Below are 46498 nucleotides of genomic sequence, written 5' to 3'. Positions count from 1 at the left end.
GGGCCGGCGCCGACCAGACGGCGCCCGTCGTGGTCGTCGTGACCTCGCAACACAGCGCGGCGCGCGCCCAAGCCGCCGCCCTGCAAGCCTCGGGCGCAGACACCTGGACACCGTCGCTGGCCCAACTGGCCGACGACGCGGCATGGCAGGCCTGGAGTCTGCCGCTGCTGCAACACCATGCACAGGCGCCGGCCGACGCCGGCACCGTGCTGCTGCTGGCGCCCGAAGGACAACTTGACGGCCTGGATTCCGAGAAGGTCGCCGAGCGGCTGGGCAGCCTGGCGGCACAGTTGATCACCACCTCGCGCGCGGCAGGCGTTGTCGCCACCGGCGGCGACGGCGCGCGCAGCGTGCTGGTGGCGCTTGCCGCCCGCGGCATCGCGCTGGTGGACGAAGTAATGGGCGGCGTGCCTCTGGGCACGCTGACCGGGGGCATGGCCGCAGGCCTGCCCGTGGTGACCAAGGCCGGCGGCTTTGGCACCGAAGACGTATTGGTTCGCGCAGTGCGCGCGATCCGCGACAGGAGATTCAAGCGATGACACAACCCCAACCCAACACGCTGCCGCTGCTGGCCGTCACCCTGGGCGACGTGGCGGGCATCGGGCCGGAGATCACGGCCAAGATGCTGATGGGCCACGACGAACTGCGCCAGAAAGCCCGCCTGCTGGTGGTCGGCGACGTCGACGTCATGGCCAACGCCGTGCGCAGCCTGGGCGGCGACCCCGCCATCGTGCGCAAGCTGGACCGCGCGGCCGACTGCACCAACACCCCCGGCACGATCGAGGTGCTACAAGCCGGCCCGTCGCTGGCGCACGTCAAGCTGGGTGAAATCAGCGCCGACGCCGGCGACGGATCGGTGCGTTTCGTCACCACGGCCTGCGCCCTGGCGCGCGCCGGCGAAGTCGACGGCATCGTCACCGCGCCCTTGAACAAGGCCGCCATGCACGCCGCCGGCCACAAGTGGCCCGGCCACACCGAACTGCTGGCCCACGAGTTCGGCGTCAAGACGTTCTCGCTGGTGCTGTCGGCCGGCGACCTCTACATCTTCCACGCCACCACCCACGTGTCGCTGCGCCAGGCTATCGACGACCTGACCCCGACCCGCATGCGCGCCGTCTTGCGCCTGGCCGGATCGTTCGCCAAGGCACTGGGCCGTGGCGACCAGCCGGTGGCCGTGTCGGGCCTGAACCCGCACGCCGGTGAAAACGGCATCTTCGGCACCGAAGACGCCGACATCCTGGCACCCGCCGTGGCCGAAGCCAACGCGGCCGGCATCCTGGCCGCTGGTCCGATCCCGGCCGACGCCCTGTTCCCGCAAGCGGTGCGCGGCAAGTGGCAGTTCGTGATCGCCTGTTACCACGACCAGGGCCACGCGCCGTTCAAGGCGGTCTATGGCGACGACGGTGTGAATATCACCGTAGGCCTGCCCGTCGTGCGCGTGTCCGTCGACCACGGCACCGCGTTCGACATCGCCGGCAAGGGCATCGCCCGCGAAGACAGCTTGATCCTGGCCGCCGAGCGTGCCGCGCATCTGGCCCCGGGCTGGACGCATGTATGGGAAACTGCGCGGGCACAAACCGGAGGTTGATTCCCATGGCGCCCGCCACGCACGACGCATTGCCCATCCTTGACCGCTCCGGCGATATCCCGCTGCACGCCCAGGTGGCGACCCTGCTGCGGGGTTATATCCGGACGAACAAGCTGGCGGCCGGCGCCGTGCTGCCCAGCGAAGCCGCGCTGTGCGACCGCTTCGGCGTGGCGCGCAGCGTGGTGCGCCAGGCCTTGGCCGCGTTGGCCACCGAAGGCCTCATCCAACGCGAAACCGGACGCCCGGCGACCGTCGCGGCGCCGCAGGAACACCGCCGTCTGGTGCAGCGCTCCACGGGCCTGTACGAACAGTTCGCGCAATCGGGCGTGGCCTTGCAGACCCGCGTGCTGGCTTTCGCCCGGGCAGAACCGCCCGAAGACGTGGCCGCCTTCTTCGGCACGACGCAATTGCTGATGCTGGAGCGGCTGCGCCACGTGGCCGATGCGCCGCTGGCCTATGTGCGCACCTGGCTGCCCGCGGACGCCGTGCCCGGCCTGCGCGCCGAAGACCTTGCCGACGCATCCCTGCATGGCGTGCTGACCCGCCGCTTCGGCCTGCGTCCCGGCGCGGGACGCAACCAGATCCGCGCTGTCGCCGCCGACGCCGCGCTGGCCACGTTGCTGGACACGCGGGCCGGCATCCCCTTGCTGATGCTGCAAGGCCAAGGCATGGACCAGCACGGCCGGCCGTTGGAATGGTTCACGACGTGGCATCGCGCCGAACAACTGGTCTTTGACGTGGACGTCAGCGTGGGCCACGAAAGCGTGCACCCCCGGTTGCAGGACGCGCCGGCGCAGGCCGCCGCCGAACCCTTCGCGCCCGCTGCCGCGCAAGGGCAGGACCCGCTGGCGCGCGCCCAGGCGCTGGTGGTCGAGCTGTCGGCCGAATTGGCCCGGCTGCGCGGCCAGTCCTGACCGTCAGGCGCAGGCGTTCTGGCCCGCGGCTGCCGCCGCCTGCCTCGCCAAGGCCTTGCGGTCCACTTTGCCGACGGCGTTCTCCGGCAAGCGCTCGATCCAGCGCACGTCCCGAGGCACGTAGATGCGTCCCAACCGCGCCAACACCTCGGCCTGAATGCCCGCCGCGTCGAGGGCAGCGCCATCGCCCTGCACGAAGATCACCGGCACTTCACCCAGGTCCTCGTCCGGCGCCCCCACGACGCAGCACGCGGCCACGCCCGGCAAGCCCGTGACCACACCCTCGATCAACGCGGGCGAAATGTTCTCGCCACCGCGGATGATCACGTCCTTGATACGGCCGGTGATGCTCAAGTACCCCTGCCCGTCGAAACGTCCCAGGTCGCCTGTCCGCAACAGTGCGGGCGCCGTGCCGTCCGCGTTGCCCACGCCCAGATATCCCAGCATCAGGCTGTCGCCTTCGATGCAGATTTCGCCCTCGCCTCCCGGCGCCGCCTCGGCGCCGTCCGGCAGCCGCAACGTCACCCGCTGGCCGGCCAGCACCGTGCCCACCGATCCCACGCGGCGCGCCTGCGGCGGATTCATCGTGGACGTGCAGGTCGCTTCCGACAAGCCATAGGACACTACCAGTGGGCAGCCCAGGAAAGCCTCGATGCGCCGATGCAGCGCTTCGGTGATCGGCGCCGATCCGCAACGCGCGAAGCGCAGGTGCGCCAGGCTTTGCGGATCGAACGCCAATTCCAGCATGCGGGCGTACATGGTGGGCACCCCCGTGATGATCGTCGGTTGGAACGCGCGCAACAGACCCGGCATGTCGTCCGCCCGGAAGCGGCCCGCCAACGCCACGCTGGCGCCCGCCAGCAGCGGCGTGAAGATCTGGTTATTCAGCGCGTTGGTGTGATGCAGCGGCATCACATGCAGCAGGCGGTCGTCCGGCGTCAAGCCGGTGTGCGCCAGCACGCCGCGCGCATTGTTCGCCAAGCCCCGGTGGCTGAGCAGCACGCCCTTGGGATTACCCGTGCTGCCGGAGGTGAACAGCAACAGGCCGGGATCGGCCCCGGACACATCGCAGCCTGTCCAGTCTTCCGGCCCCTGCGCGACGCGGGCGGCCGCCAGCAAGCGTGCCCCAGGCAGGCCGCAGGCCCCGGCCGTGGCGGCATTGGCCTCGTCGTACAGCATCCAGGCCAGCCCCACCGCCGACACGCGGCGCGCGGTTTCTTCGGCCGACAGGCGCGGCTCCAGCGGGCAGGGGCAGGCCCCTGCCGCCATGACGCCCAGGATGGCCAGCACCTGGTCCAACGAACGCTCCATCGCCACGGCCACGAAGCCGCCACGCGGGACGCCAGCCGCGTGCAGCCCGCCCGCCACCTGCCCGACCCGCCGTCGCAATGCCGCATAGCTCAGTGTTTCATCGGCCGTCACGATGGCGGGACGCGCCGCCCATCCGGGCTGGCGCCACGCGCGTTCCCACGCCGCCACCAGCGTGGCCTCGGCAATCGTCATGGCGGTCTCCTAGCGCAGCGCGACGGCGGCGTCGCGTTCGAATTGACCGTCCGCGTCCAGCTCGCGCAGCGCGCGGGCTTCGGCCGCCGTCGGTGGCGCCGACGGTGCGGCGCCTGCCGCATCGAACTCGAAGCCGGTGCGTTCGCGCACTTCGGACAGGCTGGACTCCGGATGCCAGGACTGCAAGGCCAGCTTGCCGTCGCGCTTCACGAACACGGCGATCGGCGTCACCACGCCGTGGAAGCCGCCCCAGGACGTCATGAAATCCAGCTTCTGCACGAAGGTGCGGCGCGAGTGCTCTGTGCGCCACGTGCACGCCCGGCGCGCGGTGGGCAGCATCACCGCGCCGCCGCCGCCGCCCGGCAGGCGTACCTTGGGCTCATGCCAATCCCCAATGCAGGAATTGTTGGCGCAGCCGGCGCCGTCGATCTGCGCCGCGCCCAGAAAGGTCAGGTCCATGCGGCCCCGCGTGCACAAGTCGTAGAAGTCCTCGTTCGAGAAGATCGACGCGGTATGCTCGGCCAGCACCGGGTCGGAGCTTGAAATCGGGATATGCGAAGGCCGTGGGTTCACGCCGCCCGCCACGTTGATGTAGACAAAGTCCCAGTCGTAGGCGCGCTTGGCCAGCAGGCACGCCAGCATCGGCATCGTGGAATTGACGCCGCTGAACGTGATCTCGTCGGGGCGGATGAAACGCGCCAGATTGGTGACGATGTACGAAAAGCCCGACCATTGCTCAGCCATGATTGCCCCCTTGCGCTTCGGGCGCCGCGGCCAGGTGCGCTTGCAGATCGCTGTTCTTGTCCATGTATGCCTCTACCGCGGGATAGTCGATGGCGTAATCCGGCCAGCACGATCCCGGCCACGCGCTGCCCGGCGCCACGGCGTAGGCCTGCACCATGAAGTACGGCACCAGCGTGGATTCGGGTTGCGCTTCGAACACCGCGCTGTCGACGACCTTCTCGGCCACCACCAGCACGCTGCCCGCGGCGCGCGACATAATGCGGTCCCAGTGCGCCGTGCCGTGCACGCGTACGTTGCCCAGCGCGTCTACTTCAGAAGCTTGGATCACGGCGAAGTCCGGACGAATGGCGGGCACGACATACGTTTTCTCGCCGCTGCCATAAGGATCGTCCAGGCAGGCCCAGCCATTCAATGCCGGCAAGCCGCTGCCATGCAGGCCGCCGCAAGGCTGGAACGGCACGCCAAACGCCGCCGCCCGTAATCCCGCTGTCAGGCTGGCGCAGGCGTGCTCTTCCAATTCGATCTCGCGGCGCTCCACGGCGCGCCGATACCACGGCGCCAGCCCGAAGTTGCCTTCCATTGCCACAATGCCCGCGCGCACGCGGCGCAGCACGCCGGCGCGGCACAGGATGTCCACGTCGTACCCGGGCGACTGCTTGATCAGTTCAAGATCGCGCTTGCCCTGGCGGATCAGTTCGCGCACAAACGCGAACGGCCCGCGGTGCAGGAAGCTGCCGCCCAACGCAATGGATGCGCCGTCCGGCACCAGCGCCGCCAGCTCCGCCACCGAGCACTGCTTGTTTTTTTGATTGAAACCCGAAGCCATTGTCTTGTCCTCCCCTGCTGATTCTTGGTGCCCTAGCGCGCCTGCAGATAGGCGGCCACGCGGTCCTTCAACCCTGGCGCCGCCGCAGAACGCACCAGGCGCGCCAGGTCGACGTCCGGCGTCTCAAGCGACAGCGCCGCATACAGCTGGACCCGGCTGGCGTCCGTCAACGCGGCCGCGGCGTCCGCCGCCTGTTGCTCGATTCCCGGCCATTCCTGCTGATCGGCAAGCCGGCTGGCAAAACCGTCGCGCAACGCCTCGTCGGCACTGAACGTCGCGGCCTGCTCCAAGACCGTGCGCGCACGTTCGGCGCCCACCAGCGCGGCGAAGCGGCGCGTGCCCAGCACCAGGCCGAACTTCAGGCCAGGCATGCGGAACGTGGCGTCAGGCGCGCTGATGCGCCATTTGCAGGCGCCGAACAGGTCAACGCCCGCGCCAAAATTGCGCCCGTGCGCCAGCGCCACCGTCAGGCACGGGGAGGCCGCCAGCCGTTGCAGCAAGGTCTCGATGCGCACGAAGCGCAACAACAGGTCGCCCTCGCTTTGCGTCTGCCAATCGCCGAAGTCGAAGCCGGCGCTGAAATTCTTGCCTTCGCCCTTCAGCACGATCAGCTTGGCGCCTTGCGCCTCGGCCTCGTCCAGCGCCGCGATCAACGCCTCGACCAATTCGGCGGACAGCGCATTCATCTTCTCGGCGCGCGCCAGCGTCAGCACATGCCGCGCGCCCTGTCTGTCGATACGGAGAACGCCGCTCATGCCGCCGCTCCTTGCTTGGCGCGCACGGCCCCCAGCACTTCGTCGTTGTGCTCGCCCAGCGCGGGCGGGCGCAAGCGCAACGCGGTGGTCTGGCCGTCGAACCGCACCGGCAGGCCAAAGGTGCGTGTCTGCACGCCATTGGGCAGTTCCACCGGCTGCACCCACCCCATGTGCTCCACCTGCGGGTCCGCCAGCACTTCGGAATACGTGTTGATCGGCGCGCACGGCACGCCGGCGGCGCGGAAACGCGCCAGCCAGGTCTGCGCATCTTCACTGGCAAAGATGGCTTCAAGGATCTCGCGTAGCGCCGTCTGGTTGCGGGCGCGGGCGCTGGTGTCGGTAAAGCGCGGGTCGGCCAGCAGGTCTTCGCGGCCCACGGTCGTGCATACGCCCTTCCACAGCGCCTGGTTGCCCGCGGCCATGCCGAAGTAGCCCCCTTTGCAACGGAACGCCTGGTACGGCGCGTTGCGCGGATGCGCGGACCCGAGCTTGACCGGGTCCTTGCCGCTGCCGAAGAACTCCGACGTCTGCAAGGCGGCGATGCCCAGCGTGGCGCCCAGCATCGGCACGTCGATGTGCGTGCCCTGCCCGCTGGCCTGGGCTGCGCGCAGCGCCGAAGCGATGGCGAAGGCGCCATACAGGCCCGCCGAAAAGTCCGCCACGGGTACGCCGCATTTCACGGGTTCGCCGCCGGCTTCGCCCGTCACGCTCATGATGCCGCTCATCGCCTGGATGGTCAGGTCAAACCCCCCTTCCTGCGATCGCGGACCCGATTGGCCATAGGCCGAGATCGAGCAATAGACCAGCTTGGGATTGGTCTCGCGCAGTTGCGCATAGCCCAGGCCCAGGCGATCCATCACGCCCGGCCGGTTGTTTTCGATCAGCACATCGGCGGTCAGCGCCAGCTCACGCGCCAGGGCCAAGTCGCCCGGATCTTTCAGGTTCAGCGTCACGGACTTCTTGTTCCGATTCAAGGACGCGAAGTTCTCGCTGTAGCCATCGGAGATCGGCGGCCAGCTGCGCAGGGTGTCGCCGCCCTCGGGGTTCTCCACCTTGATCACGTCGGCGCCCATATCCGCCAACAACATGCCGCAAAACGGTCCCGCCGCGACATTGCAAATCTCCAGCACCGTGATGCCGGCAAGCGCCGAACTGGGTGTCATGTCTGACCTCTCGTTATGAAAATTCAATATTTAGGATGCAAAAAATATTATAAGAGCGCGGTTTCCAGGATGGCATCATGCCGGACAGATTTATGTCACCCCCCAGTGTTTCCTAGTGCAATCCCTAGGTGACGCGCTTAATTGTTGACCAGCATATCACCGTGTGGAATTCTACGTAAACCATTTATTGGAATACGAGTCCTATATTTTAGGACTTATAGAACAAGGTCGCAGCGCCGCAAGCCCCCGCAGCCGCAGGGGCCCGCGCAGGACGGCCCGACCACACCAAGGAGACTCCCATGAAGCAAACGTGGCGCATTGCACTCGCCGGCGCCGTCCTGGCGCTGGCCGCCGGCCCCGCCCAAGCCCAGGCCTGGCCCTCGAAACCCGTGCGCATGGTCGTGCCGTTTCCCCCTGGCGGCGCCACGGATGCCGCCGCGCGCATCTATGCGCAACACCTGGGTGATTTCCTGGGGCAAGGCGTGGTGGTCGAGAACAAGGCGGGCGCAGGCGGCGAAATCGGCGCCGAGTACGTCGCCAAATCGGCACCCGACGGCTACACGCTGCTGATGGGGGCCGTAGGCAGCCACGCGATTCACGCCGCCATGCCGGACAAGCCGGGCTATGACTTCGCCACCGCGTTTGTCGGCGTCTCCATGGCCACCAGCATGCCGATGGCGGTCGCCGTGAACAGCAAGGTGCCGGCCACGAACGTGCAGGAACTGATCGCGCTGGCCAAGAGCAAACCCGGCACCATCACGTTCGGATCGGCGGGCCCGGGCACGTCGCAACACATGGCGGGCGAACTCTTCCAGGTGGTAACGGGCACCCGCTTGATGCATGTGCCCTACCGTGGCAGCGGCCCGGCCATCACCGACTTGCTGGGCGGCCAGATCGACATGGTGATCGAAACCCTGCCCGCGCTGCTGCCGCAGGTCGCCAGCGGCAAGATCCGGCTGCTGGGGGTGACCACCGCCACGCGCGCCACCGCCCTGCCCGACCTGCCCACGCTGATGGAGCAAGGCGTGAAGGACTATTCCGTCGCCACCACCTACGCGTTGCTGGCGCCCGCCGGCACGCCGCCTGCCGTCGTCGACAAGCTGTCGGCCGGGATGCAAAAAGCCGCCGCCATGGCCTCGGTGCAGCAGGCCGCGTTGAAGCTGGGCGCCGATGCCGTGGCCACTTCGCCCGCCGACACCAGCCGCGTGCTCAAGCAGGAAGTCGCCCGCTGGGCGGACGTGGTGCGCATGTCGACCGCCAAATGACGCCTGCCCACGCATCCTCCGCATCGATGGCCGCGGACCTGGCCATCGTGGGTGGCGGTTCGGTCGCCATCAGCCTGCTCTACCAATTCCTGCTGGCACTGGAAGCGGCGGGCCGCGGCCCCGCCTCCCGCCCTTTGCGCGTTGCGCTTTTCGAACCGCAAGCCGAGCCGGGGCCGGGCGGCGCCTATCAGGCAGACTTGCCCAGCAATTTGCTCAACATCCCCGCCGGCAACATGTCGGCGCGGGCCGACCAGCGGATGGACTTCGTCGACTGGCTGCGCCAGCAGGATCCCGCCTGGCTGCGCGAGGCGGGCGTCGATGCCATCGCTCCGTCGGACTTCCTGCCGCGGCCGCTGTTCGGCGCTTACATGCGTGCCATCCATGCGCGTTGCCGCCGGTTGGCGCCATCGTTGGGCGTGACATTGCTGCATGTGCAAAACCGGGTCCAACGCGTGTCGCCGCTGCCCGATGGCGGGGTATGCGTGAATCCGGACGAGGGCCCGCCTTGGCGTGCCCGCCATGCGGTGCTGTGCAACGGCAACCTGCCTTCGCAGGCCTTTCCGCATCTGGAAGACGCACCCGGCTATTTCAACAGCCCCTACCCCGTCGCCGAATTGGCAAACACGATCGCGCGGGACGACGCCGTGTGCGTCGTGGGCACCAGCCTGAGCGCCGTGGACGCCATCGCCGCCTTGCAGCAGTCCGGCCACCGCGGCCCCATCGTGTGCGTATCGCGCAACGGGCGGCTGCCCTCGGTGCGCAGCCCCCACAATCAACCGCCGGTGGCGTTGCGCCACCTGAGCCGCGACGGCGCCTTGCAGCTTGCCGCAAGCCACGGCGGGGCGCTATCCGTCGAACTCATCGCGCAAGCGCTGAAAGACGAGGTGCGGGCCATGGGCGGCCCGCTGGACGCCGCCGACGTGCTGGGCCTGGAGACGGACGCACGCACTGCGCTGGAAGAAGAGATCCGCCGTTCGTCGCAAGCGGCCCGTCCCTGGCAAGCGGTAGCCGCCGCCACCAACGCAGCGGTCGATCAGATCTGGCATTTGATGCCCGCCGCCGAACGCCGCATTTTCCAATCGCAATGGCGGTCCCTGTGGATGGCGCGCCGCGCCACCTTTCCGATGCGCAATGCGCTGAAACTTCAGGCGCTGTTCCAACGTGGCCAGTTGCAGGTGCGGGCGGGCTATGTGGACAGCCGCTACGACCCGTCGAACCAGCAGTTCCACACGCGCCTGCGCAGCGCCGATGGCCTCGTCACGCAGGCCAGCCGCCATCTGATCAACGCCACAAGCTTCTCGGTAGATGCCGCGGCAACCCGCGATCCATTGGTCGCCGCGTTGCTGCAGGACGGCCATGCGCAGCCGGATCCGTTCGGCGGGCTGGCGCTGGATTACGAATCGGGTTGCCTGAAAGATGCGCGGAACGCGGTGCTGACGCAGATCTCGGTGCTGGGCAGCCTGGCCGGCGGCACCTACTTCTGGACCACGTCGATGGATGTGAACGCGCGGTTGGCCCGGGACCAGGCGCAGCGCCTCGCGATTGCGCTCGCCCGGCCGGCGCCGCTTACTGATCCAGAAAGCCCCGCCGATAGCCCATCCCCTGCGAGATGGCCTGCGCACAGGCCGACACATCCGGCGCCAACTGCTTCATCCTAGCGGCGCTCAGGCGGTCGAGCGGGCCAGAGATGCCCACCGCGGCCACGGGCTGGTCCAGGCTGTTGAACAGCGTCACGGCCAGCCCGCCCACGCCTTCGCGCCATTCGCCGCGGTTCACGGCGTAGCCCGCGCGGGCGATCTTGCGCAGCTCGTCTTTCAGCAGCGCCATGGACACGATGGTGGACGGCGTGTGGCGCACCAGTTGCTCGGCATATCGCTCGACATAGCCGTCAGGCTGGTAGGCCAGCAGGGCTTTGCCGGTCGCCACGGCGTAGGCGGGCGCGCGGCCGCCCACCATGGAATAGGCCCGGATAGGCTGGGGGCTGTCGATCTTGTCGACGTAGACCACATCAAACCCGTCCAGTACCGACAAGTGCACGGTTTCACCCGTCTGGTCAGCCAGCGTGCGCATGAACGGGGCCGCCAGTTTGCGCACGTCAAGTTGCGCAAGTTGGCGCGCCGCCAGTTCGAACAGGCGCACCGCGCCACGGTATCCGCCGCCGTCATCGTCCTTGATGACGTAGCCGGCGTGGATCAGCGTTTGCAATGTGCGATGCGTGTTGCTGCGGGTGAGGCCAACCCGCGCGGCCAGCGCATCGATGGTGCGCGGCGGATTGTCCACGTCGGTCACCGCCTCCAACACCATCAGTCCCTTGAGCAGCGTCTTGTCCATGCCATTTTTCCTAATATTTAGGACGGAAACATAGCATGAGACGCCGCGCGCGAACAGCGCTTTCGGGACGCGGCGTTCAGCCCTTCAGCCCGGGGATCGTGGCGCGCACGGCAGCGGATCGGTCCCATAGATTCGGCAGGCTGGGCGACGAATAGCCAGAGACGAACGGCTTGGGCTGCCCCGTCTGCGGATCATAGACATGCCGCGACACCGCACCGATGTTGCCGCCGTACAGGTGCACACTGATCGACACGCGGTCCGCGAAGGCGTTGGACACGCGGTGGATGTCGCCCGCTTCGGGCGACAGGCGTTCGACATCACCCGGCTGCAAGGTGGTGGCCTCGCCCGCAGGCGTCAGTTGGCCGTCCGGATGGCGCACATAGCGCTGATTGATTTCGGCGCCACGCAGCATGCCCACATAGCCCCAGACCTCATGGTCATGCACCGGCGTGAACTGCCCTGGCCCCCAGACGAAGCTGACCAACGAAAACCGCTCCAGCGGATCGCAATGCAGCAGGAACTGCTGGTAGTACTGCGGATGCGGCGTGGTACAGGCGTCGGGCAGCCAATCGTCGTGGCGCACCAGGTCGGCGAAGGCCGCCTCCAGCGCCGGCGTCTGCGCCAACCCGTCCGGGGTGGCCAGCCGCGTCGCGGTGGCGATGAAACGGCGAAGCCGGTCCAGTCCGGGTGAAGCGTCGGGCATTGCGTATCTCCGTGTCGGCGGGAAAATCCCAGATGAGAAAACCAGTATCCACCATTCGGGACACTTGCGCACGTTTATCCCTGCCGCCGTCACGGCGATGGGCATCAAGCCGCGCTTGACAGGGCCAGGCGTAAGCGCGCAGCGTATCGGGCTATCTTCCAGGTTGAAAATGACGAGTACTTACCAAGATATTCCACCCGCACTGGTGCAGACCTTACGCGGCGCGCAGCGCGTCGTCGTCTTCACCGGCGCCGGGGTTTCCGCGGAAAGCGGCATCGCCACCTTCCGCGATGCCTTGACGGGCTTGTGGTCGCGCTTTGACGCGCAATCGCTGGCCACGCCCGAAGCGTTCCGCGCGCATCCCGATATCGTGTGGGGCTGGTATGAATGGCGCCGCGGGCAAGCCCTGCGCGCCGAGCCGAATGCCGCGCACCGCGCCATCGCGGCGCTCGCGCGCCACGTTCCCGAATTGATCGTCGTCACGCAGAACGTGGACGACCTGCACGAGCGTGCCGGCAGCCCTCAAGTGGCGCACCTGCACGGCAGCCTGCATGCGCCGCGCTGTTCATCTTGCGGTGCGCCGCAAGCGTTGTCGGGCGGCATGCCGGAGGCACCTGACGAAGGACGCCGCATCGCGCCGCCCGCTTGCACGCGTTGCGGCGCGCCGGTGCGGCCGGGCGTCGTGTGGTTCGGCGAAAGCCTGCCTGCCGACGCCTGGAGCGGCGCCCTGCGCGCCGCCGAGCAATGCGACCTGCTGTTCTCCATCGGCACGTCGGCGCTGGTCTACCCTGCCGCTGAATTGCCGCAACGCGCGCTGGCCGCGGGAGCCACGGTCGTCCAGGTCAACCCGACCGTGACGCCCCTGGACCGGCAAGCGCACTGCAATTTGCACGGTGCGGCCGCCGATGTCATGCCCCGCCTGCTGGCGGCGGCTTTCGGCGCCACCGGCCGCTGACGGACGCATCGGCGCGGATCCTCGTCCACCCATCGACTCACCACTTGCAGCCCCGGTCCGTCAGCGTATCCGCCAGCAGCATCGGCAACGCCAACAGACCGCCAGCCGAGTGCGCGTCCTTGCAGGACGGCCGCGCAGCTTTGGCTATGCCTTGAGCCAGCGCGGACGGCTCCTCGCGCGCCTTCGGCGCAAGGCGAAACACGGGTTCGCCCCGGGCGCGCGGCAGGCCCACCGCCTCGGCATCCGCCTCCCGCCAGCGAAAATCAGGCTGCGGAGCAACGGCAGAGGGCGGGTGCGCGCCCTTGCTCGTGACGGATGCGGTCGCGGAAGGCTGACTCCCCGACGGCAAAGCCGCCCGCGCCGACCGCGGCACGGACGGCGATACGGGTGCAGAGGCGGAGTGCTTCGCCGGCAGCACCACCACGATCAGGGCGGGTTCCGCCTCCCGAGCGCTTGTCGGCGCATTCCGGTCGAACCACCACAGCGCCCCCACGCCCCCATGCAAGGCGCAAGACAGCACCACCGCCCACCCGGAAATCCTCCGCGCCTGCCGCCTCGGCGCATGCGCGCGCCGCGTCGCGGCCGCCTCTCCCACCATGCTCGACACTCAAGCTGCAAGCCCGCTCCAACGGGCGACGCGGCGATGATAGCGTCATGCGTGGTGAAGATTTGTGAAGATCTTTAGGGTCGTTGTGGGGTAGAAACAAGGTTGCTGCAGCAGTCGAGGGGAAACCCCAAATCTCACCGTTGTGTCACCGGATTACAGTGGCGCAAGCTGTTTCGGCCGTGGAGAGCACCATCCCTTTTTCCTGGAGACTTCCCGATGTGTTCGTGCGTTCATCAGACGGTGTCCTGCATCGTGTGGTGCGGCACGCCACGACCCCCGAGACCATCGCCAAACTTGAGAGCGTTCCCAGCAATTACCATCTGGATTGCCAGTGCATGCTCGACAATGGTGAAACGCTATCCTGGATAGGAAATAACCAGTATCGTGAGACTAACGGCGATGCGATCTACACCGCCGAATCCGATAACACGACGCCTCGTGGCGATTCCCGCAAAAGCGGCGCCGCCAAGCGAAGTGGGCCGGATGCATACCGGGCGACCCCGCACAAGAAACTGACTGCCGGGCACACCCCTTTACCACTAGCTGTCGTCAATCTAAAAACCGGCAACGATTGGAGCTTGATACGCGCCTGGCGCGAGCACCTCAATATCAGCACTGCGGATATGGCGGCCCGGCTCGGCGTGGACCACTCCATCTACATTGAATTGGAACGGCCGCGTCCACGGCCACGCCAGGTCATCCTGGATCGCGTTTCGGAAGCATTGGGCGTGTCACCCGACCAACTCGATGATTCATTGTTAGGAGGGCGTTTTCAGTAGCGCCGCGCGGGGTCTCCCCGCCCGCCCACGCATCTTGAAAACGTCCACGTGACTTTGGCGCCGCATGAAAGACGGCCCGCGCAGGAGGTGAGCAGTATGCTCGGCACCGCAAGACGATTGACCGATGTGCTTGTCACATCCCCCGACGGCACCCTGTATCGCATTGAACGTTTCGTAGCCGATCTCGACGCGTACTCCGCGCTGGGGACTTCGCGCTTCGATCCCAAGATGCACTGCATTTGCCGGACCAGCTCAGGCGAAAAAGTCACCTGGCTTGGCGGCCAGGCCTATGAGATGCTGAAGAACGGCATCTCGTTGACGGCGGTCGACCGACGACGGCGCTGAACGACGCCCCGCCCTACCGCGTGAATCGGTCCACCAGAAAGTCCACGAAGGTCGTGAGCTTGGGCAGCGCCTGCCTGTCTTTCGGATACAGCAGTGTGACCGGTCGCGCGGCGGGCCAATACGGCTGCAGGATCGGCACCAGCCGACCGGCGCGCACGTCGTCCCCCAGCAGCAGCTCGGGCTGCAGCACGACGCCAAAGCCCGCCAGGGCCGCCTGCCGCAGCGCCTGGCCGTTGTTGGACAGGAATCGGCCCGTGGGATAGCCCACCTGATTGCCGTCTCCGCTGTTCAGCTGCCAGCCGGTGCGGCGGCTCCAATACGAAAAATCCAGGCATTGATGCCGCACCAGATCGTCCGGGGTGGCGGGCGTGCCGTAACGCTCCAGATATGCGGGCGCTGCGCAGACGATCATCTGGTAGCGCCCGATCATGCGCGCGACCAGGCTTGAGTCCGCGGGTTCGCCGATACGCACCGCCAGGTCGTAGCGTGCGGCCACGATGTCTTCCACGGCATCGCTAAGCGCCAGCTCGACGCTGACATCGGGATAGATGGTCAGGTAGTCGGCAATGGCCGGCGTCAGCGCGAATGAACCGAAGGTCACCGTCGACGTGATGCGCAGGTGGCCCCTGGGCGTCAGCCGCAAGGCCTCAGCGCCCTGTTCCGCGTCGCGGATCTCGGCCAGGATGGCCTTGCAGCGCGCGAAGTACGCCTGGCCCGCCTCGGTCAGGCTTTGCCGCCGGGTCGTCCGGTTCATCAGGCGCACGCCCAGCCTCGCTTCCAACCCCTTGATGTGCTTGGCCGCCATGGCCGGCGACATCTCGTGGCGCATGGCCGCGGCCGTCAGGCTGCCCAGCTCCACGACCGCCACGAACACCTCCATGCTGAGCAAACGGTCCATGAATTACGCACCCTGAGTGTGAAGTGTTTCCACTATTCCGGGATTTTTCCACGGAAATCAAACGGCGAGAATCACTGCATGCACTGGCGCTGGGCCGGTGCGCGACAAAACGAACAGATTTCGGGCAATCCCCGGGAGACCCTATGAAAATCCTTCTTATCGGCGCCACCGGCACCATCGGCCGCGCGGTCGCGGCAGACCTCGGTCAACACCACGACATCATTACCGTAGGCAAGACCCAAGGCCAGCATCAGGTTGACGTGACCCGCAGCGACAGCATCCGCAACCTGTTCGAACGCGTGGGCAAGGTAGACGCCATCGTCTCCACCACGGGCGGCCTGCATTTCGGCCCCCTTTCCGACATGACGGCGGAGCAGTTCAAGATCGGGCTGCACGACAAATTGCTGGGCCAGGTGGACCTGGCCTTGATCGGCCAGCACTACGTCAACGCGGGCGGCTCCATCACGCTGACCAGCGGCATCGTCAGCGACGAGCCCATCCGCTTCGGCGCCAACGCCTCGGCGGTGAATTCCGCCATTGACGGCTTTGTGCGCGGCGCCGCCGTCGAACTGCAGGGCATCCGCATCAACTCGGTCAGCCCCAACGTACTGCAAGAATCGATGGCCAGCTACGGGCCCTACTTCCCGGGCTTCGAAGCCGTGCCCGCCAGCCGCGTGGCCCTGGCCTACCGCCGCAGCGTCGAAGGCGCGCAGACTGGCCGCGTCTTCCGGGTATGGTGATAAGACGCGGATCCTCGCGGCGGCGCATGCCGCCGTGATGGTCCGGACAAAAGAAAAGCGGCTTGATGGATGACCATCAAGCCGCTTCGTCTTTATTGCTTTTGCCTTTCGGCAGAACCGCAGCATCGTTGATACCGCGTGTTCAAAATAAGTTGGCGCGCCCGGCAGGATTCGAACCTACGACCCCCTGGTTCGTAGCCAGGTACTCTATCCAGCTGAGCTACGGGCGCCCCGAAAGAGGCGTGTTTATAACATGAAAAATTACCATCGCGCAAATCGGGGAACGAAAACACGCGGCTTCCTGTGATCCGCGATGCCTTGCGCCAGATCAACGATGGCCTGCGCCCCTGCGCAGTACGCTGAACGTGCAGCAATGCAGGACCCGATCCTGCCTCACCCCGCATGCAGGCAAACCATGGCCAAGAAATTTCCGATGCATCCCAAGCACCCCGAACGCATCTGCTGGGGCTGCGACCGCTATTGCCCAACCGACGCGATGAGTTGCGGCAACGGCTCCGATCGCACCATGCACCCCATCGAACTCCTGGGAGACGATTGGGCAAGCGTGGGGGATTGGGGATTCGAAGACACAGATGATGCGGGGCACGACGGCCCGCAAACTACGGCTACACAGGCGCCGCATCACTGAATTTCCCTGCGCAGTTTCAATACTGCATGCATGACATGCGCCGGAAAAACAAAAAGGCCTTCGATACGAGATCAAAGGCCTTTCCATTTTCTTTCTTTGGCGCGCCCGGCAGGATTCGAACCTACGACCCCCTGGTTCGTAGCCAGGTACTCTATCCAGCTGAGCTACGGGCGCTCCGACAAAGAGGCAAAATTATATCAGAATAATTAAGCCGTTGGGGCTGCTGCTACCCCTACTTGCTTTTTCTTTTTAAGTTTTTTCGCATCCTGCGTTCGCGGGGAACATGGGGTACTGAAAACTTGGCGCGCCCGGCAGGATTCGAACCTACGACCCCCTGGTTCGTAGCCAGGTACTCTATCCAGCTGAGCTACGGGCGCATCAAAAAGCAAGCCTTGAATAATAGCGTTGTTTCAGAAAACGTGCAAGTCGGCGGCGGGAATATTTCATACCGGTCCGCATCTCGGCGCCCTCCTTACCGCTGCCTGCCGCCCCTGCGTACAGCTATCTGACAGCGGATGGTCACACCGATAGAACCTTGGCTCTTTAGCCTAGCGGCCGTTAACGATGCCGGCTGTCATCCGGTGATCCCGCGGCGCAATGACAGTGCGCCGCGCCACCCGCTAGCTCAAGAGTCCTTCCTCATGTCTGACCACGAAAAGAACGCCGGCGCACCGTCCGCCGCCCCCACGGACGCGGAATCGCCCGTACGCCCCACGCGCCGCGGCTTCCTGACCGGCATCGCCGCGCTGGGCGCCAGCGCGGCGGCAATGGGGGCCCTGTCCGGCTGCTCAAGCGATGACGACGATGACAGCCCCGCCACGCCCACGCCCGATCCCACACCCACGCCCACGCCCGATCTGACCCAGCAATTGCGCGCCAATGTGAAAACGGTGGTCGTGATCTTTGCCGAGAACCGCAGCTTCAACAACCTGTTCGCCAACTTCCCCGGCGTGGAAAAGCCGCTGTCCGCATTGACCGCGGCAGACTACACGCAGAACGACCGCGACGGCACGCCGCTGTCCGTGCTGCCGCCCGTGTGGAACGGCATGGTGCCCACGTCGCAACAGGCCAACCACATCACGTATCAGGTCGATCAAACAGCGCCCTACATGAACAACCTGCCCAACGCGCCGTTCGCGCTGCTGGGACCGCAGGGCGAACCCCTGCCGCAAGGCGTCGTCACGCGCGACCTGTGGCATGTGTTCTATCAAAACCAGATGCAGATCAACGGCGGCAAGAACGACCGCTTCGTCGCATGGGCCGATTCCGGCGCGCTGGTCATGGGCCACTACAGCGACTCTGCCTACAACCTGCGCCTGTGGAAACTCGCCCAGGAATTCGTGCTGTGCGATAACTTCTTCCAGGGCGCGTTCGGCGGCTCGTTCCTGAACCACCAATACCTGGCCGCAGGCCGCCCGCCCTTCTATCCCGATGTGGCGGACTCGGTGGCGAAGACGCAGATCGCCCAGTTGCAAAGCGCCGACCCCGCCGACCCGCGCCTGCAACCCAAGGCCACATCGCCCGCCAGCGCATTGGCCGGCATTCCTCAATTCGGCGCCAGCGCCCTGACGCCCGACGGCTACGGCGTCAACACGATGGCCCCGCCCTATTGGCCTTCGTTCAACCGGGACGCGACCGACCCGACACTGGCCGACGCCACCAATCCGCAAACAATGGTGCCGCAAACGCACGACAACATCGGCGACCTGATGACCGCCAAAGGCCTGGACTGGGCCTGGTACGCAGGCGGCTGGCAGGCTGCCGTGGACACCACGGCCAACACGGGCTTCCCCTCGTCGCCCAATTTCCAGGCGCACCACCAGCCCTTCAACTATTTCAAGAGCACCGCGCCCGGCACCGCCGCACGCGCGGCGCACCTGCGCGACGGCGGGCTTGGAGACCTGTCTTCCACCAACAAATTCCTGGCCGACGCCGAAGCCGGCAAGCTGCCCGCGCTGACGTTCTACAAGCCGCAAGGCAACCTGAACATGCACGCGGGATATGCGGACGTGGACTCGGGCGACCGCCATATCGCCCACATCGTCGACAGCCTGCGCAAGAGCGCACAGTGGGAAAACATGGTGGCGGTGGTCACCGTCGATGAAAACGGCGGCTGGTGGGACCACGTAGCGCCGCCCCTGGGCGATCGCTGGGGCCCGGGCACGCGCATCCCGGCGCTGGTGATCTCGCCGTTCGCCAAGAAAGGCACGGTGGACCACACGGTGTACGACACGGGTTCGATCCTGCGCCTGGCCACGCGCGTGTTCGACCTGCCAATGCTGGAAGGCCTGAAAGCGCGCGATGACGCGATGACGGCGCGCGGCCAGCTTCCCATGGGCGACCTGAGCAATACGCTGACGTTCAGCGCCTGAACGCGGTTGCCGAGGGCGGGCGCCGCCTATGCGCCATCCGCCCTGGGCAACCTAGTAAAGCGTAAGCGTGGGCCGCCGGGCGGCGCTGCCATTCCAGGCAACCGGCAGGCCGGCCGCTTCGGCCGCGCGCACGATCAGTCCGCCAACGCGCAGCATGTCGGCGTCCGCGCCTTCGGGCGCGCCCCAAAACGCCAGATCCAACCGCCCTTCCTTCTTTGCGCGGTTGCGGTCCTGGCGCGTATAGAAGCAGAACCCGTGCAAGCCGGCAGCCGCGCCGCCGCGCTCGTGAAAGATCTCCGTGCAATCGGCAAAGCCATCCGACTGCGTCGTGCCTGCGTCTTGCAAGGCGACCAGGCCCGCTTGCGTCAATACCTCGAACAACGCATCCAGCCGGCCCTGCGCCTCGCGCCATTGCGCGGCGCTGAGCTTGACGGGTTCGGGTTCCGGTTCCGGTTCTTCAAGCGCCACGCCGGTCAACTCGGACAACAGCTCCTGCACCTCGGGCATCATCGCGTTCACGGTGATGTGATTGCCATGGGCATCGCGGATATCCGCCCGGGCGCCCGCATCGATCAGCATCTGCACCGCTTCCGTGCTGGGCGCGAACTCGGCCGCCAGATACAGCGCGGTGCGCCCCTCGCGTTGGAACTCCAGCGGGCTGCCGGCATCGATCAACGCCTTGAGCACGGCCAGGTTCGGCGCAATCTCCGTATCGTTGGCGCCCATCGCGGCCTGCTGCAATGCGGTGAAGCCATGCGCGTCGACCGCCGCGGGGTCCGCGCCCGCCTCCAGGCAAGCCTGCACCGTCTTCACATCGCCGCTGCGGGCGGCATCGAAAATCTTGCTGAGCTTCAAGGGGCGGCTCCTAGGTTTGCGCCACGCCGGCGCCATGCACAAGCATCGCGTAGATTTCCGCGACTCGTTCAATCGTCATGCCCTCGCGCTGCTCGACGGCAAGCGGATGGCGGGTGGGCTCCAGCTCAATGGCCGGCCGGATGCCGCCGTCGCGCAGATGCACATGCGTCTTCAGGCCGAGCGTATCCGGATAAGGCGCCAATTGCGTATTCAGCCAACCGAACAGGGGCGGCGTCTGCGCGCGCTCGGGCTCGTCGACGGTCCGTACCCAGGTCTCGTAGCTCGCCAGACTGACCGACACCCACACGCCCCACACGAAGGGCTCGGGATATCCATGGATGGGCAATTCGATGCAACCGCGCAAGAAGAAATGCTGCTCGTCGATCACGCAGTCGTCGCTGCCCAGGTCGCCGCGCTGCTGCCGTTCTTCCGGGGCGATGCGGTGGTAGCTTTCGGGCGCGTCGGCGCCAAAGCTCGGCAGGCCATGATGGACCTGATCACAGGTGGCGCATTTGAATGAGAATTCCATATTCCGGGCAGGCAGGGAGAATACGAGGATGATAGCAACCGGCGCGCCAAGCCCCCTTCGCCGGAAAGCACTATGCTAATGGCCGCTTCCCGCCCTCCGATCAACGCAACGGCCACTCACGTGAAACACCTGCTCGCCAGCCTGGACAAGCTGGATGACTTCGACGAAATCATCGATGTGCGCTCGCCGCTGGAATACGCCGACGACCATATCCCCGGCGCGATCAACGCGCCCGTGCTCAGCAATGAAGAACGCGTGCTGGTCGGCACCTTGTACCGTCAGGTCTCGCCCTTCGAAGCGTCGCGCACCGGCGCGGCCATCGTGGCCCGCAACATCGCGCGGTATCTGGAGACCACCTTCGCCGACCGGCCGCAAGGATGGCGTCCGCTGGTCTATTGCTGGCGCGGCGGCAAGCGCTCCGGCTCGATGACCGTCATGTTCAATATGATCGGCTGGCGCGCGCGCCAATTGGACGGCGGCTACAAGCGCTACCGCGGCGCCACGCTCGAGGCGTTGGACGCGCTGCCTGCGGCCCTGCGCTGCGTCGTGCTGGTCGGCCCCACGGGCAGCGGCAAGACCCGCTTGCTGAAAGCGCTGGAGCAGGCCGGCGCCCAGACCTTGGACCTGGAACAGTTGGCGTCGCATCGGGGCTCGCTATTGGGCGCGCTGCCCGGCATCGCCCAACCCTCGCAGAAGCGGTTCGACACGCTGCTGGCCATGCGGCTGCGCGAACTGGACGCCAGCCGGCCGGTTTACGTGGAATCGGAAAGCCGCAAGATCGGCTCGGTAGCCCTGCCGCCCGCGCTGCTGCAAGCGATGCACCAGGGCGCCTGCATCGAAGTCGTGTCCACGCGCGAAGACCGCGCCGCCTTCCTGCAACAGGATTACGCGGAACTGTTCGCAAATCCGGAGTGGCTGAAAGCCCAACTGCAACGCCTGCTGGGCCTGCTGGGCCTGCACAGCCGCGACGTCATCAATGGCTGGCTGCAAATGGTGGACGAAGGCCGCCGCATCGATCTGGCGCGCGAATTGATTGACCGCCACTACGACCCCGCCTACGCCCGCAGCAGCCATGCGCACTATACGCAGTTGCCGCAAGCCACGCGGATGGATTTCCGGCCAAATGACGCCGATGTGGTGGATCAAGCCCGCGCCTTGCTGGCGGCCTTGCCGTGACACTCCCCTGCCTAAAGGAGCCGATGTGTTTTCACATATTTTCGTGAGCGTGACCGATTTCGAGCGAGCGCTTCGCTTCTACACCCCGCTTATGGACAGACTCGGTATTGAAATGCGCTTTTGCGACCGCGACAGGCCGTGGGCGGGCTGGCACAGCGCCGATCAATCGCGTCCCTTTTTCGTTATCTGCACCCCTTACGACGGCAGGCAGCACGAGCCGGGCAATGGTCAGATGATTGCCTTCGCGGCTGCGTCTCGAGCAATGGTTGACGCCGCTCACCAAGCGGCGCTTGAGAACGGCGGGGCATGCGAGGGGCTGCCCGGAGTAAGACCGCATTACCATGCTCACTACTACGGCGCGTACTTTCGCGATCCGGACGGGAACAAGTTTGGCGTGGCCTGCCATGCGCCGGCAGTCGAAGAACCTTGATGACGCTCAGGCCGAATGATGAGGATGGGGCGGAACAGATGCGCAAACTGCTATCTGCGCTGGAATGAAAAAAACCCGCAATCGATTTCGCGATTGCGGGTTTTTTAATTCAGCGCTGGGTGTTTAAGCCAGCGCTGAAGATCTGGCGGAGACGGTGGGATTCGAACCCACGATGCAGTTTTTAGCCACATACTCCCTTAGCAGGGGAGCCCCTTCAGCCTCTCGGGCACGTCTCCGAAAAGAGAACGAGATTCTAGCACGTTTTTTTGGAGTCTTGCCCGCAAACGGGCCATCAATCAAAAAAACCGTACCGGATCCGTTGCCTTTATTCCTTGGCGCCCGGCGTCTGGTCCAGGCCGAAGGCCTTGTGCAGCGCGCGCACGCCCAATTCCATGTACTTGTCGTCGATGATGACGGACGTCTTGATCTCGCTGGTGCTGATCATCTGGATGTTGATGCCTTCTTGCGAAAGCGTCTGGAACATCAAGCTGGCCACGCCCACGTGCGAGCGCATGCCGATGCCCACGATCGAGACCTTGGCGACCTTCTCGTCGGTGGACAGTTCGCCCGCGCCGACGGCCGGGATCACTTCGCGCTTGAGCAGGTCGACGGCGCGCGCGAACTCGTTGCGGTTCACGGTGAACGAGAAGTCGGTCGTGCCAGCGACGGATTGGTTCTGCACGATCATGTCGACGTCGATGTTGGCGGCGGCGACCGGACCCAGGATGGAGAAAGCGATGCCCGGTTTGTCGGGCACAGCCAGCAAGGTGATTTTGGCTTCGTCGCGGCTGAAGGCGATGCCGGAGACAACGGCGGCTTCCATTTTTTCGTCTTCCTCAAAAGTAATCAGCGTGCCCGAGACCATTTCTTCGTCGAGCGGGATGAGCGGGTCGGTCAGCGAGGACAGGACCCGGACCGGTACACGGTATTTGCCGGCGAATTCGACCGAGCGGATCTGGAGGACCTTGGAACCCAGCGAGGCCATTTCCAACATTTCCTCGAAGGAAACGACGGCCATGCGGCGCGCTTCGGGCACCACGCGCGGATCGGTCGTGTAGACGCCGTCCACGTCGGTGTAAATCAGGCATTCGTCGGCCTTGATGGCCGCCGCCACGGCCACGGCCGAGGTGTCCGAACCGCCACGGCCCAGCGTCGTGATGTGGCCTTCAGGGTCGATGCCCTGGAAACCCGTCACGATCACCACGCGGCCGGCGTCGAGGTCGGCGCGGATGCGCGCGTCGTCGATGGAGCTGATGCGCGCCTTCGTGAAGGACGAATCGGTGCGCACAGGCACTTGCCAACCGGCATAGCTGCGCGCCGGCACGCCTTCGGCCTGCAGCGCGATCGCCAGCAAGCCGCTGCTGGCCTGCTCGCCGGTGGCGGCGATCATGTCGAGCTCGCGGCCATCGGGCTGGGGCGTAATTTCGCGTGCCAGGCCAAGCAGGCGATTGGTTTCGCCCGCCATTGCCGACGGCACAACAACAACCTGGTGGCCTGCGGCATGCCACTTCGCGACGCGACGCGCCACGTTCCTGATGCGCTCGACCGAGCCCATCGAAGTACCGCCATATTTGTGAACGATCAGGGACATCTCGTACTCTGGCTGGGAACCCGCCGCAAAGTGGTGGCGGGCAAAACCATATATTCTAGCGCGGCGGTAAAAATTTGCTCAGTTTGAGGAAATTTATGTTCATTACGCGGCTATTTTTCTGCGGATTCTTTCCAAAGCAGCCGTTTTTATCCTCTGGGCTCTACCCAGACCCGTCCCCGATGGCATCGGATGACGTGCCCCGCCTGCTCTACCCGCAACTGGCGGTCATGGCCCAGGCTGTGCAGTTCGCGTAGCTGGCGCAGCAGGTCGCGCAGACGCGCATCGGTGGGCATGCGGGCGCCGTTTTGCGCCAGCCAATGGCGCAGCAGTTGCGACTGGCGCGCCGGAGACAATGCGCGCCACGCTTGCAGCGAAAAACTGGCACCGTCCGGACTGGGATCGAGCCGGGCGAAATCCTCGCGCGCGACTTCGTCCAGGATCTGGGCGGCCTCGGCCATGTGGTCCGCATGCCGGGCGACGATGCCTCGCCACGCGGGCCAGCGGCGGTCCAGCACCGGTGCCAGCAGCTCACGCACCGCGGCACGCGTATAGCGGGGATCGGCATTGGTCGGATCCTGCACCGGTTGCCACCCGCAAGCGGTTTCGACCGACGCCGCGGCCTTCAGGATGGTGGCGCGGTCCTGGCCTAGCCAGGGGCGCAAATACCAGATGCCGTCGCGTAGAGACGCCGGCGACATGGCCGCCATGCCGGCAAGCCCCGTGCCGCGCAGCAAGCGCAGCAGCACGGTTTCAGCCTGGTCGTTACGGTGATGCGCCAGCAGCACATGGCGCGTTCCGTGCGCGCCAGCCAATTGGGCCAGCGCCGCATAGCGCGCGTCGCGGGCAGCCGCCTCGATCCCTTTACCGCCGGCTTGGTCGACCTGAACCCGCGCCTCGGCCACAGGTACGCCCAGCAAGCCGCCCAACGCATGCACCTGGCGCCCCCAGGCATCGGCGGCGGCCTGCAGGCCGTGATGCACATGGAACAGCGACAGGCCGATGCCAAGCTCGCGGCACACCGCCGCCGCATGCACGGCCAGCATGGCCGAGTCCGCGCCGCCGCTGATCGCGACCGCGATGCGCGCGGGCCGCTCGGGCAAGGCCAGCAGGGCCTGCCGCAGCGCGGCGGCCAGTTCAGGGGAGACGGGAGGCAATGGGAGGCCGGAATGCGCAACGCCCGACTCGGCCGCGTGGGGCGTGTCGGGCGTCGGCTGGCCGTTCATTGGGGATGGCGCGGGTAGCGCGGTCGCGGCACTGGCGAGTCCGCCGGTGCCCTGCCCGCGTTACGCGCGCACTTCCTGATAAGCGCCGTAGGACAGCAGGCGTTGCACGCGCTGTTCCACAAGCTGCTCGGGCGTCATGCCCTGAAGCTGGCGCAGGGCATCGCCCAGCGCGCGGCGCAGCAGGCGCGCCATGACGCGGGGGTCGCGGTGCGCGCCGCCCACGGGCTCGTTGACCACGCGGTCCACCAAGCCCAGGTCCTTCAGGCGCGGCGCGATGATGGCCAGAGCTTCCGCGGCGTCAGGCGCCTTGTCGGCGCTGCGCCACAGGATCGAGGCGCAACCTTCCGGCGAAATCACGGCATAGGTCGCGTATTGCAGCATCAGCACGGCGTTGCCCACGGCGATCGCCAGCGCGCCGCCCGAACCGCCTTCGCCGATGATCGTGCAGATCACGGGAACCTTGAGCTCGGCCATGGCGTACAGGTTGTGGCCGATGGCTTCGGACTGGCCGCGCTCTTCGGCGCCAATGCCGGGATAGGCGCCCGGGGTGTCCACGAACGTGAACACGGGGATGCCGAATTTTTCAGCCAGGCGCATCAGGCGCAGGGCCTTGCGATAGCCTTCGGGACGCGGCATGCCGAAATTGCGGGCGGCGCGTTCCTTGGTGTCGCGGCCTTTCTGATGACCGATGACCATGCAGGGCGTGCCGTTGAAACGCGCGAGGCCGCCGATGATGGACTGGTCGTCGGCGTACATGCGGTCGCCGTGCAGTTCATGGAAGTCGGTGAACATTTCGCGCACGTAGTCCAGCGTGTAGGGACGCTGGGGGTGGCGGGCGACAAGGGCCGTCTGCCACGGCGTGAGCTTGGCGTAGATTTCCTTGGCCAAGGTCTGGCTCTTCTGCTGCAGACGTCCGATCTCGTCGGAGATGTCTACCGCTGAATCGGCCTGCACATAGCGCAGCTGTTCGATCTTGTTCTCAAGCTCGGCCAGCGGCTGTTCAAATTCCAGAAATGTATTGCGCATGTAGTGTGGTTCCGTAGATGGGCTGCCTGGTGTGCATCAGTATTGAACCGGTGTCGGTTCCAGACTGCGCCATAAGTACCAGGTCGCCACGGTACGCCAGGGCTGCCACGCCAGCGAGACTTCGCGAGCCTCGAAGCGCGAGACAGGCTCGCCACTGAAATAGTGTAGCGAGATTGCCTTGAGCAACCCGGGATCATCCAGCGGCAGGACATCAGGCCGCTGTAGATTGAAAATCAAAAACATCTCCGCCGTCCAGCGCCCGATACCCCGGATGGCGACCAATTCAGAAATAACGGCTTCGTCGTCCATGGCCGCCCACTTTTCGGGGTGGACGCGGCGTTCGCCGAAGTGCACGGCCAGATCCAGCACATATTCGGCCTTGCGCTGGGACAGGCCGGCCTTGCGCAGCCCGTCCACGCCCACGCGCAGCACGGCGACCGGCGTGGGGCGTTTGCCCACGGCGTCGATGAACTTGGTCCAGACGGCGTCGGCCGCCTTGGTGGAGATCTGCTGGCCGATGATCGCGCGCGCCAGCGTCACGAACGGCGTGCCGCGCGAGGTCAGCCAGACCTCGGGATGCTGGGGGATGACTTTTTTCAGGATCCGGTCGCGCCGCATCAGATGGGCGACGGCGGCCTCCCAATACTCGGGCTTGGGGATGTCGAGATCGGCGGTGGACATGTCGGGCGTATCCACTGGGCTCAGGCCCGGCGCCATTGCGTCAAGCCACCCGGCTTGTCGTCGAGTTCAATCCCGGCATCACGCAATTCCGCGCGGATGCGGTCCGCTTCGGCGAAATTGCGGGCAGCCTTGGCGGCTGCGCGCGCGTCGATCAGCGATTGGATCGCGTCGGCCTCCAGCGAGGCGCGCTGGCCCTGTTCGATCGAGGCGGCGGAATAGCGGGTGGGCGACTGGAAATACGTGGCAGGGTCCTGTTGCAGCAGGCCCAGCAGCGACGCCAGCGCTTTCAACTGGCCGGCGCTGCGCGCGCTTTTGCCACGGTTGGCCTCGGAGGCCAGTTCAAACAGGGCCGCGATCGCACCGGAACTGTTGAAATCATCGTCCATGGCGGCCTTGAAGGCCTGCGCCTGCGGCTCGTTCCAGTCGATGCCCTGGCTGTCGGCCGGCACGTTTTGCAGCGCCTGGTACAGGCGATCCAGCGCATTCTGCGCGTCGACCAGGTTGTCCGGCGTGTAGTTCTGCGGGCTGCGATAGTGGTTGCGCACAATGAAGAAGCGCACCATTTCGGCTTCACGCGGGTTCACGCGGTACGTCGCCTCGCTCGTGGCCGGGTCGCCTTGGGCGACCGTCTGGCGGATGGTGCGGAAATTGCCCAGGGACTTGGACATCTTGTCCGAATCGACCATGAGCGGGCCGCAATGCATCCAGATATTGGCCAGCGTACCGCCAAACGCGCCCTCGGTCTGCGCGATCTCGTTTTCGTGGTGCGGGAACTTCAGGTCCGGACCGCCACCGTGGATGTCCAGGGGCAGGCCCAGCAGGGACTTGCTCATGGCCGAGCACTCGATGTGCCAGCCCGGGCGGCCCAGGCCGTAAGGCGATTCCCACTTGGTGTCGGCGGGTTCGTCGGCCTTGGCCGACTTCCACAGCACGAAGTCGAGCGGGTCGCGCTTGGCCGACCCCACGGCCACGCGTTCGCCGGCGCGCAGGTCGTCCAGCGTCTTGCCGGACAGCTTGCCGTAGCCCGCGAACCCACGGACGGCGTAATTCACGTCGCCGTCGTCGGCCTGGTAGGCCAGGCCGTTCTGCTCGAGCTTGCCGATGATGTCCAGCATGTCGCCCACGTACTGGGTGGCGCGCGGCTCGCGGTCGGGCGATTCCACGCCCAATGCCTGCTCGTCGGCGTGCATGGCGGCGATGTAGAACTCGGTGACTTCCCCGATGCGGCGGCCGGTTTCAACGGCACGGCGGATGATCTTGTCGTCGATGTCCGTGATGTTGCGCACGTAGTCGACCGCCAGGCCGCTGGCGCGCAGCCAACGCTGCACGATGTCGAACGAGACCAGCATGCGGGCATGGCCCAGATGGCAGAAGTCATACACGGTCATGCCACACACGTACATGCGCACCTGACCAGCCTGGGCCGGTTTAAACGGTTCTTTGGTACGCGATAACGTGTTGTAGATTTGCAGCATGGCGCTTTAGGATTCGTCTAATTGCTTCCGGGGCGGATTCGGAAAGTTGCTTGCGAAGGACAATACCTTCGTAGCCTGCCGCCAACACCATCATCATCGAATACCGACGACAGGTCTTGCCTGGCCTGCGAGTCTGGGGCAGGCTCTTGCCGGACTCTTGCCCGGCAGTTGCCCGACATTTGTCCGGCTTTTGCCTGGCTTTTGCCCCACCCTGCGGGTCCCAGACCCTGGCCACACACCCAATGTCGAGCCAAAAACTCAACCGGGGCTAAAATGGCGGTCGTCAAGTATAGCAAGCGGCCCGGTCGCGCGCGTAAGTGCGGGCCGGCCACGACTTTTAACGGATACCCACGTGACTATCAAGCCGCGTTTTTGTGTCGCCCTGCTCGCCCTGGCTGTTGCCGGCGCGCCGGTTGGAACCGCTCTTGCCCAGTCGATGGCCGGCGGCGGGGGTACCAATCCCAACGCCACTCGCACCACGCTGGATCCGATTCCGCCCGAAGGCGGCTGGGACGGCCTGGCCAAGCTGCTGGAAGCCGCCAAGCCCAGCGTCGATACACGGCTTGCGCCCTCCCCCTCGCAGGTCACCACGCGCATCGAAATGCTGCTGAATCGCGGCGACGTGAACGAAGCCCTGGCATTGATCGAAAAGCGCGAGGAAGAGGTCAAGAACCAGCGCGGCACCGACGTGCAGCTGATGTTCCAGCACGCGCGCGCCCTGGCCGCCTTGAACCGCACCAGCGAGGCGATCGACATCTACACCGACATGACCACGCGTTTCCCGGAGCTTCCGGAACCTTGGAACAACCTGGCGGCTCTATATGCCAGCCGCGGTGAACTTGAAAAAGCGCAAGATGCCCTGCAAATGGCATTGCGCGCCGACCCCGGCTATGCGGCCGCCCGGGCCAATCTGGGCGACCTGCAACTGCTGCAGGCCCTGCAAACCTACAAAAAGGCCGCCCGCGACGGCGTGCCCGGCATGCAGGACAAAGCCCGCGAAGTCGAAACCATGCTGAAGGATAAACAAGGCAAATGATGTCCCGTTACTCCCCCTTCCACCTGCTGCGCCTGACGGCGTGCTCGTTCGCGCTGGCCGCATTTGCCCCAGCCCTCGTCAGCGCCGCCCCCGCGGCCACTTCTTCCACCTCCACTTCTGAAGGCACAAAAGCCATGAGCACCAATCCCCGCGTCAAGCTCGTCACGAACCAAGGCGACATGGTCATCACCCTGGACGCCGCCAAGGCGCCCAAGACCGTCGAAAACTTCCTGACCTACGTCAAGGAAGGTTTCTACAACGGCACCGTGTTCCATCGCGTGATCGACGGCTTCATGATCCAGGGCGGCGGTTTCGAACCCGGCATGAAGCAGAAGCAGACCCATGCCCCGATCGAGAACGAAGCCAACAATGGCCTGAAGAACGACAAGTACACCCTGGCGATGGCCCGCACCAGCGACCCGCACTCGGCAACTGCCCAGTTCTTCATCAACGTGTCGAACAACGACTTCCTGAACTTCACGTCGCCCACGCCGAACGGCTGGGGCTACGCCGTCTTCGGCACCATCACCGAAGGCACGGACGTGGTCGAGAAGATCAAGGGCGTGAAGACCGGCAACAAGGGCTTCCACCAGAACGTGCCGAACGAAGACGTGATCATCGAGAAGGCCGAAATTCTTGAATAAGATTGCCTTGTCCGGCCCGATCTGGCTGGCGTCCGACTTGCACCTGGGGCCGGCCACGCCGGCCACCTCGGAGGCCTTCCAGGCCTTTCTGCAAGCCGCGCAAGAAGACGCTGCCGCCCTGCTGCTGCCGGGCGACATCTTCGATGCCTGGATCGGCGACGACGTGATCCGCGCCGCACCGCCGTGGCTGGCCACGGTGCTGGCGGCGCTGCGGGAAACCGCCGGACGCATCCCGGTGTGGCTGGGCCGCGGCAACCGCGACTTCCTGATCGGGGAAGAACTGGCCAACGCCGTGGGCGCCAAGCTGCTGCCCGAACCCGCCCTGCTGGAAACGGATTTCGGCCAGGTGCTGCTGACCCACGGCGACGAGTTCTGTACGGACGACGCCGCGTACCAGCAGTTCCGCAAGATGGTCCGCGATCCGCGTTGGCAGGCCGAGTTCCTGGGCAAGACCATTCCTGAACGCCTGGCGATGGCGCAACAGGCCCGTGGCGAAAGCCAGGCGGCCAACCAGACGAAGTCCATGGAAATCATGGACGTCAACGGCGGCGCCGTCGAGGCCATCTTCCGCGAGACGGACGTGCGCGTGCTGGTGCATGGCCACACGCACCGCCCTGCCCGCCATGTGCTGGAAGTGGACGGAAAGAAGCGCGAGCGCTGGGTGCTGCCCGACTGGGACTGCGACCACGTGTCGCCCGCCCGCGGCGGCTGGCTGGTCATCGACCGCGACGGCCTGGAGTTCTACGATCTGGAAACAGAAGCGTAACCCTCCGCGCCACCGCAAATGCGCACCAGGAAAAAGGGCCTCGCACATCGCGAGGCCCTTTTTGCATCCCGTCGCCGAGCGGCTTAACGGGTGAAGATCCAGGCCGCCACCACCGCACCGAACACGATGCGGTACCAGGCGAACACGCGGTAGGTGTGGTTGGCCACGAAGCGCAGCACGGCGCGCACCACCACCATCGCGCTCAGGAAGGCGGCGATGAAACCCACGGCGATGCCGGAGAGGTCGTGCTGCGTCAGCACGCCGAAGTTCTTGTACATGTCGAAGACGGCCGCGCCCAGCATCGTGGGCATGGCCAGGAAGAACGAGAACTCGGTGGCCGTCTTGCGCTGAATGCCGGCAATCATGCCACCGATGATGGTGGCGCCCGAACGCGAGGTGCCCGGGATCATGGCGAAGCACTGCGCCACGCCCACGCCCAGCGCCTGCTTCCAGGTGATCTGTTCCAGCGTGTGCGCCGAGGCGCGCTCGTCGGACGCCGTGTCGTCGGCCGCCCCCGGCACATCGCCTGGCGTGTGGTGCGTCTTGCGTTCGACGTACAGCATGATCAGGCCGCCCACCACCAGCGTCACCACCACCACGCCCGGGTGGTAGAACACCGACTTGATCGCCTTGATGAAGATCGCGCCGATGACGGCGGCCGGCAGGAAGGCGATGATCAGGTTGCGGGCGAAGGCCACCTCGCTGGGCACCCCCGTCAGCGCGCCGCGGATCAGCTGGAGCAACCGCGCGCGGAATACCCACATCACGGCCAGGATGGAACCCAGCTGGATCACCACCTCGAATACCTTGCCGTCGCCGGACTGGAAATTGATCCAGTCGCCCACCAGGATAAGGTGGCCCGTACTGGATACCGGAATGAATTCCGTCAGGCCTTCAAGGATGCCAAGGATGAATGCCTTGATCAGATAGAGCGCGTTTTCAGTCACGATAGGTAGGGTTTCCGGTTAATCGTTGGCAAGCGATGCTTCATCGGAGAGCATTTCCTGGGGCCGCTTCTCGACGCGCACCAGCGCGATCCGGCGGCCGTCCATTTCCAGGACCTCGAAGCGGAAGTGCTGGTGATGGATTTCGTATTCGCAGACATCGCCCGGCTTGGGCAGGTGCCCGAAGCGCGACAGCAGATAGCCCGCCAGGGTTGAAAAGTCCTGGGCTTCGTCGACCAGGCCTTCGGTTTCCAGCACCTGTTCGACATGGTGCAGGTCGGCCGCCCCATCGATCTTCCAGGTATTGTCGCCGTCAGCCACGATGTCGGGCAGTTCGTCCTCGTCGGGGAATTCGCCGGCGATGGCCTCGAAGACGTCGATGGGCGTGACCAGGCCTTCGATGGCGCCGAATTCGTCGGCCACCAGCACCAGCTGGCCGCGCGACCGCTTCAGGGTGTCCATCAGGCGCAAGATGCCGATGGCCTCGTGCACGATGATAGGGTCGCGCAGGCGGTTGCGGCGCACCCGCCCTTCGGTGATCAGGTCTGCCACCAGGTCTTTGGCGCGGGCGATGCCCAGCACCTCGTCCAGCGAGCCGCGGCAGACGGGGAAGAAGCTGTGCGGCGCTTCGGTCAATTGGCGGCGGATCAGTTCGGGATCGTCGTCAATATTGACCCAGGACACGTCCGTGCGCGGCGTCATGATCGACCGGATGGACCGTTCGGCCAAGGTCAGGACCCCGCTGACCATGTTGCGCTCTTCGACGCCGAAGGCCGGCATGGCCGGACCGTCCGCGTTGGGCAGGTCGGGCTCGTCGCTGGCGGGCGGGCGCTTGCCCAGCATGCGCAGCACGGCCGACGCGGTGCGTTCGCGCATCGGGCGACGGGCGTCCAGCTTCAGCAGGTTGCGGCGCGCCACCTGGTTAAGCGCTTCGATGGCCACCGAGAAGCCGATGGCGGCGTACAGGTAGCCCTTGGGCACCTTGAAGCCGAAGGCCTCGGCCAGCAGCGAAAAACCGATCATCAACAGGAAGCCCAGGCACAGGACCACCACGGTCGGGTGCGCGTTGACGAAGCGCGTCAGGGGCTTGGAGGCCAGCAGCATGATGCCGATGGCGATGATGACGGCGATCATCATGATGGCCAGGTGGTCCACCATGCCCACGGCGGTGATCACGGAGTCCAGCGAGAACACGGCGTCCAGCACCACGATCTGCGTCACGATGACCCAGAAGCTGGCGTACACGCGCGGCCCGGACGAGGCGGCGTGCTGCCCGCCTTCCAGGCGTTCGTGCAGTTCCATCGTGCCCTTGAAGAGCAGGAACAGGCCGCCCACCATCAGGATCAGGTCGCGCCCCGAGGGGGACAGCGGACCGACGGAGAACAAGGGGGTGGTCAAGGTGACCAGCCACGACATGACGGACAGGAGGCCTAGCCGCATGATGAGGGCCAGGCTCAACCCCATGATGCGCGCGCGGTCGCGCTGCGCGGGGGGCAATTTGTCCGCCAGGATGGCGATGAAAATCAGGTTATCAATGCCCAGGACGATCTCAAGGACGACCAGGGTAAGCAAGCCGACCCACGCAGCGGGGTCTAGCAGCCACTCCATCAGGAGCTCCAGAAGTTACACGACCGGTAATCGTACATGGAAATGCCGTGACACGCCGGTGACACGCCTCGTCCGTATGCCTGATGGGCAGTGGCGCGCCTTAAAAAAAAACCGGCCCGAAGGCCGGTTTCCGTACTGCTTGATCCGCGTCGGGATCAGGCGGCCGACGGCGGGTTCAGCGACGTCAACATTTGCGTGAAGATCTTCGGGCTGGCGGCCAGAACGTTGCCGCTGTCCATCCAGCCTTGTTCACCGTCGAAGTCGGCGATCAGGCCGCCGGCTTCCAGGACCATCAGGCTGCCGGCAGCCACGTCCCAGGGCTTCAGGCCCACCCCGCAGAAACCGTCCAGGCGGCCGCAGGCCACGTAGGCCAGATCCAGCACGGTGGCGCCCAGGCGGCGCACGCCCGTCGCGCCTTCGGCCATTTGGCGAAAGCGCTGCGAGCCCTGTTCGGGATCGCCAGCGCTGGGCCAGTGGGCGCCGAGCAGCGCCTCGTGGTAGCGGGTGCGGCCGGAGACGCGCACGCGGCGATCGTTCAGGAAGGTGCCGCTGCCACGGCTGGCCGTGAACAGTTCATTGCGCGACGGGTCATAGATGACCGCTTGCGTGACCTGGCCGCGCTGGGTCAGCGCGATCGACACGGCGTAGTTGGGCAGGCCGTGGATGAAGTTCGTCGTGCCGTCCAGGGGATCGATGATCCACTGGAACTCGGCCTGGTCGGGACCTTGCAGCCCGAATTCCTCGCCCAGCACGGCATGGTCCGGGTAAGCGGCATGCAGCGTTTCGACGATGGACTCCTCGGCGGCGCGATCGACTTCCGTGACATAATCGCGCGGCCCCTTGCGAGCCACGCTGAGTCGTTCCAAATCCATGCTGGCACGGTTGATAATGGTGCCGGCACGCCGGGCCGCCTTGATGGCGATGTTGAGCATCGGGTGCATAAAATTCCGTACGTATGCGGTGGGTTCGCGTGATGGTAGGCCACTTGCCGCCCCCCGGGTCCGTCGTCGCCCCCACCGGGGAAATCGACCCAAAAAACCAGGAAGGCACTCAGCCAAACGTGCCATTTTAAATGACTCAAGCATTTTCACGTGTTCGCTTCGTTATGGTGAACCCCAGCCACCCCGGAAACGTCGGTTCCGCAGCCCGTGCAATCAAGACAATGGGCTTCTCGGAATTGGTGCTGGTCGAGCCTAAATTCCCAGATGTAACAAGCCAGCCAGAGGCCGTGGCGCTCGCCAGCGGCGCGCTGGACGTCCTGGAAAACGCACGCATCTATCCGTCGCTGGAAGCCGCGCTGGCTCCCGTCACTCTGGCTTTCGCCCTGACGGCCCGCGTGCGCGACCTGGGCCCCCCGCCGTGCGACATCCGGCAGGCGGCCGGCCTGGCCTGCACGCACTTGGCCGAGACAGCCGAAGGCGTCGCCGCCATCGTGCTGGGCACCGAGCGCGCCGGACTGACCAATGCCCAGATCGCGTTGTGCCACCGCATCTGCCACATCCCCGCCAATCCCGAGTACAGCTCGCTGAACGTCGCCCAGGCCCTGCAATTGGCCGCCTGGGAACTGCGTTACGCGCTGCTGGTGGACCAGGGCGCGGCGCTGCTGCCCGCCTCCACCGCCCAGGAACCCGCGCGTGGCGCGGAACCCGCCTCCGGTGAAGCGGTGCAGGCGTTCCTGGCGCACTGGGAAGAAGCGCTGATCGGCGTCCAGTTCCTGGACCCGGCGCACCCCAAGAAACTGATGCCGCGCATGCGTCATCTGTTTTCACGCCCGGCCCTGACCCGCGATGAAGTGGACATGATGCGCGGCGTGTGCACGGCGATGCTGGCCACGGCCAAGCGCAACGGCGGCGCAAAAAAATAGGGACAGGCCTCAGCCTGTCCCTTCGGTACCTCCCCGGCGGCAAGCCTGCCGGGGAATACGATAATCAGTCCACCGTGGCGCCCGAGGCCTTGATCACCGGGGCCCAGCCATCCACTTCCGACTTGATGAACTGGCCGAATTCGGCCGGCGTCGTCTTCACGCCCACGGCGCCCAGCTTCTCGAAGCTGGTCTGCACGGAAGCCTTGTCCAGCGCCTGCTGCATGGCAGCGTTCAGCTTGTTGATCACTTCCGGCGGCGTGCCGGCGGGCGCCAGCAGGCCGAACCACGACGACACGTCGAAATCGGCAAAGCCCGACTCCTTCATCGTGGGCAGGTCCGGCGCGCTCTTCGAACGATCGCTGGTGGTCACGGCCAAGGCGCGCAGCTTGCCCGATTGGGCGTGCGGCCATGCCGAAGGCATGTTGTCGAACATGAATTGCACCTGGCCGCCGATCAGGTCGGTCATGGCCGGCGCACTGCCCTTGTAGGGCACGTGCAGCACGTCGATACCCGCTTTCATCTTGAACAGCTCACCCGCCATGTGAATGGAGGTGCCGCTACCCGACGAGGCGAACGCCAGCTTGCCGGGGTTCTTCTTGGCATATTCGACCAGCTCCTGCACCGATTTCACCGGCACTTGCGGGTTCACGACCAGGATGTTCGGCACCTTGGCGCCCAGCGCTACCGGTGCGAAGTCCTTCGTCAGGTCGAATGTGACGTTCTTGTACAGCGTCTGGTTGATGGCGCTGGTCACGGCCACGAACAGCAGCGTGTAGCCGTCAGGGGCGGCACGCTGCACCTGGTCGGTGGCGATGTTGCTGCCGGCGCCCGGCTTGTTCTCGACCACGAACGATTGGCCCAGGCTCTCGGTGAGTTCCTTGGCCATGATGCGGGCGATCACGTCCGTCGTGCCGCCGGCGGAAAAACCGACCACGATACGGACAGGCTTGTCGGGATAAGCGGCATGGGCGGAACCCATGGCGAATGCGCTTGCGGCGGTAGCCAGAAGGGCGGCGGCCAGACGCCGCAGGCCAGGCTTTTGACCTGTAGTCATAATGTCTCCGTGCAGGTACTGTCCATTAGATGGACGATTTGAATTATTGGATGATGCATTCTGAGCTATACACGGCGAGTGCATCAAGGTAGAGTCCACGCTACGGACAATGGTTTTCCCTTGGCCGCTCCGCAATAACCTACAGTTTTCAGAGATTTGCATGCAAGACAGTGATGCCGCGGCCGCAGGCCCACGCACGTTGCGGCGCGGTTTAGCCGTTCTGGCCGCTCTACGCGACCAAGGGCCCGACGGCCTCAGCGTGACAGATATCGCCCGCCTGACGGGCATTCAACGCCCCACCATTTACCGTCTGCTGGCCGCTCTGCTCGACGCGGGCCTGGTGCTGCCGGTGACGGGCACCAAGAAATACCGTGCCCAGCTGGCGGTGGACCCGGACACGCGCTCGCGCGATCCGCGGGTGCGTCAGTTGCTGCCTGTGCTGCGCCGCCTGGCCGACCGTACGGGCGACGCCGTCTTCCTGGTGGTGCGAGACGACGACGACTCCATCAGCCTGCACCGCGAGATCGGCAGCTATCCGGTGCAGATCCTGGCGACCTACGCCGGCAAGCGCCAGCCGCTGGGCGTGGGATCGGGCGGCATGGCGCTGCTGGCCGCGCTGCCCGATGACATCGCGCGTGGCATCGTCGAGCGTAACTCCGGACGGCTGGATGAATACGGCGGCATGACGCCGCAGGAAATGTACCGGCTGATCGAAAACACGCGGGCACGCGGCTATTCGGTGGTGGGCAACCATGCGGTACGCGGCGCGCTGGGCGTGGGCTGCGCGCTGCTGGATGCCCAAGGCGCGCCGCTGCTGGCCGTGAGCGTCACGGCCATCATCGACCGCATGCCGGCCCAACGCCAACGTGAAATCGCCGGATGGATCAAGGCGGAACTGGCGCGGTTGGCCCTCCAGGCCTGAACCGCAACGCAAAAAAAAGGGTGCCAAGGCACCCTTTTTTGCGGTCAGCGTTTTGCCCGATCAGGTCGCGGCGCTGCCTGGCGCAACTTCGGCCTTGCCGGCGTTCTTGGGATTCTGGATCTCGCGCAGCGGGATCGGCGGCTGGAAACCGGCCGCTTCCAGCGACGTGCGGATCTGCTGGTACAGGCCCCAGCGCAGGTCCCAATAGTTGCTGGCTTCGGCCCACACGCGGACGTTCACGATGACGCCGTTTTCCTTGTATTCGAACACCTTGACCAGGGGCTCGGGATCCTTCAGGGCGTCCGGACGCGCATCCACGATCTCTTTCAGCTTGGCCAGCACCACTTCCAGATCGTCGCCATAGCGGACGGGCACCGGAATATCCAGACGGCGCGTCTTGTTGCGGCTGTAGTTGGTGATGGTGGCGTTCCAGACCGTGCTGTTGGGCAGCGTCAGGTGGATGCCGTCGACTTGCACCAGACGCGTCAGGAACAGGCCGACCTCTTCCACCGTGCCATCGGCGCCGGAGCTCAGCGCCACGTACTCACCTGCGCGGATGGGGCGCAGGATCAGCAGCATGATGCCCGCGGCGATGTTCTGCAGCGTGCCCTGCAAAGCCAAGCCAACCGCCAGGCCAGCGGCGCCCAGCACCGCGATCAGGCTGGCCGTTTGCACGCCGAACCGCGCCAAGACGGCAATGACCGTGAAGATGCGCACCGTCCACACGACCGTGCTGTAGAACATCGGCACGATGGTGGGATCGATCTTGGCGGAGCGCGAGGCAGCGCGGCGGACCCATCCGCCCAACAGCGACGATACCCACCAGCCGACGATCAGGATCAGCAAGGCAACAAGCAGATTGATGCCCATATCCATCAGCCTGGGGGCCCAGGCGCTAAATTCCTTCAAGGCGTCTTCCATGGAATCTCCCGCAAAAATGACAACCGAAAACTGTATCAGATGATCGGCAGGCAAAGGGCCGCGATGCGGCCCCGGGATGTCAGGCTTTGTAAGGATACGCCTGACCGGCGCGCGGCAGGCGTCAGGCCCGCACGATGCGGAAATGGTTGTCCCAGGACACCTCGCGCGAAGGCGGCAGCACGGGCGATTCCCGGCCTGCGGCATCGGTACGCAGCATCGCGCCCAAGCCGCTGCTGACCAGGAAGCCGGCCTGGGCCGCGGGCGCCACGCCGCAGCCGTCGGCCAGCAGCGTCGTGCCCAGGCAGTGGCCGCTGGCCGTGTCCCAGTAGATCACCTGCCCGCCCACGGGGCTGGAGGTGGCGACGATGCCGCCCGAGGCGTCCACGGTCACCGATCCCACATAGTTGCGCATGTTGCGCAAGGTCTCGGCCGGCCCTTCGAAGAGTTCGAGCGCCGCGCCGCGACGATGACGCCCCACCAGCGCGGGGCGGTCGGCCGCCGGCCCCATGTACTGGCAGCCGAACCACACGCAACCGTCGGCCGCCAGCGCCAGATGCCGGATCGACAAGCGGTACAGCTCGGGCGCCAGTTCCACTTTCTCAAGCAGTTGGCCGTTGGCCGCGTCGATGTAGGTCAGCGACGGCCGCATCGTGTCCAGGTTCAGCTCCAGCTTGCCGTAGTCGGGGTGCGTCAGGATGCCGCCGTTGGCCACGCACAGCGTTTTGCCGTCGGGCATCAGCACCACTTCGTGCGGACCGATGCCGCCGGAATCGAATTCGCCGACACGCCGCCAGGCACCGCCGGGCGACGCATCGTAAATGCCCAACACGCCCCGGCCTCCATTGAAGTCGTTCTCGGTGGCGGCCAGCAGTCGGCCGCCGTCCACGAAAGCTCCATGGCCGAAGAAATGGCGCTCCTCCGGCACCGGCAGCGCTTTTCGCTCACCGCCGCGCAGCGAAAACGCCACGGCAAAGAAGCCGGGCTGCCGGCCGAACACGACCGCGCGCTGATTGGCGGGGTCGATGGCGAAGCTGTGCCCGCGCGCCGGCATCGGCACCACCAGCCGGTCGCCGCCGGCTTCGTCCAGCAGCACCGCTTCGTCACGCCCGCCGCGCTTGCGCGCGCTCAGGTACAACGGTCCGCCATTGGCAGGCAGCGCCGCGCCGGGAGACAAGCCCAGCGCCGCAGCCAGCGACAGGAAGCGACGGCGGTCAATCACCATCGAGCGCATTGAATCCGATCGTGACGCCCAGCGCCGGCGCCAGGTCCTGATCGACGATGGCTTTGGCGTTCTGGATCGTCAGCGCCGCCAGCAGCAATTGGCGCCGGCCGTCTTCCTGCTTCAGCGCGGCGTCCAGCGGCGTCGGCACCGCCTGCAACCCCTGCGCCGCATTCTGCAATTCGCCGCGCACCGACACATCCATCCAGCCGCCGCCCTTAGGCAGCGGATAGCCGCCGGCCTGATAGAACGCCTTCAGGCCCTCCAGGTTGGCCGCCAGCAAGCGCGCGGACAGTTCGCTGCGCCAGAAAGCGGCGCGCTTGGGCCGGGCCGCCTCGGCCGATTCGCCCAACACCGGCAGGATCTTCACGTCGCGCGCGAACTGCAGGCCGGTGGACAAGGCTTTCATGGCCTCGGCCGCCACTTCCTGCGGATCGCGGTACAAGTCGTTGCCCGCCTGCGGCTTGGCGAACTGGCGGCCGAACTCGCCCTGGGCGCTCCAGGCCTGCGCCACATCGCCTGAAATCGTGGCGACGTTGGCGGCCACGGCGCGGGCGTAACCACACGCATAGACGAATGTGGGCGAGCGGGTCTGCTTGAGCAGCCCAGGTTCGCCGTACAGCACGTATTCCAGGGCAGGCAGCCCTTGCACCGCCACGCTGCGGCCGGCCAGCGCGCCAGGCGCCAGCAATGCCGGGTCGCCAGCGGCGATCAATTGCTGCACCTGCTTGGGCATCACGCCGCGCGTGTCGGGCCAGAACGCCAGGCGCTCGAAACGGTTGGCCTGCACCAGCGGTCCGAAGCGCAGGATTTCCACCCCGGACCAGGCCAGGGCAAGATTCGCGAAGGCGTCGCCGACGCGCGCGGCGCCCGCCGCGTCCGGCTTGGCGCACCAACCGTCCAGTGCGCCCTCCATCGCGGTGGCCGCATCCACCATCTTGCCGACGGCCGGACGCGCGTAATCACGCGCCAGCCGTTCGCCCAGATCGGCGGGCAACTCGGCCTGCGCGGCCAAGGGCGCAGCCGCCAGCAACAGGGCCGCCGCGGCTTGCTTGAACACAGGCGGGAAAGATCGGGCCATTACAGCGACTCCAGGAAACGGATCAGGTCGGCGCGTTCTTCGGGCGTCATCGCCACCACGCGGTCGCGCGCGGGTTTGCCCGCGCCGCCATGCCACAGCACGGCTTCCAGCAGCGTGCGGGCGCGCCCGTCATGCAGCCAGGTAGCGCTGGGATTCACGGTCTTGGTCAGGCCGATGCCCCACAGCGGCGGCGTGCGCCATTCGCGGCCGTTGGCTTCGCCGTCGGACACGCCGTCCGCCAGGTCGTCGCCCATGTCGTGCACCAGCATGTCCGTGTAGGGCCAGATCAGCTGGAAGCGGTGCTCGGACTGTTTGGCATTGCGGCTGGTCACGTACTTGGGCACGTGGCACGCGACGCAGTTTGCTTCGTAGAACAGCTTCTTGCCGGCCAGCACGCGCGCGTCATCGGCGTCGCGCCGTTGCGGCACGGCAAGGTTGGTGGAATAGGTCGTGACGAAGTCCATCAGCTTGGCCGGGACTTCCTCGGGGCCGAAGCGCGGCTGCGCGCCATGCGGCATGTCCAGGCACTGCTTCTGCGCGGGCGTGCAGTCGCCCGAGTGCTTGGGGAACATCGGCGAGGACAGGCCCATGTCGTTCGAGAACGCGGCGGCGCTTTGCTGTTCGACCGTCGGCTGCCCGGCCTTCAGGTTGAAGCGGCCCAGCACGCGCGCCCCGGTGCGCGCATCCGTGACCCAGTTGGCCTTGCCAACGATGCCGTCACGCTTATCCGCGCCCACGTTGGCCAGGATGTCGGCCTCGTGGATGGACTCAAGCAGGCCCAGCCCGATCATGGGCGGCGCCAGGCGCGGCGAAATCTGCGTGTCAGCGCGCATCGGGCCGTAGCCCAGGTTGTCGATGCGATAGGTGGGCTTCATCAACGTGGCGGTTTCCCCGCCGTTGAGCGCGACCGCGATGGGCTCGTATTCGATCTCCATGCGGCCTTCGGCGGGCAGGCCCGCCACCGCGAAGTTCTGCAACTGCACGCCGTAAACGGGTTCGGGCAAAGCGGCGAGCTCGCCCGCGGCAAGCTTGGGGTGCCCACGGTCGGGGCCCGTCGGCACGGCAAGGCGCAGCAGCAGCGCCACCGCATCGGTGCGCTCCAAAGGATCGAAACCCGGCACGGTGCCGCGTCCGTCCTTGGTGTGACAGGCCTGGCACGAGCGCGCGTTGAACAGCGGCCCCAACCCGTCGGACGCCTGCGTGGAAGCGGGGGCCGACACCCAGTCCTTGCGGAACAGACCGTTGCCGACCTGGAATTCCTGCCGGCGTTCAAAGCTCATGTTGGCCGACGGCTGCGAAAAGATATCGGCGTTGACGAGCTTGTTGGTGGTGCCCGCCCCGGCCTGCATCACCTCGAAGGTTTCGACCTTCGAGAAATCGCGCGTGGGCGCGGTAATGGCGGTAACGCGCTTCTGGTCTTCGGGCGTGAGGTCGTCACGCCCGGCGGGCACTTCAGGTGCGGCGGCGGCGCCGGCATGGGCCGACGCCGCCAATACGGCGGCTAATACGAGTTTCACTTGAATACGGCGTCGGGTTTATCCAGGCTATCGGAACCTTCGATGGCGACCTTGCCCAGTTCCAGCAACGCGATCACGCGTTCCAGGCTGCGGGTCTGGTCAACCAGGCGGTCGATGGCGGCCTGCACCATCGCGTTGCCTTCCTTGTTGCCGTCGGCAATCATCTGATCATAGGTTTCGACCGTTTCGGCGCGCGTCTTCATCGCCTGCATGGCAGCCACGGTGGCGTCCAGCTTGGCGCGCACTTCGGCATCCAGCTTCGGATCCTTGGCCTTGACCAGTTCCGACAGGCTGGCGCCCTTGACTTCCTTGCCGTCGATGCGGGTGTAGGCGCCGAGGTAGACGTTGCGGATGCCCAGTTGGTCGTAGTAGTGCGCGTTGTGCGTGTTGTCCGAGAAGCAATCGTGCTCTTCTTCGGGATCATGCAGCATCAGGCCGAGCTTCATACGTTCGCCGGCCAGTTCGCCGTACGACAGGCTGCCCAGACCGGTCAGCATGGCGATCAGGCCTGCCTTGGGATCTTCTTCCACGGCCTTGCGCGCCGCGCCGTCCTTCTTCCAGTTGCCCACCATTTCTTCCAGGTCCGTCACCAAAAGGTCCGTCACGGCCTTCAGGAACTCGATGCGGCGTTCGCAGTTGCCGCCGGTGCATTGCTTGGTATCGAAGTCCGTATGCGGACGGTTGCCCGAATGGCGTTCCTGCGGCGTGCCCTTGCGGTCGGCCGGCGCGGGGCCGGTGCCGTTCAGGTCTTGGCCCCACAGCAGGAATTCGATGGCGTGATAGCCCGTGGCCACGTTGGCCTCGTTGCCGTCGGCCTCATGCAGCACTTCGGACAGCAGTTGCGGCGTGATCTTGCTGACATCCACCGTCTTGCCGCCCACGGAGATCTTCGAATTGGCGATGACGTTGACGGCGTAATAGGCGTTCTCGTCGTTATCGGCGCCGTAGGACGCGTCCACGTAATCGATCAGGCCTTCGTCCAGCGGCCAGGCGTTCACGCGGCCTTCCCAATCGTCGACGATGGGATTACCGAATCGGTAGGCCTCGGTCTGCTGGTACGGCACGCGGGCTGCCAACCACGCGTCACGGGCGGCCTTCAGCGTTTCGGGGCTGGGCTTGGCGACCAAGGCGTTGATGGCGGTGCGCAGCGTCTTGGCGGCGGTCAGCGAGTCTTCATAGCCCGCCAGCGCCAGATCCGAATAGGTGGCGACCACGGCCTTGGGCTCAACCGCGGCGTGGGCCGTTCCTCCGAATACCGCAGCGGCCAGCACCGCACCCAAAAGCAACTTGCGCATCGACTTTCTCCCGTAACTCGAACGGTGTCCGCCCCCGCGGCGGGCCGTTCCGACTTCAATTTTGTGGATGCGAGTGTAAACAATTTTCGTTTGATATTCAGCGTAAAGTCAGATACCTGACATTTTTTTGAATGTTGACCCAGCACGAATCCCCGTCGAACGCGGCGGCGGACCGCTACTATCCGACATTCCCCGTCCCTCATTTTTCCGCCATGGAACTCCGTCAACTCCGCTACTTCGTCCGCGTGGCCGAACTGGGCAGCATCGGCCGCGCCGCGCGCGATCTGGGCGTGGTCGCCTCGGCGCTCAGCCAGCAGATCAGCCGCCTGGAAAGTGAGTTGGCCACGCGATTGTTGATGCGCACGCACACTGGCGTCGTCCCCACAGCCGCCGGCACGGCCTTCCTGCGACAGGCGCGGCTGACATTGCGCCACGCGGAAAACGCCATCGCCGCAGCGCGCGAAGCCCGCCTGTCGGGCATGGCCAGCGTGGGCTTCGCCCCCACCACAGCATCGGTGCTGGCCAAGCCGTTCTACGCCGCGATGGCCGAACGCTATCCCAACGTGCGGCTGCACCTGGTCGAAGGCCTGTCGGGCAACCTGGGCGAACAACTCAACAACCGCCGGCTGGACCTGGCCGTGCTGTTCCAGAACGACAGCGGCCAGGCGCGCAGCACGATCCCCGTCCTGGACGAAAGGCTGTTCCTGCTGGCGCGGCGGGGCATGTTCGCGCTGCCCGACGGTGAACCCGTCACCATCGCCGAACTGGCGGCCTTGCCGCTGGCGGTCACCAGCAAGGCGCACGGCCTGCGCGCCTGGGTGGAGGCCGCGTTCGAGCGCGCGGGCATCGAACCTTGGGTCGAAGTCGAGGTAGACGGGCTGACCACCTTGATGGATCTGGTGCAGGCCAACGCCATCGCCACCATCCAGCCGGGCGCCGCCGTCGCGCGGTCCGAGGCCGGGCTGCTGAACATGCACCCCATTGACGACCCGTTCCTGTTCCGGCGCAACGCCGTGCACTGCATCAACGAAGACGAGCTGTCGCCGGCCGCGCTGGCGGCGCGCGTGGTGCTGGTGGACGTGATGCGCGCGCAGGTGCGCCATGGCGCCTGGCCGGGCGCGACCCTTCTCGATTCGTGATGCCCCCATGCCGGCCGCATGCCTAGGCCGGAGAAGGTCCCGCGGATAAATTGCATTCGTGGACGCCGCGGCATGGTGCTGCGGCCATGAACCTTCTCGAACGCCGATGACGACTGACACCCGACGCCCGGGCTTGCTTCCCATTCCTTCCATGCGGCCGCACTGTTCCGAACAGGAATGGCAGGCCCGCGTGGACCTGGCCGCCTGTTATCGGCTGGTCGAACGCTATGGCATGGCCGACATGATGGCCAATCACATCTCGGCGCGCGTGCCGGGCGAAGACAACGCCTTCCTCATCAACCCGTACGGCATGATGTACGAAGAGATCACCGCCTCCAGCCTGATCAAGGTGGACCTGGACGGCACCATCCTGGCCAAACCCGATTACGGCGACCTGGACTACGGCATCAACAAGGCGGGCTACGTGATCCACAGCGCCGTGCATGCCGCGCGGCATGAGGTGGATTGCGTGATCCACACGCACAGCTGGGCGTCCATGGCGGTGGCTTCCCTGGACTGCGGCCTGCTGCCGCTGACGCAGACGGCCATGCGTTTCCTGAAGATCGGCTATCACGACTACCAGGGCGTAGTGCTGGATTTAAAGGAACAAGCCTCCCTGCTGCAAGACCTGGGCCAGGGCGAAGCGCTGATCCTGCGCAACCATGGCGCGCTGACCGTCGGCAAGACGGTGGGCGAAGCCTTCAACTGGATGCATCGGCTGGAACTGGCGTGCCGCGCGCAATTGGCGGCGATGGCCACCGGCGCGCCCCTGCGGGCGGTCAGTCCGGCGGTGCTGGAAGAAACCTGGAACAACTATCAGCCCGGCACGCGGCGCCCGTACGGCGTCATGGAATGGCCGGCCCTGTTGCGCAAGCTGGACCGCATCGACCCGAGCTTCCGCGACTGATTCTGCGATTTTCCATGGCGCCGGCCGACGTGGCGGCACGGCGCCGCACAAACCAGGACAACAACCACGAACGGAGACGATATGAACACTGCCCGAGCCCTGCTCGCCGCCGCAGCGGCGGCGTGCGCCTGTACGTCGCTGCCTGCGATGGCCGCGGACTACCCCGACAAGCCCGTCAAAGTGATCGTGGCATTCACCGCCGGCGGCACGACCGACACGCTGACCCGCAGCATGTCCAATTCGCTATCCAAAAAGCTGGGGCAGCCCTTCGTCGTCGAGAACAAGCCCGGGGCCGGCGGCAACATCGGCACCGAGTTCGTCGTACGCGCCGCGCCGGACGGGCACACCCTGATCGTCAACTCCGTCGGCCCCATCGCGGTGAACGCATCGCTGGCGAAGCTGCCGTTCGATCCCCTGACGGACCTGGTCCCGATGGTGCAGATCGCCACGGTGCCGAACGTGCTGGTCGTGCCGCCCTCGTCCCCCGCCAAGGACATCAAGAGCTTCCTGCAGTACGTAAAGACGGCGACGCATCTGAACTACAGTTCCACCGGCGTGGGCACGTCCTCGCACCTGTCGAGCTATATGCTGATGGATCAGCTGGATGTGCAAGCCACGCACGTGCCCTACAAGGGCGCCGACGCCGTCAACGACTTGCTGGCGGGACGCATCGACTTCATGTTCGCCACCATCCCGTCCGTGATCGGTCAGATCCGCGCCGGCAAGCTGCGGCCGCTGGCGGTCAGCACCCTTCAGCGCTCTGCCACGCTGCCCGAGCTGCCCACCATCGCCGAATCCGGCTACCCGGGCTTTGATGCGGGTTCCTGGTTCGGGTTCTTCGCGCCCAAAGGCACGCCACCCGCCGTCGTGGACACGATCAACCGCGAAGTCAACGCGGCCCTGCCCACACTACAGGCGCAGATGCTCAATGAAGGGGCCGAGCCGGTGGGCGGCACGCCCGGGCAATTCGCGGCCTTCATCCGGCAGGAACACGACAAATGGGCGGCGTTGGTCCGCAAGTTCGAACCCAGCGCCAATTGACTGCCCATGACGCAACCCCAAGACATTCGCATCCTGTGCTCGCCTGCCGAAGCTCCCGCCTTGCGCGAGGCGCTACCCGCCACGGGCGGGCGCTTCGTGCTCTGCCACCCTGAAGACGGCCAGCCCTGCGATGCGCAGGTGGCTTTCGTGTCCCGCGACATCACGGGCGCGTCGACCAAGTTCCAGATCACGCCCGAGACCGCACGCTACTACGAGGCCATGCGCCACGCGTCCGCGCTGAAGTGGGTGCACGTGCATTCGGCCGGCGCCGACCGCGAGATCTATCAAAGCCTGCATGCGCGCGGGGTCGCCATCACGACGTCGCAAGGCGCCAGCGACGCGGTGGTGGCGCAAACCGCCATCGGCGGCGTGCTGGCGCTGGCGCGTCGCCTGCCATTGCTGGCCGAGATCGGAAGA

General features: G+C 65.9%; 46 protein-coding genes, 4 tRNA genes and 1 pseudogene. 22 read left to right on the top strand and 29 right to left on the bottom strand.

The genetic code is table 11. The annotated features are described in order from the left end of the window. The 3 genes from HG262_RS24440 to HG262_RS24430 form a co-directional block, all read left to right on the top strand. On the top strand, positions 1–539 hold a 539-nt coding region (locus HG262_RS24440), incomplete at its 5' end, for a nucleotide-binding domain containing protein (protein WP_282437046.1). Beyond that, the gene (gene pdxA / locus HG262_RS24435) at positions 536–1588 is read left to right on the top strand and encodes a 4-hydroxythreonine-4-phosphate dehydrogenase PdxA (RefSeq protein WP_169273478.1); all 1053 of its coding nucleotides are present in this window, start codon (positions 536–538) and stop codon (positions 1586–1588) included. The genes HG262_RS24440 and pdxA, both read left to right, overlap by 4 nt. Positions 1589–1593: 5 nt before the next feature. Further along, positions 1594–2502, top strand: coding sequence for a GntR family transcriptional regulator (locus HG262_RS24430; RefSeq protein WP_211187753.1), 909 nt, complete (start codon positions 1594–1596; stop codon positions 2500–2502). A gap of 3 nt (positions 2503–2505) precedes the next feature. On the opposite strand, the gene HG262_RS24425 is transcribed toward HG262_RS24430, so the two are convergent. Genes HG262_RS24425 through HG262_RS24405 form a run of 5 tightly spaced genes read right to left on the bottom strand, consistent with a single transcriptional unit; the run spans position 2506 to position 7493 of the window. Next, positions 2506–4005 (bottom strand): class I adenylate-forming enzyme family protein, encoded by a 1500-nt coding sequence (locus HG262_RS24425; RefSeq protein ID WP_169273477.1) that lies wholly within the window; start codon positions 4003–4005, stop codon positions 2506–2508. Positions 4006–4014: 9 nt separating this feature from the next. Beyond that, positions 4015–4749: a CoA-transferase gene (locus tag HG262_RS24420; protein ID WP_169273476.1), complete on the bottom strand. Its 735-nt coding sequence runs from the start codon at positions 4747–4749 to the stop codon at positions 4015–4017. After that, the gene (locus HG262_RS24415) at positions 4742–5575 is read right to left on the bottom strand and encodes a CoA transferase (protein WP_169273475.1); all 834 of its coding nucleotides are present in this window, start codon (positions 5573–5575) and stop codon (positions 4742–4744) included. Before HG262_RS24415 ends, HG262_RS24420 begins: the two co-directional genes overlap by 8 nt. A 32-nt stretch (positions 5576–5607) precedes the next feature. Next, on the bottom strand, positions 5608–6330 hold the full coding sequence (locus HG262_RS24410; RefSeq protein ID WP_169273474.1) for an enoyl-CoA hydratase/isomerase family protein: 723 nt from the start codon (positions 6328–6330) through the stop codon (positions 5608–5610). After that, on the bottom strand, positions 6327–7493 hold the full coding sequence (locus HG262_RS24405; protein WP_169273473.1) for a CoA transferase: 1167 nt from the start codon (positions 7491–7493) through the stop codon (positions 6327–6329). Before HG262_RS24405 ends, HG262_RS24410 begins: the two co-directional genes overlap by 4 nt. A gap of 299 nt (positions 7494–7792) precedes the next feature. Between HG262_RS24405 and HG262_RS24400 the strand changes: the two genes are divergently transcribed. Both HG262_RS24400 and HG262_RS24395 read left to right on the top strand, forming a co-directional pair. Further along, entirely contained in the window at positions 7793–8758 is a 966-nt protein-coding gene (locus HG262_RS24400) for a tripartite tricarboxylate transporter substrate binding protein (protein WP_169273472.1), read from the top strand. Beyond that, complete coding sequence (locus tag HG262_RS24395; protein ID WP_248293484.1) at positions 8755–10416, top strand: FAD/NAD(P)-binding protein; 1662 nt, start codon at positions 8755–8757, stop codon at positions 10414–10416. Before HG262_RS24400 ends, HG262_RS24395 begins: the two co-directional genes overlap by 4 nt. Here the strand turns inward: HG262_RS24395 and HG262_RS24390 are convergent. Both HG262_RS24390 and HG262_RS24385 read right to left on the bottom strand, forming a co-directional pair. Beyond that, on the bottom strand, positions 10325–11089 hold the full coding sequence (locus HG262_RS24390) for an IclR family transcriptional regulator (RefSeq protein ID WP_006225528.1): 765 nt from the start codon (positions 11087–11089) through the stop codon (positions 10325–10327). The genes HG262_RS24395 and HG262_RS24390 overlap by 92 nt on opposite strands. Before the next feature lie 76 nt (positions 11090–11165). Further along, entirely contained in the window at positions 11166–11792 is a 627-nt protein-coding gene (locus HG262_RS24385; RefSeq protein ID WP_169273471.1) for a cysteine dioxygenase, read from the bottom strand. A 169-nt stretch (positions 11793–11961) separates the two neighbouring features. Here HG262_RS24385 and HG262_RS24380 point away from each other — a divergent pair, with 169 nt between their 5' ends. Next, a complete protein-coding gene (locus HG262_RS24380) occupies positions 11962–12747 on the top strand; it encodes an NAD-dependent deacylase (RefSeq protein ID WP_169273470.1) in 786 nt (261 codons plus the stop codon). Positions 12748–12784: 37 nt separating this feature from the next. Here HG262_RS24380 and HG262_RS24375 read toward each other — a convergent pair whose 3' ends face one another. Beyond that, on the bottom strand, positions 12785–13354 hold the full coding sequence (locus tag HG262_RS24375) for a hypothetical protein (RefSeq protein ID WP_169273469.1): 570 nt from the start codon (positions 13352–13354) through the stop codon (positions 12785–12787). Between the two features lie 179 nt (positions 13355–13533). On the opposite strand from HG262_RS24375, the gene HG262_RS24370 reads away from it, so the two are divergent. After that, positions 13534–14133: a helix-turn-helix transcriptional regulator gene (locus HG262_RS24370; protein ID WP_169273479.1), complete on the top strand. Its 600-nt coding sequence runs from the start codon at positions 13534–13536 to the stop codon at positions 14131–14133. Between the two features lie 96 nt (positions 14134–14229). Next, positions 14230–14478 (top strand): hypothetical protein, encoded by a 249-nt coding sequence (locus HG262_RS24365; protein ID WP_175216741.1) that lies wholly within the window; start codon positions 14230–14232, stop codon positions 14476–14478. A gap of 13 nt (positions 14479–14491) precedes the next feature. Here HG262_RS24365 and HG262_RS24360 read toward each other — a convergent pair whose 3' ends face one another. Further along, positions 14492–15376 (bottom strand): LysR family transcriptional regulator, encoded by an 885-nt coding sequence (locus tag HG262_RS24360; RefSeq protein WP_169273468.1) that lies wholly within the window; start codon positions 15374–15376, stop codon positions 14492–14494. Between the two features lie 143 nt (positions 15377–15519). On the opposite strand from HG262_RS24360, the gene HG262_RS24355 reads away from it, so the two are divergent. Further along, positions 15520–16116 (top strand): short chain dehydrogenase, encoded by a 597-nt coding sequence (locus HG262_RS24355; protein WP_169273467.1) that lies wholly within the window; start codon positions 15520–15522, stop codon positions 16114–16116. Positions 16117–16269: 153 nt separating this feature from the next. Here the strand turns inward: HG262_RS24355 and HG262_RS24350 are convergent. Further along, positions 16270–16346, bottom strand: a tRNA-Arg gene (locus HG262_RS24350). 185 nt (positions 16347–16531) lie between these two features. Here HG262_RS24350 and HG262_RS24345 point away from each other — a divergent pair. Next, positions 16532–16765 carry a DUF3079 domain-containing protein gene (locus HG262_RS24345; RefSeq protein ID WP_169273466.1) on the top strand — a complete coding sequence of 78 codons (234 nt, stop codon included), beginning with the start codon at positions 16532–16534 and terminating at the stop codon, positions 16763–16765. 97 nt (positions 16766–16862) lie between these two features. On the opposite strand, the gene HG262_RS24340 is transcribed toward HG262_RS24345, so the two are convergent. Continuing rightward, positions 16863–16939, bottom strand: a tRNA-Arg gene (locus HG262_RS24340). Between the two features lie 126 nt (positions 16940–17065). Continuing rightward, positions 17066–17142 (bottom strand) — tRNA-Arg (locus HG262_RS24335). A gap of 264 nt (positions 17143–17406) precedes the next feature. On the opposite strand from HG262_RS24335, the gene acpA reads away from it, so the two are divergent. Further along, the gene (acpA, locus tag HG262_RS24330; protein WP_169273465.1) at positions 17407–19137 is read left to right on the top strand and encodes an acid phosphatase; all 1731 of its coding nucleotides are present in this window, start codon (positions 17407–17409) and stop codon (positions 19135–19137) included. Between the two features lie 51 nt (positions 19138–19188). Here acpA and HG262_RS24325 read toward each other — a convergent pair whose 3' ends face one another. Then, entirely contained in the window at positions 19189–19992 is an 804-nt protein-coding gene (locus tag HG262_RS24325) for an ankyrin repeat domain-containing protein (protein WP_169273464.1), read from the bottom strand. Between the two features lie 10 nt (positions 19993–20002). Continuing rightward, complete coding sequence (locus tag HG262_RS24320; RefSeq protein ID WP_169273463.1) at positions 20003–20521, bottom strand: DUF2199 domain-containing protein; 519 nt, start codon at positions 20519–20521, stop codon at positions 20003–20005. Positions 20522–20641: 120 nt separating this feature from the next. Between HG262_RS24320 and mnmH the strand changes: the two genes are divergently transcribed. Together mnmH and HG262_RS24310 are read left to right on the top strand one after the other, a co-directional pair. After that, positions 20642–21697 carry a tRNA 2-selenouridine(34) synthase MnmH gene (gene mnmH / locus HG262_RS24315; RefSeq protein ID WP_169273462.1) on the top strand — a complete coding sequence of 352 codons (1056 nt, stop codon included), beginning with the start codon at positions 20642–20644 and terminating at the stop codon, positions 21695–21697. A gap of 25 nt (positions 21698–21722) precedes the next feature. Beyond that, a complete protein-coding gene (locus tag HG262_RS24310; RefSeq protein WP_169273461.1) occupies positions 21723–22127 on the top strand; it encodes a VOC family protein in 405 nt (134 codons plus the stop codon). A gap of 143 nt (positions 22128–22270) precedes the next feature. Here HG262_RS24310 and HG262_RS24305 read toward each other — a convergent pair. The 6 genes from HG262_RS24305 to cysS form a co-directional block, all read right to left on the bottom strand. Beyond that, positions 22271–22363: transfer RNA gene (locus HG262_RS24305), tRNA-Ser, on the bottom strand. An 89-nt stretch (positions 22364–22452) separates the two neighbouring features. After that, positions 22453–23718 carry an aspartate kinase gene (locus tag HG262_RS24300; protein ID WP_169273460.1) on the bottom strand — a complete coding sequence of 422 codons (1266 nt, stop codon included), beginning with the start codon at positions 23716–23718 and terminating at the stop codon, positions 22453–22455. 146 nt (positions 23719–23864) lie between these two features. Beyond that, positions 23865–24851, bottom strand: a complete 987-nt coding sequence (tilS, locus tag HG262_RS24295; RefSeq protein ID WP_248293487.1) for a tRNA lysidine(34) synthetase TilS — start codon at positions 24849–24851, stop codon at positions 23865–23867. A 150-nt stretch (positions 24852–25001) separates the two neighbouring features. Next, positions 25002–25967 (bottom strand): acetyl-CoA carboxylase carboxyltransferase subunit alpha, encoded by a 966-nt coding sequence (locus HG262_RS24290; RefSeq protein ID WP_006225512.1) that lies wholly within the window; start codon positions 25965–25967, stop codon positions 25002–25004. 36 nt (positions 25968–26003) lie between these two features. Further along, positions 26004–26648: a DNA-3-methyladenine glycosylase gene (locus HG262_RS24285; RefSeq protein WP_006225511.1), complete on the bottom strand. Its 645-nt coding sequence runs from the start codon at positions 26646–26648 to the stop codon at positions 26004–26006. 20 nt (positions 26649–26668) lie between these two features. Continuing rightward, the gene (gene cysS / locus HG262_RS24280) at positions 26669–28123 is read right to left on the bottom strand and encodes a cysteine--tRNA ligase (RefSeq protein ID WP_169273458.1); all 1455 of its coding nucleotides are present in this window, start codon (positions 28121–28123) and stop codon (positions 26669–26671) included. A 352-nt stretch (positions 28124–28475) separates the two neighbouring features. On the opposite strand from cysS, the gene HG262_RS24275 reads away from it, so the two are divergent. The 3 genes from HG262_RS24275 to HG262_RS24265 are packed head-to-tail and all read left to right on the top strand — an operon-like array spanning position 28476 to position 30569. Beyond that, positions 28476–29159 (top strand): tetratricopeptide repeat protein, encoded by a 684-nt coding sequence (locus tag HG262_RS24275; protein ID WP_169273457.1) that lies wholly within the window; start codon positions 28476–28478, stop codon positions 29157–29159. Next, a complete protein-coding gene (locus HG262_RS24270) occupies positions 29156–29803 on the top strand; it encodes a peptidylprolyl isomerase (RefSeq protein WP_248293483.1) in 648 nt (215 codons plus the stop codon). The genes HG262_RS24275 and HG262_RS24270 overlap by 4 nt, the downstream gene beginning before the upstream one ends. Further along, on the top strand, positions 29796–30569 hold the full coding sequence (locus tag HG262_RS24265) for a UDP-2,3-diacylglucosamine diphosphatase (RefSeq protein WP_169273456.1): 774 nt from the start codon (positions 29796–29798) through the stop codon (positions 30567–30569). The genes HG262_RS24270 and HG262_RS24265 overlap by 8 nt, the downstream gene beginning before the upstream one ends. An 83-nt stretch (positions 30570–30652) precedes the next feature. Here HG262_RS24265 and HG262_RS24260 read toward each other — a convergent pair whose 3' ends face one another. The 3 genes from HG262_RS24260 to HG262_RS24250 form a co-directional block, all read right to left on the bottom strand. Continuing rightward, positions 30653–31516: an undecaprenyl-diphosphate phosphatase gene (locus HG262_RS24260; RefSeq protein ID WP_169273455.1), complete on the bottom strand. Its 864-nt coding sequence runs from the start codon at positions 31514–31516 to the stop codon at positions 30653–30655. An 18-nt stretch (positions 31517–31534) separates the two neighbouring features. After that, complete coding sequence (locus tag HG262_RS24255) at positions 31535–33121, bottom strand: TerC family protein (protein ID WP_169273454.1); 1587 nt, start codon at positions 33119–33121, stop codon at positions 31535–31537. 155 nt (positions 33122–33276) lie between these two features. After that, the gene (locus HG262_RS24250) at positions 33277–34062 is read right to left on the bottom strand and encodes an inositol monophosphatase family protein (protein WP_169273453.1); all 786 of its coding nucleotides are present in this window, start codon (positions 34060–34062) and stop codon (positions 33277–33279) included. Positions 34063–34193: 131 nt separating this feature from the next. Here HG262_RS24250 and HG262_RS24245 point away from each other — a divergent pair, with 131 nt between their 5' ends. Next, a complete protein-coding gene (locus HG262_RS24245) occupies positions 34194–34985 on the top strand; it encodes an RNA methyltransferase (RefSeq protein ID WP_211187751.1) in 792 nt (263 codons plus the stop codon). Positions 34986–35049: 64 nt separating this feature from the next. On the opposite strand, the gene HG262_RS24240 is transcribed toward HG262_RS24245, so the two are convergent. Next, a complete protein-coding gene (locus tag HG262_RS24240; protein WP_169273451.1) occupies positions 35050–36039 on the bottom strand; it encodes a tripartite tricarboxylate transporter substrate binding protein in 990 nt (329 codons plus the stop codon). A gap of 160 nt (positions 36040–36199) precedes the next feature. Here HG262_RS24240 and HG262_RS24235 point away from each other — a divergent pair, with 160 nt between their 5' ends. Beyond that, positions 36200–36961: an IclR family transcriptional regulator C-terminal domain-containing protein gene (locus HG262_RS24235; protein WP_169273450.1), complete on the top strand. Its 762-nt coding sequence runs from the start codon at positions 36200–36202 to the stop codon at positions 36959–36961. Between the two features lie 60 nt (positions 36962–37021). Here HG262_RS24235 and HG262_RS24230 read toward each other — a convergent pair whose 3' ends face one another. The 5 genes from HG262_RS24230 to HG262_RS24210 form a co-directional block, all read right to left on the bottom strand. Next, the gene (locus HG262_RS24230; protein WP_169273449.1) at positions 37022–37882 is read right to left on the bottom strand and encodes a mechanosensitive ion channel domain-containing protein; all 861 of its coding nucleotides are present in this window, start codon (positions 37880–37882) and stop codon (positions 37022–37024) included. 121 nt (positions 37883–38003) lie between these two features. Continuing rightward, on the bottom strand, positions 38004–39104 hold the full coding sequence (locus HG262_RS24225) for a DUF1513 domain-containing protein (protein ID WP_169273448.1): 1101 nt from the start codon (positions 39102–39104) through the stop codon (positions 38004–38006). Further along, on the bottom strand, positions 39094–40182 hold the full coding sequence (locus HG262_RS24220) for an imelysin family protein (RefSeq protein ID WP_169273447.1): 1089 nt from the start codon (positions 40180–40182) through the stop codon (positions 39094–39096). Before HG262_RS24220 ends, HG262_RS24225 begins: the two co-directional genes overlap by 11 nt. Continuing rightward, positions 40182–41699: a di-heme oxidoredictase family protein gene (locus tag HG262_RS24215; RefSeq protein ID WP_169273446.1), complete on the bottom strand. Its 1518-nt coding sequence runs from the start codon at positions 41697–41699 to the stop codon at positions 40182–40184. The genes HG262_RS24220 and HG262_RS24215 overlap by 1 nt, the downstream gene beginning before the upstream one ends. Further along, positions 41696–42994: an imelysin family protein gene (locus HG262_RS24210; RefSeq protein WP_169273445.1), complete on the bottom strand. Its 1299-nt coding sequence runs from the start codon at positions 42992–42994 to the stop codon at positions 41696–41698. Before HG262_RS24210 ends, HG262_RS24215 begins: the two co-directional genes overlap by 4 nt. Before the next feature lie 212 nt (positions 42995–43206). Between HG262_RS24210 and HG262_RS24205 the strand changes: the two genes are divergently transcribed. The 4 genes and pseudogenes from HG262_RS24205 to HG262_RS24190 form a co-directional block, all read left to right on the top strand. After that, on the top strand, positions 43207–44133 hold the full coding sequence (locus HG262_RS24205) for a LysR family transcriptional regulator (RefSeq protein ID WP_169273444.1): 927 nt from the start codon (positions 43207–43209) through the stop codon (positions 44131–44133). A 106-nt stretch (positions 44134–44239) separates the two neighbouring features. Then, on the top strand, positions 44240–45040 hold the full coding sequence (locus tag HG262_RS24200; RefSeq protein WP_169273443.1) for a class II aldolase/adducin family protein: 801 nt from the start codon (positions 44240–44242) through the stop codon (positions 45038–45040). An 81-nt stretch (positions 45041–45121) separates the two neighbouring features. Continuing rightward, the gene (locus HG262_RS24195) at positions 45122–46081 is read left to right on the top strand and encodes a tripartite tricarboxylate transporter substrate binding protein (protein WP_169273442.1); all 960 of its coding nucleotides are present in this window, start codon (positions 45122–45124) and stop codon (positions 46079–46081) included. A gap of 6 nt (positions 46082–46087) precedes the next feature. Continuing rightward, positions 46088–46498, top strand: a pseudogene (locus HG262_RS24190) (D-2-hydroxyacid dehydrogenase); the annotation flags it as partial.

The organism is Achromobacter sp. Bel, from assembly GCF_012928505.1.
GTDB lineage: Bacteria > Pseudomonadota > Gammaproteobacteria > Burkholderiales > Burkholderiaceae_B > Achromobacter.
This window is presented reverse-complemented; position numbering and strand designations above follow the sequence as displayed.

Coding starts and splice junctions, on each gene's coding strand:
- pdxA (WP_169273478.1), top strand. CDS start 536: ATGACACAACCCCAACCCAACACGCTGCCGCTGCTGGCCGTCACCCTG.
- HG262_RS24430 (WP_211187753.1), top strand. CDS start 1,594: ATGGCGCCCGCCACGCACGACGCATTGCCCATCCTTGACCGCTCCGGC.
- HG262_RS24425 (WP_169273477.1), bottom strand. CDS start 4,005: ATGACGATTGCCGAGGCCACGCTGGTGGCGGCGTGGGAACGCGCGTGG.
- HG262_RS24420 (WP_169273476.1), bottom strand. CDS start 4,749: ATGGCTGAGCAATGGTCGGGCTTTTCGTACATCGTCACCAATCTGGCG.
- HG262_RS24415 (WP_169273475.1), bottom strand. CDS start 5,575: ATGGCTTCGGGTTTCAATCAAAAAAACAAGCAGTGCTCGGTGGCGGAG.
- HG262_RS24410 (WP_169273474.1), bottom strand. CDS start 6,330: ATGAGCGGCGTTCTCCGTATCGACAGACAGGGCGCGCGGCATGTGCTG.
- HG262_RS24405 (WP_169273473.1), bottom strand. CDS start 7,493: ATGACACCCAGTTCGGCGCTTGCCGGCATCACGGTGCTGGAGATTTGC.
- HG262_RS24400 (WP_169273472.1), top strand. CDS start 7,793: ATGAAGCAAACGTGGCGCATTGCACTCGCCGGCGCCGTCCTGGCGCTG.
- HG262_RS24395 (WP_248293484.1), top strand. CDS start 8,755: ATGACGCCTGCCCACGCATCCTCCGCATCGATGGCCGCGGACCTGGCC.
- HG262_RS24390 (WP_006225528.1), bottom strand. CDS start 11,089: ATGGACAAGACGCTGCTCAAGGGACTGATGGTGTTGGAGGCGGTGACC.
- HG262_RS24385 (WP_169273471.1), bottom strand. CDS start 11,792: ATGCCCGACGCTTCACCCGGACTGGACCGGCTTCGCCGTTTCATCGCC.
- HG262_RS24380 (WP_169273470.1), top strand. CDS start 11,962: ATGACGAGTACTTACCAAGATATTCCACCCGCACTGGTGCAGACCTTA.
- HG262_RS24365 (WP_175216741.1), top strand. CDS start 14,230: ATGCTCGGCACCGCAAGACGATTGACCGATGTGCTTGTCACATCCCCC.
- HG262_RS24360 (WP_169273468.1), bottom strand. CDS start 15,376: ATGGACCGTTTGCTCAGCATGGAGGTGTTCGTGGCGGTCGTGGAGCTG.
- HG262_RS24355 (WP_169273467.1), top strand. CDS start 15,520: ATGAAAATCCTTCTTATCGGCGCCACCGGCACCATCGGCCGCGCGGTC.
- HG262_RS24345 (WP_169273466.1), top strand. CDS start 16,532: ATGGCCAAGAAATTTCCGATGCATCCCAAGCACCCCGAACGCATCTGC.
- acpA (WP_169273465.1), top strand. CDS start 17,407: ATGTCTGACCACGAAAAGAACGCCGGCGCACCGTCCGCCGCCCCCACG.
- HG262_RS24320 (WP_169273463.1), bottom strand. CDS start 20,521: ATGGAATTCTCATTCAAATGCGCCACCTGTGATCAGGTCCATCATGGC.
- HG262_RS24300 (WP_169273460.1), bottom strand. CDS start 23,718: ATGTCCCTGATCGTTCACAAATATGGCGGTACTTCGATGGGCTCGGTC.
- HG262_RS24290 (WP_006225512.1), bottom strand. CDS start 25,967: ATGCGCAATACATTTCTGGAATTTGAACAGCCGCTGGCCGAGCTTGAG.
- HG262_RS24285 (WP_006225511.1), bottom strand. CDS start 26,648: ATGTCCACCGCCGATCTCGACATCCCCAAGCCCGAGTATTGGGAGGCC.
- cysS (WP_169273458.1), bottom strand. CDS start 28,123: ATGCTGCAAATCTACAACACGTTATCGCGTACCAAAGAACCGTTTAAA.
- HG262_RS24270 (WP_248293483.1), top strand. CDS start 29,156: ATGATGTCCCGTTACTCCCCCTTCCACCTGCTGCGCCTGACGGCGTGC.
- HG262_RS24255 (WP_169273454.1), bottom strand. CDS start 33,121: ATGGAGTGGCTGCTAGACCCCGCTGCGTGGGTCGGCTTGCTTACCCTG.
- HG262_RS24250 (WP_169273453.1), bottom strand. CDS start 34,062: ATGCACCCGATGCTCAACATCGCCATCAAGGCGGCCCGGCGTGCCGGC.
- HG262_RS24245 (WP_211187751.1), top strand. CDS start 34,194: ATGACTCAAGCATTTTCACGTGTTCGCTTCGTTATGGTGAACCCCAGC.
- HG262_RS24240 (WP_169273451.1), bottom strand. CDS start 36,039: ATGACTACAGGTCAAAAGCCTGGCCTGCGGCGTCTGGCCGCCGCCCTT.
- HG262_RS24235 (WP_169273450.1), top strand. CDS start 36,200: ATGCAAGACAGTGATGCCGCGGCCGCAGGCCCACGCACGTTGCGGCGC.
- HG262_RS24230 (WP_169273449.1), bottom strand. CDS start 37,882: ATGGAAGACGCCTTGAAGGAATTTAGCGCCTGGGCCCCCAGGCTGATG.
- HG262_RS24225 (WP_169273448.1), bottom strand. CDS start 39,104: ATGGTGATTGACCGCCGTCGCTTCCTGTCGCTGGCTGCGGCGCTGGGC.
- HG262_RS24220 (WP_169273447.1), bottom strand. CDS start 40,182: ATGGCCCGATCTTTCCCGCCTGTGTTCAAGCAAGCCGCGGCGGCCCTG.
- HG262_RS24210 (WP_169273445.1), bottom strand. CDS start 42,994: ATGCGCAAGTTGCTTTTGGGTGCGGTGCTGGCCGCTGCGGTATTCGGA.
- HG262_RS24205 (WP_169273444.1), top strand. CDS start 43,207: ATGGAACTCCGTCAACTCCGCTACTTCGTCCGCGTGGCCGAACTGGGC.
- HG262_RS24200 (WP_169273443.1), top strand. CDS start 44,240: ATGACGACTGACACCCGACGCCCGGGCTTGCTTCCCATTCCTTCCATG.
- HG262_RS24195 (WP_169273442.1), top strand. CDS start 45,122: ATGAACACTGCCCGAGCCCTGCTCGCCGCCGCAGCGGCGGCGTGCGCC.